General features: G+C 61.6%; 46 protein-coding genes and 2 pseudogenes (2 of these 48 cut by a window edge). 17 read left to right on the forward strand and 31 right to left on the reverse strand.

Annotation, left to right across the window (positions count from 1 at the left end; all coding sequences use genetic code 11):
* The 3 genes in view from QRN46_RS08060 to QRN46_RS08070 are tightly spaced (at most 11 nt apart) and all read left to right on the forward strand, a layout consistent with a single transcriptional unit that may run on beyond the window.
* Nucleotides 1-746: the 3' portion of an amidohydrolase family protein gene (locus QRN46_RS08060; RefSeq protein WP_221614544.1), read on the forward strand. Its footprint begins 451 nt before the window's first position; only the last 746 of its 1,197 coding nucleotides appear in the window; the start codon falls outside the window, past its left edge; its stop codon occupies nt 744-746.
* Nucleotides 743-2,230, forward strand: a complete 1,488-nt coding sequence (locus tag QRN46_RS08065; RefSeq protein WP_285354490.1) for an amidohydrolase family protein — start codon at nt 743-745, stop codon at nt 2,228-2,230. Before QRN46_RS08060 ends, QRN46_RS08065 begins: the two co-directional genes overlap by 4 nt.
* Nucleotides 2,231-2,241: 11 nt before the next feature.
* Nucleotides 2,242-2,901 (forward strand): flavin reductase family protein, encoded by a 660-nt coding sequence (locus QRN46_RS08070; RefSeq protein WP_282474453.1) that lies wholly within the window; start codon nt 2,242-2,244, stop codon nt 2,899-2,901.
* Here QRN46_RS08070 and QRN46_RS08075 read toward each other — a convergent pair whose 3' ends face one another.
* From QRN46_RS08075 to QRN46_RS08095, 5 genes are read right to left on the reverse strand one after another with little or no spacing between them, the layout of a single operon-like run.
* Nucleotides 2,902-5,979: an error-prone DNA polymerase gene (locus QRN46_RS08075; RefSeq protein WP_201819281.1), complete on the reverse strand. Its 3,078-nt coding sequence runs from the start codon at nt 5,977-5,979 to the stop codon at nt 2,902-2,904.
* Nucleotides 5,976-7,391 carry a Y-family DNA polymerase gene (locus QRN46_RS08080; RefSeq protein ID WP_011334533.1) on the reverse strand — a complete coding sequence of 472 codons (1,416 nt, stop codon included), beginning with the start codon at nt 7,389-7,391 and terminating at the stop codon, nt 5,976-5,978. The genes QRN46_RS08075 and QRN46_RS08080 overlap by 4 nt, the downstream gene beginning before the upstream one ends.
* Before the next feature lie 7 nt (nt 7,392-7,398).
* On the reverse strand, nt 7,399-8,016 hold the full coding sequence (gene imuA, locus QRN46_RS08085; protein WP_011334534.1) for a translesion DNA synthesis-associated protein ImuA: 618 nt from the start codon (nt 8,014-8,016) through the stop codon (nt 7,399-7,401).
* Nucleotides 8,016-8,633 (reverse strand): transcriptional repressor LexA, encoded by a 618-nt coding sequence (gene lexA / locus QRN46_RS08090; RefSeq protein ID WP_201819277.1) that lies wholly within the window; start codon nt 8,631-8,633, stop codon nt 8,016-8,018. Before lexA ends, imuA begins: the two co-directional genes overlap by 1 nt.
* Before the next feature lie 38 nt (nt 8,634-8,671).
* Entirely contained in the window at nt 8,672-9,589 is a 918-nt protein-coding gene (locus tag QRN46_RS08095; RefSeq protein ID WP_011334536.1) for a LysR family transcriptional regulator, read from the reverse strand.
* A 103-nt stretch (nt 9,590-9,692) separates the two neighbouring features.
* Between QRN46_RS08095 and QRN46_RS08100 the strand changes: the two genes are divergently transcribed.
* The 3 genes from QRN46_RS08100 to QRN46_RS08110 all read left to right on the forward strand — a co-directional run bounded on the left by QRN46_RS08100 (nt 9,693) and on the right by QRN46_RS08110 (nt 14,107).
* A complete protein-coding gene (locus QRN46_RS08100; protein WP_285354491.1) occupies nt 9,693-11,450 on the forward strand; it encodes an amidohydrolase in 1,758 nt (585 codons plus the stop codon).
* Nucleotides 11,451-11,549: 99 nt separating this feature from the next.
* Complete coding sequence (locus QRN46_RS08105; protein ID WP_285354493.1) at nt 11,550-12,287, forward strand: TorF family putative porin; 738 nt, start codon at nt 11,550-11,552, stop codon at nt 12,285-12,287.
* A 161-nt stretch (nt 12,288-12,448) separates the two neighbouring features.
* Nucleotides 12,449-14,107, forward strand: a complete 1,659-nt coding sequence (locus QRN46_RS08110) for a phosphoethanolamine transferase (protein WP_285354494.1) — start codon at nt 12,449-12,451, stop codon at nt 14,105-14,107.
* 7 nt (nt 14,108-14,114) lie between these two features.
* Here the strand turns inward: QRN46_RS08110 and QRN46_RS08115 are convergent.
* The 11 genes and pseudogenes from QRN46_RS08115 to QRN46_RS08165 all read right to left on the reverse strand — a co-directional run.
* Nucleotides 14,115-14,384: pseudogene (locus QRN46_RS08115) on the reverse strand (DUF971 domain-containing protein); the annotation flags it as partial.
* The gene (locus QRN46_RS08120) at nt 14,381-15,343 is read right to left on the reverse strand and encodes a HEAT repeat domain-containing protein (protein WP_285354495.1); all 963 of its coding nucleotides are present in this window, start codon (nt 15,341-15,343) and stop codon (nt 14,381-14,383) included. The gene QRN46_RS08120 and the pseudogene QRN46_RS08115, both read right to left, overlap by 4 nt.
* Entirely contained in the window at nt 15,340-16,188 is an 849-nt protein-coding gene (locus tag QRN46_RS08125; RefSeq protein WP_011334542.1) for an ABC transporter ATP-binding protein, read from the reverse strand. Before QRN46_RS08125 ends, QRN46_RS08120 begins: the two co-directional genes overlap by 4 nt.
* On the reverse strand, nt 16,188-16,961 hold the full coding sequence (locus tag QRN46_RS08130) for an ABC transporter permease (RefSeq protein WP_039768884.1): 774 nt from the start codon (nt 16,959-16,961) through the stop codon (nt 16,188-16,190). Before QRN46_RS08130 ends, QRN46_RS08125 begins: the two co-directional genes overlap by 1 nt.
* Before the next feature lie 131 nt (nt 16,962-17,092).
* Nucleotides 17,093-18,496, reverse strand: coding sequence for an ABC transporter substrate-binding protein (locus QRN46_RS08135; RefSeq protein ID WP_285354496.1), 1,404 nt, complete (start codon nt 18,494-18,496; stop codon nt 17,093-17,095).
* Nucleotides 18,497-18,606: 110 nt separating this feature from the next.
* Complete coding sequence (locus QRN46_RS08140) at nt 18,607-18,852, reverse strand: 4Fe-4S dicluster domain-containing protein (protein ID WP_007959413.1); 246 nt, start codon at nt 18,850-18,852, stop codon at nt 18,607-18,609.
* Nucleotides 18,853-18,877: 25 nt separating this feature from the next.
* Entirely contained in the window at nt 18,878-20,608 is a 1,731-nt protein-coding gene (locus QRN46_RS08145) for a fumarate reductase/succinate dehydrogenase flavoprotein subunit (protein WP_129973940.1), read from the reverse strand.
* A 2-nt stretch (nt 20,609-20,610) separates the two neighbouring features.
* The gene (locus QRN46_RS08150) at nt 20,611-21,357 is read right to left on the reverse strand and encodes a GntR family transcriptional regulator (RefSeq protein ID WP_011334546.1); all 747 of its coding nucleotides are present in this window, start codon (nt 21,355-21,357) and stop codon (nt 20,611-20,613) included.
* Between the two features lie 95 nt (nt 21,358-21,452).
* Nucleotides 21,453-22,421, reverse strand: coding sequence for a Gfo/Idh/MocA family protein (locus tag QRN46_RS08155; protein WP_285354497.1), 969 nt, complete (start codon nt 22,419-22,421; stop codon nt 21,453-21,455).
* Between the two features lie 9 nt (nt 22,422-22,430).
* Nucleotides 22,431-23,318 (reverse strand): Dyp-type peroxidase, encoded by an 888-nt coding sequence (locus QRN46_RS08160; protein ID WP_285354498.1) that lies wholly within the window; start codon nt 23,316-23,318, stop codon nt 22,431-22,433.
* Nucleotides 23,319-23,374: 56 nt separating this feature from the next.
* Nucleotides 23,375-24,409 carry an AraC family transcriptional regulator gene (locus QRN46_RS08165; protein ID WP_236197384.1) on the reverse strand — a complete coding sequence of 345 codons (1,035 nt, stop codon included), beginning with the start codon at nt 24,407-24,409 and terminating at the stop codon, nt 23,375-23,377.
* A gap of 212 nt (nt 24,410-24,621) precedes the next feature.
* Between QRN46_RS08165 and QRN46_RS08170 the strand changes: the two genes are divergently transcribed.
* From QRN46_RS08170 to QRN46_RS08180, 3 genes are all read left to right on the forward strand, one after another.
* A complete protein-coding gene (locus tag QRN46_RS08170; protein WP_201819261.1) occupies nt 24,622-25,569 on the forward strand; it encodes a SphA family protein in 948 nt (315 codons plus the stop codon).
* Nucleotides 25,570-25,824: 255 nt separating this feature from the next.
* Complete coding sequence (gene relB / locus QRN46_RS08175) at nt 25,825-26,019, forward strand: type II toxin-antitoxin system RelB family antitoxin (RefSeq protein WP_011334551.1); 195 nt, start codon at nt 25,825-25,827, stop codon at nt 26,017-26,019.
* A gap of 37 nt (nt 26,020-26,056) precedes the next feature.
* A complete protein-coding gene (locus QRN46_RS08180; RefSeq protein WP_234420633.1) occupies nt 26,057-26,293 on the forward strand; it encodes a type II toxin-antitoxin system RelE/ParE family toxin in 237 nt (78 codons plus the stop codon).
* 49 nt (nt 26,294-26,342) lie between these two features.
* On the opposite strand, the gene QRN46_RS08185 is transcribed toward QRN46_RS08180, so the two are convergent.
* From QRN46_RS08185 to gspG, 9 genes are all read right to left on the reverse strand, one after another.
* On the reverse strand, nt 26,343-38,855 hold the full coding sequence (locus tag QRN46_RS08185; RefSeq protein WP_285354499.1) for a filamentous hemagglutinin family protein: 12,513 nt from the start codon (nt 38,853-38,855) through the stop codon (nt 26,343-26,345).
* Between the two features lie 190 nt (nt 38,856-39,045).
* Nucleotides 39,046-40,155, reverse strand: coding sequence for a substrate-binding domain-containing protein (locus QRN46_RS08190; protein ID WP_011334554.1), 1,110 nt, complete (start codon nt 40,153-40,155; stop codon nt 39,046-39,048).
* A 348-nt stretch (nt 40,156-40,503) separates the two neighbouring features.
* Complete coding sequence (gene gspF, locus QRN46_RS08195; protein WP_285354500.1) at nt 40,504-41,715, reverse strand: type II secretion system inner membrane protein GspF; 1,212 nt, start codon at nt 41,713-41,715, stop codon at nt 40,504-40,506.
* A complete protein-coding gene (gspE, locus tag QRN46_RS08200) occupies nt 41,715-43,121 on the reverse strand; it encodes a type II secretion system ATPase GspE (protein WP_011334556.1) in 1,407 nt (468 codons plus the stop codon). The genes gspF and gspE overlap by 1 nt, the downstream gene beginning before the upstream one ends.
* Nucleotides 43,118-45,469 (reverse strand): type II secretion system secretin GspD, encoded by a 2,352-nt coding sequence (gene gspD, locus QRN46_RS08205; protein ID WP_285354501.1) that lies wholly within the window; start codon nt 45,467-45,469, stop codon nt 43,118-43,120. Before gspD ends, gspE begins: the two co-directional genes overlap by 4 nt.
* Nucleotides 45,466-46,011, reverse strand: a complete 546-nt coding sequence (locus QRN46_RS08210) for a type II secretion system protein M (RefSeq protein WP_074690249.1) — start codon at nt 46,009-46,011, stop codon at nt 45,466-45,468. The genes gspD and QRN46_RS08210 overlap by 4 nt, the downstream gene beginning before the upstream one ends.
* Nucleotides 46,004-47,149, reverse strand: coding sequence for a type II secretion system protein GspL (gene gspL / locus QRN46_RS08215; RefSeq protein WP_285354502.1), 1,146 nt, complete (start codon nt 47,147-47,149; stop codon nt 46,004-46,006). The genes QRN46_RS08210 and gspL overlap by 8 nt, the downstream gene beginning before the upstream one ends.
* The gene (gene gspK / locus QRN46_RS08220) at nt 47,146-48,099 is read right to left on the reverse strand and encodes a type II secretion system minor pseudopilin GspK (protein ID WP_285354503.1); all 954 of its coding nucleotides are present in this window, start codon (nt 48,097-48,099) and stop codon (nt 47,146-47,148) included. The genes gspL and gspK overlap by 4 nt, the downstream gene beginning before the upstream one ends.
* Nucleotides 48,100-48,107: 8 nt before the next feature.
* On the reverse strand, nt 48,108-48,566 hold the full coding sequence (gene gspG, locus QRN46_RS08225; RefSeq protein WP_025109838.1) for a type II secretion system major pseudopilin GspG: 459 nt from the start codon (nt 48,564-48,566) through the stop codon (nt 48,108-48,110).
* 146 nt (nt 48,567-48,712) lie between these two features.
* On the opposite strand from gspG, the gene gspI reads away from it, so the two are divergent.
* The 5 genes from gspI (at nt 48,713) to QRN46_RS08250 (ending at nt 52,815) form a co-directional block, all read left to right on the forward strand.
* Nucleotides 48,713-49,093 carry a type II secretion system minor pseudopilin GspI gene (gene gspI / locus QRN46_RS08230; protein WP_285354504.1) on the forward strand — a complete coding sequence of 127 codons (381 nt, stop codon included), beginning with the start codon at nt 48,713-48,715 and terminating at the stop codon, nt 49,091-49,093.
* A 390-nt stretch (nt 49,094-49,483) separates the two neighbouring features.
* The gene (locus tag QRN46_RS08235) at nt 49,484-50,302 is read left to right on the forward strand and encodes a DUF6216 family protein (protein ID WP_285354505.1); all 819 of its coding nucleotides are present in this window, start codon (nt 49,484-49,486) and stop codon (nt 50,300-50,302) included.
* Nucleotides 50,303-50,441: 139 nt separating this feature from the next.
* Nucleotides 50,442-50,828, forward strand: coding sequence for a hypothetical protein (locus QRN46_RS08240; RefSeq protein ID WP_285354506.1), 387 nt, complete (start codon nt 50,442-50,444; stop codon nt 50,826-50,828).
* 304 nt (nt 50,829-51,132) lie between these two features.
* A complete protein-coding gene (locus QRN46_RS08245) occupies nt 51,133-52,242 on the forward strand; it encodes a hypothetical protein (protein WP_285354507.1) in 1,110 nt (369 codons plus the stop codon).
* A 3-nt stretch (nt 52,243-52,245) separates the two neighbouring features.
* Nucleotides 52,246-52,815, forward strand: a complete 570-nt coding sequence (locus QRN46_RS08250) for a LemA family protein (RefSeq protein WP_285354508.1) — start codon at nt 52,246-52,248, stop codon at nt 52,813-52,815.
* A 237-nt stretch (nt 52,816-53,052) separates the two neighbouring features.
* On the opposite strand, the gene QRN46_RS08255 is transcribed toward QRN46_RS08250, so the two are convergent.
* On the reverse strand, nt 53,053-53,412 hold the full coding sequence (locus QRN46_RS08255) for a DUF6124 family protein (protein WP_119429355.1): 360 nt from the start codon (nt 53,410-53,412) through the stop codon (nt 53,053-53,055).
* A gap of 545 nt (nt 53,413-53,957) precedes the next feature.
* Here QRN46_RS08255 and QRN46_RS08260 point away from each other — a divergent pair.
* The 3 genes and pseudogenes from QRN46_RS08260 to QRN46_RS29105 all read left to right on the forward strand — a co-directional run.
* Nucleotides 53,958-54,440, forward strand: a complete 483-nt coding sequence (locus tag QRN46_RS08260) for a GNAT family N-acetyltransferase (RefSeq protein WP_285354509.1) — start codon at nt 53,958-53,960, stop codon at nt 54,438-54,440.
* Nucleotides 54,441-54,516: 76 nt separating this feature from the next.
* Nucleotides 54,517-54,930, forward strand: a complete 414-nt coding sequence (locus QRN46_RS08265; protein WP_285354510.1) for a hypothetical protein — start codon at nt 54,517-54,519, stop codon at nt 54,928-54,930.
* A gap of 16 nt (nt 54,931-54,946) precedes the next feature.
* Nucleotides 54,947-55,060, forward strand: a pseudogene (locus QRN46_RS29105) (DUF6124 family protein); the annotation flags it as partial.
* A 98-nt stretch (nt 55,061-55,158) separates the two neighbouring features.
* On the opposite strand, the gene QRN46_RS08270 reads toward QRN46_RS29105, so the two are convergent.
* The 5 genes from QRN46_RS08270 to QRN46_RS08290 form a co-directional block, all read right to left on the reverse strand.
* Nucleotides 55,159-55,635, reverse strand: coding sequence for a hypothetical protein (locus QRN46_RS08270; protein WP_285354511.1), 477 nt, complete (start codon nt 55,633-55,635; stop codon nt 55,159-55,161).
* A 91-nt stretch (nt 55,636-55,726) separates the two neighbouring features.
* Nucleotides 55,727-56,425 (reverse strand): hypothetical protein, encoded by a 699-nt coding sequence (locus QRN46_RS08275; protein ID WP_285354512.1) that lies wholly within the window; start codon nt 56,423-56,425, stop codon nt 55,727-55,729.
* 182 nt (nt 56,426-56,607) lie between these two features.
* Entirely contained in the window at nt 56,608-56,895 is a 288-nt protein-coding gene (locus QRN46_RS08280) for a hypothetical protein (RefSeq protein ID WP_285354513.1), read from the reverse strand.
* Nucleotides 56,896-56,952: 57 nt separating this feature from the next.
* Nucleotides 56,953-57,336: a hypothetical protein gene (locus tag QRN46_RS08285; protein ID WP_285354514.1), complete on the reverse strand. Its 384-nt coding sequence runs from the start codon at nt 57,334-57,336 to the stop codon at nt 56,953-56,955.
* On the reverse strand, nt 57,333-57,671 hold the end of the coding sequence (locus tag QRN46_RS08290; protein WP_285354515.1) for a hypothetical protein. It continues 810 nt past the right edge of the window; the window shows 339 of its 1,149 coding nt (coding positions 811-1,149); the start codon falls outside the window, past its right edge; it ends in the stop codon at nt 57,333-57,335. The genes QRN46_RS08285 and QRN46_RS08290 overlap by 4 nt, the downstream gene beginning before the upstream one ends.

Here is a 57,671-nt window from a genome sequence, read left to right on the forward strand (position 1 = left end):
TGTTCCCGCAAACCGGCCTGATCAGCCGCCCCGGCACCGCCGAGCTGATGCGCAAAGCAATGGCCCTGGGCGTGGAGAACGTCGGCGGCCTCGACCCGTGCGGCATCGACAACGACCCGATCGCGCAACTGGATTTCGTGTTCAAACTGGCCAGCGAGTTCCAGCGTGGCGTCGACATTCACCTGCATGACAAAGGTGAACTGGGCCTGTGGCAGATCGCCCGGATTGCCGATTACACCGAGCGTTTCAACCTGCACAACCGGGTGATGATCAGCCACGCCTATTGCCTCGGCATGTTGCCTTGGAGCCAGGTCAAACCGGTCGCCGAACGCCTCGCTGCGCTGGGGATTTCGCTGATGAGTTCGGCGCCGGCCGACTGCGCGGTGCCGCCGTTTCTGGCGCTGCGTGACTCCGGCGTCAACGTGTGCCTCGGTTCCGACGGCATTCGAGACGCGTGGTCGCCGATGGGTAATGGCGACATGCTGGAACGGGCAATGTTGCTGGCGTTTCGTTTTGATCTGGGCAAGGACGATGAACTGGCGGCGGCGTTCGACGCGGCGACGGTCAACGGTGCGCGCGCATTGGGGATCGAGGATTACGGCTTAGCCATCGGTCGGCCGGCGGATTTTTTGCTGATGCCGGTCGAAACCCTCGGTGAAGCAGTAGTTTCGCGCCCTGTGCGTCAGGTCTATCGCGGTGGCGAATTGATCGCGAGCGGCGGTCGTTTGCTGGGCAGCCGTCTGTGAAACGGATCGGTCTGAAGGCTGGTTGCGTGGTCGGTTTCGACGGCACGCAACATGTACTGTGGCGCGACGGCGAAGTGGTGTTCGCCGGTTCACGGATCGAGTTTGTCGGGCGCGGATACCAAGGGCCGGTGGATCAGTGGATCGACTACGGCAATGCGCTGATCGGACCCGGTTTCATCGACCTGGATGCCCTCGGCGATCTCGACTCCACCGTGCTGACTCTGGACAACGGCGACGAACGCGCGATGGGCCGGATGTGGTCGGCGGAGTATCTGGCGGCCGGCCCGCGTGAGTCGTTCAGCCCCGAAGAAGAGGTCTTCAAGTACCGCTACGCCTTCACCCAGTTGATCCGCAACGGCATTACCACGGCCATGCCGATCACTTCGATGTACTACCGCGAATGGGCGGAGACCTACGACGAGTTTGCCGCTGTCGCCGACGTCGCGGGCGAATTGGGCCTGCGTACCTATCTCGGCCCCTGCTACATGAGCGGCATGAGTTACTGGCGCGCCGACGGCACCCTCGCCCATCACTGGGATGAGGCTCGGGGCCTGGCGGGACTGGATGCGGCCGAACGGTTTTTCAAGGATTTCGATGGCGCCCACGCCGGGTTGATTCGCGGTGCGCTGCTGCCGGATCGCATCCAGACCTGCACCCCGGCGCTGCTCCAACGCACGTCCGCCTTGAGTCGTGAACTGAACGCACCGATGCGTCTGCATTGCTGTCAGGCGCCCGGCGAAGTAGCGATGGTCGAACAGTTGCGCGGCACCACGCCGCTGGGCTGGTTGCAGCGGTTGGATTTGCTCAACCCGCGCAGCCTGTTGCCCCACGGCATTTACACCTCGGGAGATGACGACTTGCAACGGGTCATCGACGGCGGCGCCAGTCTGGTGCACTGCCCGCTGGTGTTCGCCCGTGACGGCGAGGCGCTGAATTCGTTCGGCCGCTATCGCGCCAAAGGCATCAACTTCGCCCTCGGCACCGACACCTGGCCGGCGGATTTGCTGGCCAATATGCGCCACGGTCTGAACATCGCCCGGTTGATGGAGGGTGGATCGGCGCTGACCAGCAGCCTCGACCTGTACAACGCCGCGACCCTCGGCGGCGCCAAGGCGTTGGGCCGTGACGACCTCGGTCGCCTGGCCCCCGGCGCCAAAGCGGATATCACCGTGTTCAACCTGCGCGGCCTGCACCTGGGCCCGCTGTTCGATCCACTGAAAAACCTGCTGCTGGCCGGGCGCGGCGACGACTGCCTAGCCAGTTACATCGACGGTCGCTGCGTGATGCACGACGGTCAGGTCAACGGCGTCGACTACCCCACTCTGCAACGCCAGGCCCAGCGCCAATACGAAAAACTGATGCGCAGCCACAGCGACCGGGCCTTTGGCCGACCGGACTGGAAAAAGCTGTTCCAGCCGGCCATTGCGTTCGCCGACGCCTACAGCGCCGAAGCGCCGTTGAGCGCCATCGATCCACTTCTTTAGAGAACACTGCCATGCACAGCTTCGATTTCAGCCAACTGAGCCCACGGGAAAAGTACAAGATTCTGATCGGCAGCGTGGTGCCGCGCCCGATTGCACTGGTCACCACCATCGACGGCGAAGGCCGGGTCAATGCCGCGCCGTTCAGTTTCTTCAATGCGCTGTCGGCGGATCCGCCCATTCTCGCGCTCGGCGTGGAGAACTACGACGACCAGAGCCCGAAGGACACCACGCGCAATATCCAGATGAATCAGGAGTTCACCGTCAACATCGTCAGTGACGCCTTGGTGGAGGCCATGAACGTCTGCGCCGTGCCGTTCGCGCCGGGCTTCGATGAGTTGACCGCAGCGGGCCTGACAGCGATCCCCGGCACCTCGGTCAAATGCCCGCGAATCGGCGAAGCACCCGTGGCGCTGGAATGTCGGCGGATGATGGCGCTGAACATCGGTCAGTCGCGGGAGATCATTTTTGGCGAGGTGTTGATGGCGCATGTGCGCGACGAGTTGATCGACCCGAAAACCCTGTACATCGATCAATTGGGGCTGGATGCGATCGGGCGCATGGGCGGGCATGGTTATGCACGGACCCGAGACTACTTCGACCTGCCGACCCGCTCGTTGCAAGCGTGGACGGAGGCGCCGGGGGGTGGCGAGCGGTTCTGGCCACAGCGCTGATCAGTGGAAGTCGCGGCTCTGTACGCGGATGCCGTTAAGCAGCGGAGTCAGATCGCTCAGGCGTCCGGCAATCAGGTGCCGCACCTCGCCTTCCCGCTCCCAGCGGCCATCGACCTTGAGCAGTTGCGAGCCCACCAGCACCTGGCGCTGGCGCTCGGCCAGATCGCGCCAGACCACTACGTTGACGTTGCCGAACTCGTCTTCCAGGGTCACGAAGGTCACGCCACTGGCAGTGCCCGGCCGCTGACGCCCGGTCACCAGCCCCGCCACGCTGACCGGCCGGCCGTGTTCGACCTCCAGCAACTCCCGGGAACTGCGGCAGCGCCGCGCCCGCAACTCGTTGCGCAACAGCGTCAGCGGGTGCGGCCCCAGCGTGGTGCCAAGGGTGGCGTAGTCGGTGAACAGGTCTTCGCTGACACTCGGCGTCGGCAGCAACACATCCGGTTCCTCCTGACTCGGCAACCCGGCAAACAGCCCGAGCTGTTTCTGCACCCCGGCCACTTCCCAGCGTGCCCGATGGCGGTGACCGGCCAGGCCGCGCAACGCCCCGGCATCCGCCAGCAGCGCCTGGGCCCGACTGTCGAGCCCGGCCCGTTCGCCCAGGTCGGCGACATCGGCAAACGCCCCCCTCGCCCGAGCCTTTTCAATGCTCCGGGCATCCTCCTCGCGAAAGCCCTTGATCATCCGCAGGCCCATGCGGATGGCCGGTTGCTCGCCGGCAATCGGCTCAAGGCTGCAATCCCAGTCACTGGCGCGTACATCCACCGGGCGGATCTGCAAATGATGCCGGCGCGCATCCTGAAGAATCTGATCCGGGCTGTAGAAACCCATCGGCCAGCTGTTGATCAGCGCACAGGCGAACGCCGCCGGTTCATGGCACTTGAGCCAGCAACTGGCATAGGTCAGCAAGGCAAAACTGGCGGCGTGGGACTCGGGGAAACCGTAACTGCCGAAGCCCTTGATCTGCTCGAAGATCTGCGCGGCGAATTCCGGGCTGTAGCCGTTTTTCTTCATGCCGGCGGCCAGCCGTTCCTTGTGCGGTTCCAGCCCGCCGTGGCGTTTCCACGCCGCCATGGAGCGGCGCAACTGGTCAGCCTCGCCGGGGCTGTAGTCGGCGGCAACGATGGCGATCTGCATCACCTGCTCCTGAAACAGCGGCACCCCGAGGGTGCGCTTGAGCACCACTTCCAGCTCCGGTGACGGATAGGTTTCCTCTTCCTCCTGATTCCGACGGCGCAGGTACGGATGAACCATCCCGCCCTGTATCGGCCCCGGCCGGACGATGGCCACCTCGATCACCAGGTCATAGAAGGTTTGCGGGCGCAGACGCGGCAGCATCGACATCTGCGCCCGGGACTCGATCTGGAACACGCCGATGGTATCGGCGCGGCTGATCATGTCGTAGGTCGGGCGATCCTCAGGCGGGATGGTGGCCAGGCTCAGGTCCTGATGGCGATGGCGGCGCAGCAGGTCGAAACAGCGGCGGATCGCGCTGAGCATGCCGAGGGCGAGGATATCCACCTTGAGCAGCCCGACCGCATCGAGGTCATCCTTGTCCCACTGGATGATGGTGCGGTCGGCCATGGCGGCGTTTTCCACCGGCACCAGAGTGTCCAGCGGTTGCTCGGATATCACGAAACCGCCGGGGTGCTGCGACAGGTGCCGGGGGAAGCCGATCAGTTGCCCGGTCAGGCTCAGCACCCGGTGCAGCAGCGGACTTTCGGGGTCGAAACCGCCCTCGCGCAGGCGCTCCACGGGTGGGGTTTCATCGCTCCAGTGACCGCAACAGTCGGCCAGCGCATTGATCTGGTCCGGCGGCAAGCCCAGCGCCTTGGCCACATCGCGGATCGCACCGGAAGCGTGATACGTGCTGACCACCGCGGTCAGCGCCGCACGACGGCGGCCATAACGACGGAACACGTATTGCAGGACTTCTTCCCGGCGTTCGTGCTCGAAATCGACGTCGATGTCCGGCGGCTCGTTGCGCTCCCTCGACATGAAACGCTCGAACAGCAGCGTGGTGCGGTCCGGGTCGATCTCGGTGATGCCCAGGGCAAAACACACCGCCGAGTTGGCCGCCGAACCCCGGCCCTGACAGAGAATTTTCTGCTCACGGGCGAAGCGCACCACGTCGTGCACGGTGAGGAAGTAGCTTTCGTAGCCGAGTTCGGCAATCAGCTCCAGCTCATCGTCGATCTGCTTGAGCACCTTGGGCTGTGCGCCTTTCGGCCAGCGCCAGGCGATGCCTTGTTCGGTCAGGTGGCGCAGCCAGGAACTGGCGCTGTGTTCCTCGGGCACCAGCTCTTTGGGGTATTGATAGCGCAACTCGCCCAGATCGAAGGTGCAGCGGCGGGCCAGCTTTAGCGATTCGTCCAGCAAGGTCTGTGGATACAGCTCGCGCAATACATCGAGGCTGCGCAAATGCCGCTCGCCGTTGGGGTGCAGGCGCAATCCGGCCTCGGCCACCGGGACGTGATGGCGGATCGCGGTCATGGTGTCCTGCAAGGCTCGCCGGCCACGGGCATGCATGTGCACATCGCCGCTGGCCACGGCTGGAATTTGCAGCTCATCCGCCAGACTCAACAGTGCGGCAAGCCGTTGCTGATCGTTCTGCCCACGATGCAACTGCACCGCCAGCCACAGCCGCTCGCCGAACGTCTGTTTCAGCCAGCGCCCCTCTTCCACCTCATCGACCGCCTCCGGCACCCACAGCACCAGCAATCCCGGCAACGGCTCGCTGAAGTCCTCGCGCAGTATTTGATACTGGCCTTTTTGGGTACGCCGTCGAGCCTGGGTGATCAAGCCGCACAGGGCCTGATAACCCTCGATGTTCTCCACCAGCAACACCAGTTTCGGGCCGTTCTCGATACGGATTTCGCTGCCGATGATCAGCGGCAACTCCACTGACTTGGCTGCCTGCCAGGCACGGACGATCCCGGCGAGGGTGCATTCATCGGTAATCGCCAGCGCCTGATAGCCGTGCTTTTTCGCGCGCTGAAACAGTTCCAGCGCACTGGACGCGCCGCGCTGGAAACTGAAATTCGACAGGCAGTGCAGCTCGGCATAACCCTGGTTCATGCGAACCAGCCCTGCAGCCACAACGGACCGACCTCACCCACTGCCCGGTACGCCCAGCCTTGCTGGCCTGCGCGGTTCTGGATCAGGTAATAGTCGCGGCGCACGTCGTCACCGTCCCACCAGCCGGACTCGATGCGCTCCGGACCCATGAGGATGCGCGCCGAACCTTCGGGCACCGACTGCGGCTCGCCCAATAACCAACCCGGACGCTGCACGCACGGCAATGCAGGGCAACGCTGCTTGTCGTCGGCGTTCTGCCACGCGCACTCCGGGCGATGATCGGCCTGAAAGCGCAGGCCCTGCACCGCCTCATCCCCCAGCCGTGCGCGCAGGCGTTCGCGCAGTTGCTCCCAGGGCAAGGTCTGCTGCGGGCGGTCGTCGAACAGTTCCTGAAACTGCGGCACGAAACTCGGCAGATCCTCGGCGCGCAGACGAAAGCCGCGCACCGGGGCTTCGACCTGCACCTGCTCCAGTCGACCACGGGCCAGTTCAAAGAGCATCGCCGGATCGCGTTCGGCGCTGAGCAGGCCGACCTTGATCAATGTGTCCGGCAACCCGGCGTGTTCCAGATGCAGATCGAAGCGCTGCACGCCGCTGTCGCGGCCGCACAAAAACGCCGCCAGATCGGACGTCAGGCGGCGCAAGGGGAACAGCAGCGCCTGATGGGACTGCACGTCGAAATTGAGTTCGATGCGCACGTCGAAACGATCCGGCGGCAGGTAGAACGCCAGCGCCAGCGGCCGTGCGCCGAACAGCGTGTCCAGGTGTTTGAGCATCGGTGCCTCGAAACGCCGGGCCAGGGCCTGACGCGGCAGGTTCTGCACCTGATGGAGGTTGCGCAGGCCCATGCGCGACAGCGCCGTGGCCACGCTCGGTTCAAGCCCGATGCGGTCGACCGGCAATTGTCCGAGGTGATGGCGCAGGGCCTCACCGTCGGGCACCACCAGTCCGTCATAGGCGTTGGCCAACACCCGCGCCGCCACCGGGTTGGGCGCGGCGACGATGCGGTGACGAAAGCCCAGCTCGGTCAACTCCGTGCGCAACCGCGCCTCGAACTGCACCCAGGAACCGAACAGCCCGAGGCTCGATTCGATCTCGAACACCACGGTGCGCGGATAATGCACGCTGACCTGGGCGCTGAAACGATAGGCCCAGGCGGCGAGAAACTGCTGCCAGTGCTCGACCTCGGCCACGTCGTAATCGACGGTGGTGAACCCTTTGCTCATGGCCTGCGCGGCGGTCATCGATTGCCCGGGACGCAAGCCCAGTGCCCGCGCCGCCGGGTTGATCGCTTGCAGCACCCGGCGCTGGGCCGGGCCGCTGAGCAGCGCCAACGGTTGCTCGGGATCGGGGCGCTGACGCAGCACGGCGTCGAGGGCCAATTGCGGGAACAGAATGCAAACCCAGCGCATGGCGACCTCAATGCCCCACGGTGAAGGCAATCGGTGCGCTGCGCGCCAGTCCGCCCCGGCACTTGAGCACGCGCAATTGCGCCGGGCGGGCATCGATGGCGATGCGCAGCGCGGCCGGCGACGGGTTGACCGCTTCGCTCAAGGGGCGCCACGCGAACGCCAGGGTCTGGCCGGTTTCCGCCGCCACCTGCAAACGGCGCAAGGCGCGGTCATCGGCCTTGTGCGGCCAGCACAGCACCGCGCCGCAACTGCCCGAGCGCAGGCATTGTTCTGCCGCCCACAACGCATCGCGTTCGCTGGCCTGGATCACCGACAACTGCCGCAGATCGACCCCGGCATTGGCCCACGCCTGCGGGTACGGCACGAACGGCGGCGCCACCAGCACAATGCGCTCGCCCGCCGCCGACAGCCGCGCCAGCGTCGGCCACACCAATTGCAATTCGCCGACACCGGGCCCGGCCAGCAGGATTTCGCTCAGCGCCGCTTCTGGCCAGCCGCCACTGGGCAACGCTGCGTCCAGCGCCGCGTGCCCGGTGGGTTGCGGGCTGGCGGCGGGTGGCGCAGGCCGGCCCTTCCAGACCTGGCCGCCATTGAACAGCGTATCCAGCGCAACGACGGCACCCATCAGCCTTGCCTCACCAGACCGCAGAACACCCCTTCGATAGCCAGGTCCTGATCGGCCCGCACCACAATCGGCTGGTACGCCGGGTTGCGCGGCAACAGGCGAACCTCATCGCCGACCCGCTCGAAGCGTTTGATCGTGACCTCACCGTCGAGTCGCGCCACCACGATCTGGCCATTGAGCGCTTCGGGGTTGCGTCGCACGCCGACCAGGTCGCCGTCGAAAATGCCGTCCTCGATCATCGAATCGCCCTGCACCCGCAGCATGTAGTCGGGCGTGCGGGAGAACAGCGCGGGATCGAGCATCAGCCGATTGTGCAGGTCGGCATCGGCACCGATGGGCGCACCAGCGGCCACCCGGCCGAGCACCGGGACTTCGAGCAGTTCCGGCCGCGCCGGCTGCCCGAGCAGGCGAATGCCCCGGGCCTGATGCGGGTTGACCTCGATAAACCCGGCTTCGGTGAGCGCCAGCACATGCTTGCGCGCCACGCTGCGGGAGGCAAAACCAAAAGCCTCGCTGATTTCAGCGAGGCTTGGGGGCTGACCGTGTTCGGCGATGCGTTCGCGGATAAAGGTCAGGATGGCGGTACGGCGGGGAGTCAGAGTCGTCATGGAGTACATTTGTACTCTTGTGGGATTTTCCTGACAAGCACCGCCAGTCAGCTCAAACCGCGCTCCGCGAGAAACCCCGCGATGTAATCAATGAACGCCACAACCTTGGCCGTCGCCCGTCGATGGCTCGGGTACACCGCCAGAATATGTGGCCCGAAGCTGTCCGGGTCGATCTCGTAATCGGCCATGACCCGCACCAGTCGCCCGTCGGCGATGTACGGCGCGGCACTCCACAGCGGCGTGTGCAGCAGGCCACGCCCGGCCAGGGCGCTGGCCAGCAGCAGGTCGTAATTGTCACTGCGCAACAGCGGCGCCGTCGGTTGCGCCAGGCTCAGGCGCTGGCCGTCGCGCTCGGCCCACCAGAATTCGCGGCTGAGCAACGGATGCCGGTACAGCAGCCATTCATGCTGATCGAGGGTTTGCGGCGTCACCGGCAAGCCCTTGCGCGCCAGGTATTCGGGGCTGCCGCACAGCGCCAGGCGATTGCTGCCGACCACCCGGGCGATCAACCCCGGCAAATCATCGTGCCCTTCACGCAACGCCAGGTCGTAACCGCTTTCCAGCAGATTGACGAATTCGTCGCACAAATCCACTTGCAGGCTGATCTGCGGGTATTGCTGCAAAAAGCCGTCACACACCTGATCAAGAAACGCCCGCCCGTAGGCCAGCGGTGCGGTGATTTTCAGGCTGCCGCGCAGGCCATGCTGCAACTGCTCGATTTCTTCGCTGGCCTCGTCCAGCCGTTGCAGCACCTGGCGTGCGGTTTCCAGATACAGCCGGCCGATTTCGGTCAGCAGAATCCGCCGCGTGCTGCGCTCGAACAGCCGCGCCCCAAGTTCGGATTCCAGATGATTGACCGCTTTGGTCAGGGCCGACGGGGTCTTGCCCAGTTGCTCGGCAGCGCGGCTGAAACTGCCGAGCTGCGCGGTGACCACGAACATTTTCAGTGCACCCAGCTTGTCCATGCTTTTTCCATTCAGGCAAAAACGTTTTTCGTGAGGGAGGCGTTCTGTCGGGCGTTGGCAGCCACTAATCTGGCCATCAGACGCAATAACAAGGAAATGTTCAATGAAAAGATTCATCCCGCATTTCACAAAAAATCTGCTGATCGCCGCTATGAGTTTTGCCTCGATGGAAGCCATGGCCGCCACCGATCTGGTGCTGCTCAATGGCAAGATTTTCACCGCCGACCGCGCTCAACCGAAGGTTCAGGCGCTGGCCGTGGAGAACGGCAAGGTGCTGAAAGTCGGCAGCGACGCGCAGATCAAGGCCTTGATCGAGCCCGGCACCCAGGTCATCGACCTGAAAGGTCAGGCGGTGATGCCCGGCCTGATCGACAGCCATTCCCACGCGATTTTCGGCGGACTGGAAATGGTCTCGGCCAACATGGAAGACGACGTGGTCAGTCTGGATGAACTGGAAAAACGCCTGCGCGGCTGGCGTGACGACGGCAAGGCCCGCCATGGCGACGTATTAAGCGTGGCCGGCATGAGTTCGGCGTATTGGGCCAAGGCTGAAGCGCTGGGCAAAATCTTCAATAACGGCGAATGGGCCGACGTGCCAGTGGTGTTCACCGGCAGCGATCACCACACCGCTTGGGCCAACAATGTGATGCTCAAACGTGCGGGCATCGACGCCGGACTGCTGAAAACCCTGCCGGACGCGGAAAAAGACACCCTCGGCAAACTGGCCAACGGTGAGCCGAACGGCTTTGTGGTCGATGCCGGTTGGGATCGGGTCGCCTCGAAAATGCCGGTGCCGAGCCCGGCCGACATGCTCAAGGCTGCGCAATCGGCGGTGCACTTCAATAACAGCCTCGGCATCACCGCGTGGATGGACCCCGCCGCCAACGCCGCACCGGGCGAGCCGGTGTTCGCCCTCAAGCCCACCGAGAAAACCGTCGGCGTGCTGCCGGCCTACAAGGCCCTGTCGGAAAGCGGCGGCATGACTGCCCACGTCGCCGCACTGCTGGTGGCCAATCCGAAAAGCGTCCCGGCCGATCTCGACACCCTCGACAAGGTGCGCCGGCAGTTTCAGGGCATTCCCAACCTGACGCTGCCGGGGATCAAGATCTTCGCCGACGGCGTGATCGAGTACCCGGCCCAGAGCGCGGCGATGATCGATCCCTACAGCAACTCGCACAAACAGGGCGAATTGCTGATCGATCCGCAGCATTTCGGCGAACTGGTCAGTGCCATCGACCAGCGCGGCTGGCTGGTGCACATCCACGCCATCGGCGACCGCGCGGTGCGCGAATCGCTGAACGGCATCGCCCAGGCGCGCAAGGACCGGCAAAGCGGCGTAACGCACTCGATCACCCACCTGCAAATGGTCAACCCGAAGGAGTTCGCCCGCTTCAAGCCGCTGAACGTGATTGCCTCGATGCAACTGCTGTGGGCCAGCGCCGACGACTACACCACCGACATGATCAAGCCTTACGTCAGCGCCCTCGCCTTTCGCTATCAATACCCGGCGCATTCGCTGCTCAAACAGGGCGCGACGATTGCCGGCGCCAGCGACTGGCCGGTGTCCTCGCCGAACCCGTGGAACGCCATGGCCCAGGCCATCACCCGCACCGGGCCGCTGGGCGTGCTCAACGCCGACGAACGCCTGGACCGTGAAACCATGTTCTACGCCTACACCGCCAACGCGGCGCGGACCATCGGCCTGGAACAACAGATCGGCTCGCTGAGCCCCGGCAAACAGGCCGATTTCATCGTGCTCGATCGCGACGTGTTCAGCGTCGACGACAAGGCCCTGCATGACACCCAGGTCCTGCAAACCTGGTTCGCCGGCCGTCAGGTCTACGCCCCTACCCTCCAATAACAATCGCCGTATCCGCTGCCCGACCCCGCGCCAGCCGCCGGGGTCCGGCGCAGCCTTGCCCGCTTCCTGCCCATAACAACCACAACAACGGGACTTCACATGAAAGCCTTGCCCCTGCTCGCCCTCACTTCCTTGAGCCTGCTGCCTTTGAGCAGCCACGCAATTGCCCTGAACGATGATTTCGCGGTGCTGGTCGATCTGACCCTGGCCAGCGATTACCGCACCCGCGGCATCTCCCAGACCCAGAACGACCCGGCGGTGCAGGCCGGGCTGACCCTGGCCCACAGCAGCGGCCTGTACCTCGGCGCATGGAGTTCGAACGTCGATTTCGGTGGCGGCCTGAAAACCCGTCAGGAGGTCGATTACTACGCCGGCTGGCTGTGGCAGGCCACCGAGGCCGTGAGCCTGGATCTGGGCTACATCAAATACGCGTATCCCAAGGAGAGCCAGTTCAACCAGAGCGAGGTGTACTCGATTCTCAGCGCCTACGGCATGAAACTCGCGGCCTATTACTCCAGTGACGCGCCGGGCATCGACAGCAAACAGAGCTCGCTCTACAGCTACATCGGTTACGAAACCGAATTGCCGTTGGATTCCGGGCTGAAGCTGCGCTACGGCAACATGGACTTCAAGGATCCGCACATGTACTCGGGCTCCGGCCACAGCGAAGAGTCCTACCGGGAGTGGGAAGTCAAACTGACCCATAACCTGGCCGGCGTGGTGCTGGGCCTGAGCTACATCGACACCGACCTGTCGCAGAGCCAATGCCTGAGCAACTGGGGCTTCAAGGACGTGTGCACGGCGACGGTCGTCGCCAGCATCAGCAAATCCTTCTGAACCTCCGCAGTTCTCCGTGGGAGCCGGCCTGCTGGCGCCCACGTTTTTTTGCACTTACCGTGATTTTGTTACCGGATGTTTACGGAATTTTTACCAATGCTCTTCTACAGTTACGCGCGTAACCGTATGGGTTTTCGACTGACGTAGAGGAAAGTATCGAAATGGCTTTGGGCAAAGGACTGCGTTTACCGTCCATCACTCCGACCCGCCTGGTGCTGCTGTTTTCGCTGGCACTGGTGGCGCTGTACAACCTGGCGACCTGGAAGGCGCTGGGAACATTGATCACTCTGCAAGGCGCACAGAAACTGGCGTTTTTCGCGTCCTTCGGGCTGTTTCTGTGGGCGGCGATCACCCTGTTACTGACCCTGGTGTCGTTTCGCTGGACGCTGAAACCGGCGTTGACCCTGGTGGCCCTGCTCTCGGCCTGCGCGGCGTACTTCATGAACGAGTACGGGATCACCATCGACACGGTGATGATCCAGAACGTGTTCGAAACCAATCCCGGGGAAGCCGCGGCGCTGTTCAGCGGCAAACTGCTGGCTTACGTGCTGTTGCTCGGTATGTTGCCGGCCGTGCTGATCTGGCGCTGGCCGGTGGTTTATCGGCCGTTCTTTCGGGGCTTGCTGAACAAGGTGCTGGTGATTGTGTCCTGCGTGCTGGTGATCGGCGCATCGGTGGGCGCGTTCTATTCGACCTACGCGCCGATCTTTCGCGAGGAAGACAAGCTCACCCACTTCATCAACCCGACCAACTACATCTACGCGATCAGCAAATACACCAAGCAGCGGCTGGGGATCAAAAAGCATTTTGTGGTGCAGGCCATCGGCGAAGACGCGGTGATGAGCGCCAAGGCGGCCTCCCGCGAGAAGAAATCGCTGATGGTGCTCGTGGTCGGCGAAACCGCACGGGCCGACCATTTCTCGCTCAACGGCTATGAGCGTGAGACCAACCCCGAGCTGAGCAAACTCGACATCCTCAATTTCACCCAGGTGCATTCCTGCGGCACTTCGACGGCGGTGTCGGTGCCGTGCATGTTCTCGATGTTCCCGCGCGAGGACTACAGCGACAAGAAAGGCAAAACCTACGAAGGCCTGCTGGACATCCTGCAACGGGCCGGCGTGCAGGTGTTGTGGCTGGACAACAACAGCGACTGCAAGGGTACCTGCCTGCGCGTGCCGAACCGCGACATCGCGAAAAACCAGCCGGGGCCGTTCTGCGACGGCAACAACTGCCTCGACGAAGCGCTGCTGGCCGACCTGCAAAGCTACATCGACAGCCTCAAGGGCAACGCGATCATCGTCCTGCACGCCGACGGCAGCCACGGCCCGGAATATTACGAGCGCTATCCCAAGGACATGGAGCGTTTCAAACCGATCTGCCACACCAACCAGCTGGGCAGTTGCAGCCGTGACGAACTGGTCAACGTCTACGACAACACGATCCTCTACACCGACCATTTCCTGGCCAAGGTGATCGAGCTGCTCAAGCGCAATCAGGACCATCTCGATACGTCGATGCTGTACGTGTCCGACCATGGCGAATCGCTGGGCGAGAACGGCCTGTACCTGCACGCCGCGCCTTATGCGCTGGCGCCGGAAGCCCAGACCCATGTGCCGATGGTGATGTGGTTCGGCAACAACACCCTGGCGCAACTGGGCATCGACCGAGGCTGCCTGCAAGGTAAAAGCAGCCAGCCGGATCTGAGCCATGACAACCTGTTCCATTCGGTGCTGGGGTTGTTCGAGGTCAGGACGTCGCTGTATCAGCCGGGGCTGGATATTTTCCATGGCTGTCGGCCGGCGATGACGGCGGGACAGTGATCCCCTCCAGCTGCGCCAGATAGGCCCACGGGTAAATCCCGCGCTGATGGCCATCGCTGAACACCAGTTGCAGGCCGTAGCCCTGAGCGTTCAATTCGATGACCCGCACACGCGGGTCAACCATTGGCGGCGAGCCCCGCAGGCGAAACGCCCGGCATTGCGAGCACGGGCACTGGCGGCGCAGTTCGGCATGGTCGAGCAGTTGCTCGCGGCCATCCGGCCAGTTCAGCCGTAACCGGTGTTCGCTTTGGGAATTACCGACCGACAGCGGATTCATTGCAGCTGACTCAAGGCAATCCGCACGGCTTTGCGCACTTCCGGGTCGCCGTCGTCCTGCGCGGCCTGCAACGCGGCCACGGCCCCGCGATCGTTCAGTTCGCCGAGGGCCAGCGCGGCTTCCTTGCGCAGGTTGCTGATGCGATGGCCGAGGGTGTCGATCAACGCGTCGAGGGCCGCGACGTACTTGAGGCGCCCGAGGCTGCGGGTGGCGCGCAGGCGTACCTGCCAGTAGTCGTCGGCCAAGGCTTCGATCAGCGCCGGCCCGGCGTCGGTATGGCCGACCTTGCCAAGGGTGGTCGCGGCTTCTTCGCGTACTTGCCAGGCCTGGTCCTGCAAGGCTTGACGCAACGCGGGCAGCACTTCGGCGTCACTTGCCAAACCCAGGGCGCCGGTGGCGGCGCGGCGTACTTCGGTGTCCGGGTCATCACTCGCCAGGCGGGCCAGTGCCGGCAACGCGTCGAGTTGCTTGAGCCAGCCGAGCACGCCGACGGCTTCGCGGCGCACACTGGCATCGGCATCGTTCAGCGCCTGAATCGCGGTCGGCGCAGCGCCGGGGAAACGCAACTCGCGCAAGGCCCGGAACGCGGCAATCCGCACGCCGGTTTCGGCATGGGCGGTCCACGGCAGAATCACCCTGCCCGCCGCTTCGGTCTTGAGCAGGCTCAGGCTCTGCGCCGCAGCGGCTTGCACCGCCGGCGACGGATCCGTCAGCGCCTGGCACAGCGCTTCAACCACCGGCTCGTCTTCCCAGGCCTCCAGCAGGCGCGCCGCTTCGGCACGCACTTCTTCGGCGGGGTCTTCGGCCAGACGCTCGACCAGCCAGAGCAGACCGTCCGGCTCTTCGAGGTCGGCCAGATCGATCAGGGCAATCCGCCGTACACCGGCGTCATCAGCGGTCAGGCGCGGTTGCAGGGCGAGAATGGCGTCGTTATCGGTCACAGCAAAAAATGAGGTCACAGGGCAAATCTCGGCAAGGAGTTTTCAGGAGGCAAACCGAGCGGATTGAGGCGCGGCAGCGGTCGGTCGTTGTCGTGGCGCAGCAGGTCGAGGCAGTGGCGCTTGAGGCGCGAGAATTCGTGACTGGTCACCAGTTCGGTGGTGCGTGGCCGGGGGAAATCCAGGCGCAAGTCTTCGATGATCCGCCCCGGCCGCGCGCTCATCACCAGCAAGCGATCGGCGAGGAACAGCGCTTCGTCGATGTCATGGGTGACGAACACCACGGTGGTGCGAATCCGCGTCCAGATGTCCAGCAGCAGTTCCTGCATGTTCAGTCGGGTCAGCGCGTCCAGTGCGCCGAAGGGCTCGTCCATCAGCAACAGCCGGGGGCGATTGACCAGCACCCGGGCGATTTCCACCCGTTGCTGCATGCCGCCGGAAAGTTGATCCGGCCAGCGTTCGGCGAAGCCTTCGAGGCCGACCAGTTTGAGGATGTCGTCGGCGGCGCGATGGCGCTCGGCTTTGCCGATGCCGCGCATCTTCAGGCCGAAGGCAACGTTGTCGCGCACCGTGCGCCACGGGAACAGCGTGTGATGCTGAAACACCATGCCGCGCTGTGGCGACGGGCCGGACACTTCGGCGCCATCGACTTTCAACTGCCCGCCATGGGGTTGCAGATGCCCGGCCAGCGCACCGAGCAAGGTCGACTTGCCGCAACCGGAGGGGCCGAGAATGCACACGAACTGGCCCGGTTCGATTTGGCAGTCCAGCCCCTGCACCGCTTCAAACGCTTGCCGGCCTTCGCCGAGGACGATGGATAACTGGCGGATGTCGATCCGCCCTTCCGGAGTTTGCATCACGCTCATCAGGCTTTTCCTCGTGGTCGATGCCAGGGCGTGAACAGCCCGCCCAGGCGTTTGATCAGCAGGCTGCTGCCCATGCCCAACACGCCGATCAGCAACATGCCGACCACGATGTCGGCGTAGTTCTGGATGGTGTAGGACTCCCAGGTGTAGTAACCGATGCCGAACTGACCGGAGATCATTTCGGCGGTCACCAGACAGAACCACGAGGTGCCCATGCCGATGGCGAGCCCGGTGATGATGCTCGGTGCGGCACCCGGCAGGATCACTTCCAGCAGAATCGCCCGACGCCCGGCCCCGAGGCTTTTGGCCGAGGCGATCAGCCGCGGGTCGACGCCTTCGACGCCGTGCACGGTGTTGAGCAGGATCGGGAACAGTGCGCCGGTGAAGGTGATGAAGACCATCGACAGTTCCGACGACGGGAACATCAGGATGGCCAGTGGAATCCAGGCCACGGCGGGGATTGGGCGCAGTACTTCCAGCGGTGGCAGCAGCAGGTCTTCGGCCCATTTCGAACGGCCGATGGCCAGGCCCAGGGCGATGCCGATCACCAGCGCCGCGAGGTAGCCGGCGAAGACCCGGCCAAGGCTGGCGCTCAGGTGCTGGATGAGCTTGCCGGAGTCGCCGAGGCCGAGCGCGGCTTCGATCACGGCCAGCGGGGTCGGGACGTTGGCGAAGGTGACGAGGCCGAGGTTCCAGTGGTGACTGGCGGCTAGTTGCCAGAAGAGCAGGCAGAGGAGCAATGAGGCGGCTCTGGGGATCCAGCGTGAAAACATATATCACCTCTGATCGTTCCCACGCTCTGCGTGGGAATGCATCCCGTGACGCTCCGCGTCACATCCAAAGCGGACGCAGAGCGTCCATGGCGGCATTCCCACGCGGAGCGTGGGAACGATCTACGTTTGAGTTAACGGGTGGCAACCGCTTGGGTGGTGGCATCCGTGAAGTCGAGGACTTTCCCGCCCTGCGCCGAGGCAAATTGCTGCGCCTGCCCCTTGAGCAAAAACGCGCTGAGTCGCCCCTTCGCATCACTGGCAAACCACGCCTGCTCCGCCAACAACTTGATCCCGCTGTCACTCGCCTGCGCATACACCGCCCGGATGTTCTTGCCTTCCGATTTCAGGCCGGCCAGCGCGGTGAACGCCTCTTCAGCCGAGGCATACCGCCGGACCTTGTCCTCACCGCGCACCCAGATTTCCGCAACATGACTGAAATCCGAAATGGCTTTCCCGGTCAGCGCATCGACCGACTTCAACGGCGTCTGCGCGTAGTTGGCCAGTTGCGCCGTGTAATCCAGATTCGAAGCCTTGAACGCCGCGCGGATGTACTGATCGTCGATAAAGGTGTTCAGGTCGAGCCCGCGATCAGCCTTTTTCAGCAACTTCAGCGTATCGATGGCCGTGCCCACGGCCTGGCGATATTCCGGTTTCCAGCTCAGGTCGCGGGTCTGCACGCCGAGCGGGCCGTGGAACAGGTAGTTGACCTCGGCATCGACGCCGGTGACCTTGGCGATCAGTTCGCTGTATTTCTCCGGTTCGGCAGCCAGCAGTTGATTGGCCTCGATGCTCGCGCGCAGGTAGGCGACGACGATTTCCGGGTATTTCTTCGCGTAGGCCTGATCGACCAGCGCACCGTGGAAGGTCGGCGCATTGGCCTGGGCGCCGTCGTAGATCTTGCGGGCGAAACCACGACTCGGGAACAGTTCGGCAAACGGCACGAAGTCGGCGTGGGCGTCGATCTTGCCGGCCTGCAACGCGGAGCCTGCGACCTCTGGCGGCTGGGCGATGATGTTCACGTCCTTGAGCGGATCCCAGCCCTGCTCCGCCACGGCGCGCAGCAACATGCCGTGGGCGGTGGAGGCGAACGGCACGGAGATGGTCTTGCCCTTGAGTTCGCTCAACGACTGCACGCCAGATGCGCTCGGCACCACGATGCCGTTGCCGCTGCCCTTGATGCTGCCCGACAGCACGCTGATGAACAGACTGTGTTTGCCGGCGGTTTCAAACGCCACGCCGTTGAACGCACCGGGGAAATCGGCCATGGCGCCGAAGTCGAGTTTGCCGGCGACCATCTCGTTGGTCAGCGGTGCGCCGCTGGTGAAGTTCTTCCATTGCACATCGTACCTGGCGTCCTTGTAGGCGCCGTCGTGAGGCAGGTATTTGTCGAGCAGGCCCAGTTCGCGAATCAACAGGCCGCCGGCGGCGCAATTGATGGTGGTGTCCTGAGTGCCGATGGCAATGCGGATGGTTTCGGCCGAGGCCGACAGGGTGAACGAAGCCAGTACCAGACCGGCGATTGCTGCACGCAACATGGTTGAATCCCCTCGAATCATTTATAGGATGTTCGTCTCCGCCGCGATCAGGGCGCGGTGGGAAACGAGGGGTGTGTTGAATCAGGCGTCCGGTGTTGCCGGATAGCGTTTCAGCGAAGCAGGTACGGGATTTCGACTTTCACCGCACCGGTCGGGCAGTCCTTTTCGCAAGGCATGCAGTACCAGCATTCATCGAAGGCCATGTAGGCCTTTTGCGTGGCCGGGTTGATCGCCAGCAGGTCCATCGGGCAGACATCGACGCACACGGTGCAGCCCTTTTCGGCGATGCATTTGTCCTCGTCCACGGTGACGGGGGCGTTGGAGCGGAAGAAGATTTCCTGGGCTTGGTAGGCCATGGTTCGGACTCTCTCTAGTGATGCCTCAAGCGGCGAATGCGCCGACCCGGAGGCGGTCGTAGGCCTGCATTTCCTCGGCATCGAGGGGGATGATGTAAGGCTCGACGGCTTTCTTGAAACTGGTCATGCGCCCGTCTTCGCCCTTCTTCAGGTGGCAGTGGCAGAACCATTCGCGGTCGTCCCGTTGCGGATGATCGACGCGGTAGTGGTACAGGCCCCAGCGACTTTCGGCGCGGAACAGCGAAGCGCGGGCGGCCATTTCGGCGCAGTCGCGAATCACGCTGGTTTCCATGGCGCGCATCAGTTCGTGGGCGTTGTTGGCCTTCATTTCGTCGAGATCGCGCTCGATGTCGCTGAAGCGTTGCAGGCCGATTTCCATCTTCTTGGTCACTTTCGGCGGTTGCAGGTAGTCGTTGACGAAGCGCCGCAGCTTGTACTCCACCTGGGCAGGCGGCAGACCGTGTTCGCGATCCAGCGGTGCATAGACCCGGGCCTTTTCCTTTTCGATCTGCTCGGCATCCAGCACGGAGAACTCGCGCCCGGCAACAAACTCCGCCGCGTTGTTGCCCGCGAACCAGCCGTAGGTGAACGCGCCAAGCATGTAGTTGTGCGGCACGGCGGCCATGTCACCGGCCGAGTACAAACCTTTCACCGAGGTTTCGGCGCGCTCGTTGACCCACACGCCGGACGCCGAGTGGCCGCTGCAAAAACCGATTTCCGAGATGTGCATCTCGACCATCTGCGTGCGGTAGTCGGTGCCGCGATTGGCGTGGAACTGGCCACGACTCGGACGTTCGTTGCTGTGGAGGATTTCCTCGATGTTCTGGATGGTTTCCTCGGCCAGGTGATCGAGCTTGAGGAACACCGGGCCGTTGCCGCTTTCCAGTTCCTGATGGAACTCCCACATCATCTGCCCGCTCCAGTAGTCGCACTCGATGAAGCGTTCGCCCTTGTTATTGGCGGTGTAGCCACCGAGCGGGCCGGTAACATAGGCGCAGGCCGGGCCGTTGTAGTCCTTGATCAGCGGGTTGATCTGGAAGCACTCGAGGTTCGCCAGTTCGGCCCCGGCGTGATACGCCATGGCGTAACCGTCGCCGGCGTTGGTCGGGTTTTCGTAGGTGCCCATCAGATAACCCGAGGACGGCAGACCGAGGCGCCCGGCAGCGCCACACGCGAGGATCACTGCCTTGGCCTTGATCACATGGAAGTCGGCAGTGCGGCAGTCGAACCCCATCACACCGTTGACGGCGCCCTCCTCGTCAGTCAGCAAACGGGTGCAGACCAGGCGGTTGGTGATGCTCACCCGCGCGCGCTTCAACTGGCGATACAGGACTTTTTTGATGTCGTGCCCTTCCGGCATCGGCAGCACGTAGGCGCCCATGTGGTGGACTTTCTTCACCGCGTAATCGCCGGTCTCGTCCTTCTCGAACTTCACGCCCCAGCGGTCGAGCTGCTCGATGGTTTCGAAACTGTGGGTGGCGTAGGCATAGACCGCTGCCTGATTGACGATGCCGTCGTTGGCGATGGTGATTTCCTTGGTGTACTGCTCGGGCGTCGAGTGGCCGGGAATGATTGCGTTGTTCAGGCCGTCCATGCCCATGCTGATCGCGCCGCTGCGCTTGACGTTGGCCTTGTCGACCAGCAGCACGCGCAGTTCCTTGTTCTTTTCCTTGGCCTTGATCGCGGCCATCGGGCCGGCAGTGCCGCCGCCGATCACGACGATGTCGTATTCCTGTTCGAGAGTATTGCGGGTCATGTTCAGGCCCCTTTTTGCCGGTCGATCCGCAGGCGGTATTGGAACGCATCGCCACGGTAGTAAAGGTGTTCGAAGTCCAGCGGCTGGCCGTGAGCGTCGTGGGTCAGACGCTCGATGCGCATGATCGGCGAGCCGGCCTCGACGTTCAGTGCCTGGGTCAGGTCGCTGTCGGCCAGCACCGCGTCGATGGCCAGATCGGCGTGGCCGAGGGCGATGCCGCAGTCGTTTTCGAGGATCAGGAAGATGTCGCGGGTGACCAGATCGGCCTTCTCCAGCCGCTCGCCGACGGCTTTGGGCAGGTAGGTGATTTCCAGCGAAATCGGCTCGCGGTTGATCAGCCGTACACGCTTTATCTGCGCGACGATTTCGCCTTCGGCGACCTGCAAACGCTCGGCAACCAGTTTATCGGCGGCGATGAATTTGAAGCTGCGCAGGCGGTTGATCACCTCGTAGCCACGGCCGGTCATGGACTCGGCGAGACCTTGCAGGGTGCTGACGTTTTGAAAGGTCTTGGGTTTGGCGACGAAGGTGCCTTTGCCGTGGATCTTGAAGATCAGCCCTTCTTTCTGCAGATCGCCCAGGGCCTGGCGCACGGTGATGCGGCTGACCTTGAACAGCGTTCCAAGCTCGCTTTCGGACGGCATCTGGCTGTCTTGCGGGTATTCGCCGTCGAGGATGCGGGCGCGCAGTACGTCGCGCAGTTGGGTGTGCAGCGGGACGCTGCCCAGGGAGAGAACGTTATCGGTCATCACGGGATCACTTGTCATAACGAGTTATGACGTGATCTTAGAGACGTTATGACAAGTTTGAGAAATATTGTTTGGGCATAACCTTAGATGCGCCTTCAGTGGCGCTTGAGGATCTGATCCATGACCCAATCAGTCTTCAGGGCCTCGGCGGCGATTGCCGGGTGCCGGGACTCACCGCGAATCTGCGCGTTCATACCGAGTACGTGATGCCACTGGATGTGTTCGTGATGGGGGATTTCCAGGCTGATGTGTTCGTCGGCATGCAGCTCGACCGGATGCTCGTCGAACACCGAAAAGCCGATCCGCCCTTGGCTGCCAATGATCTCGACCCGATCCTCACGGCGATCCGCAACAAAGTTCCAGCAACCCATGCCCAGTGCGCCCGAGGCGAATCGCCAACTGGCGCTGACCGCATCCTCCGCCGCGTACAACCCGGCCTGACGCGCGGTGAAACCGGCGACTTCGACGATGTCGCCAAGCAGGTACTGGAACAGGTCAAAACCATGGCTGGCCAGATCCGCGAAATACCCGCCCCCGGCCACCGCCGGATCGGTGCGCCAGTTGTCGCTGCCGTCCAGATCCTTGGGCGATGGTGCCTTGGTCAGCGTCCAGCTCAGATGCCGCACCTGGCCGATGCGGCCCTGCTCCAGCCACTGCCGAACCTCCTGGAAACGCGGTAACGAACGGCGGTAATAGGAGACGAACAGGTGCAGACCAACCTCGGCGAACGCCTGCTGCATCTCGCGGCTTTGCCCGGCATTGAGCGCCATGGGTTTCTCCACGCAGCAGTGCTTGCCGGCGGCGGCGACTTTCAGGCTGTAGGTGTGGTGGCTATCGGGTGGTGTGGCGATGTACACCGCGTCCACCTCGGGGTCGTTGATCAGGGCATCGACGTCGGTGTACGTCCGGGCGATGCCGTGGCGCGCGGCGTAATCGGTCACGGCTTCGAGGCGGCGCCCCATCACCGCCACCAACGCCGAGCCGGGCGCCTTGTAGAAGGCCGGCCCGCTCTTGCGTTCGGCGACGCTGCCGCAACCGATCATGCCCCAACGCACCACGTTCATGCTTGTGCCTCAGCCGATGCGCAGTGCGCGCAGATCGAGGTGGCCGTTTTGCAGCGGCGGGCACCAGTAATAGCCGCCGGTGATCGGCCGGCTGATGCGATAGAGACCGTCGGTGATGCCGTCTTCCAGACCGCTCATACGGCGCAGTTGCGCTTCAAAGGCATCGAGGGAGAAGCCGAACGCCAGGAACATCAGGCCGGCGCGGTCGCCTTCGATCCACGGCATCGAACGACGCACGACGAAGGCTTCCGGGGCGAAGCTTTCCTGGGCGGTGCGTTTGACGTGGGCGGACACCGGGGCGTCGTCGATCTCTTCGTTGTCGCTCAGGCGACGGCCCATGATGTTGTCCTTGTCCTCGGCGGACAACGCATGGAAACCCTTGAGGTCGTGCTGCCATTGCTGGATTGCGGCGAAGCTGCCACCGACCAGACCGTCCGCGCCGTCACTTTGCAGTGCGGCGGCGATGGCGGCTTCGTCGTGCGGGTTTTCGGTGCCGTCTTCATAACCGGTGAGGTCATGGCCGTCCTTGTGGCGAAAGGCTTCCTGCATCTGCACCAGACGCAGCGCCGGGGCCAGTGCGGCCTCAAGCGCGGTGCTGCGGTTGAGCAGGTCGCCACGGTCGACGCCGTGCAGCCAGACCCACAGGGCGTGCTGGGTCGACGGGTTTTCCACGCCGACACCGGTCAGCACCGGGAAGCTGCGCAGGCCGTCGATGTTCACCTTCAGGGCCTTGGCCAGGGACTCACCGAAACCGACCACCGCCGACTTGCCGTCCACCAGGTTCAGCAGGTTGTCGATCGCCTGCGGCAGCGCTTCAACCGAATCAAGGGCGAAAAACAGGTGACGTGCTTGTGGCGGAACGGGGGTGGCGAGGATGCCCGGCTGGTAGTAACTCATGTCGACTCCTTGGAAAGAGCGCGGAGTTTAACTGTAGCCGGAGGGTTTGTGTGGGATCAGATGACGCACTCGCTGCGCCACGCACTCGGGCTTTTCCCCGTCCAGCGCTTGAACGCCCGGCGAAAACTGCGCACATCGCTATAGCCGACCTCCTCGGTAATCCGTTCGATCGGCATCTCAGGATTGGCCAACAGACTCATGGTGCGCGCCTGACGCACTTGCTCCAGCAATGCTTCAAACGTCAGTGAGTGTTCAGTCAGCCGCCGGCGCAAGGTTCGGCTGCTCATGTTCAAGTCGCCGGCAATCTTTTCAATATGGCTGCCCCGGCTCAAGTCACGGGCAATCGCCCGCTCCACCGCCTGGATCAGATCGAGTTTCTGGTGAACCTGCGCCGCCTCCAGCTCCAGCAACTTGACCGCCTGACGCAGCGCCAGCGAATGGTGGTTGGGCAGGTTCACATCCAGCCATTGCACGTCGATCAGCATGCGGTTGTGCAGGCACCCGAAGCGCACCTCCGGCCCCAGCAGCCGCCGGTATTCATCGACGTAATCCGGCGCGGCGTGCATGAACTCCACGGCTATCGGCTTGAACGTCTCGCCCACCAGCGCCCGGCCATAGACCAGCAGGCTGGCGAAAAACTCTTCAACGGCAAACACCTGCACCTCGGCAAACGGCAGCCGGCACTCAACGTCGACGTAGACCTGATCGCCTACCACATCGACGCTGGAAACCACGATCCCGCCGGAAGTGTGCTGATGCCGAACCCCGATTTCGAACGCGTCGCGCAAGGTCTTGCACAGCGACAGCACATGCCCGAGCAGACCCAGCGTACCGAGCACGTTCTGCGCGCCGACCCACAGCCCCAGCCCCTGATTGGGCAAAGCCTTGAGCGCACGCTGGATCATGGCCACGGCCTGGCGATAGGAAATCCGCTGCGCCGGATCCTGCAGGTCGTCGAAATCAAAACCCAGGCCACGGCACAGACTCTGCGGCTCGACGCCCTTGTTGGCGGCGACTTCGGCCAGGGTTTGCAGGAGAAATGGCGACACCAGCGCCAGTTCGAAGGTGGGGTCTTGGACTTTTACGTTCATGGAGGCTGACATCCCGGATCACGCTGAATTGTTATTTTTGTAACCGGTTATGTCGAAGGAAGTTAGCACAGGGTTGGCGGACTGTCCGCAGAAGCCCCCTTCCGTGTCCGCCAATACCCTGCCCTGTTGTGCGCCAAGGGCTTATTTCTATCGTGGCCGGGCACCCCGAATGCCGGCGTTGCGCCCAAAACACAATAATAATGAGGACGGACATGACCCCGAACCGCGCGACATTCCCTGTGCGACTGGCGCTGAGTCTGCTCGGCTGCGCCGCGACCCTGCCGGTGCTGGCCACTGAAGCCGGCGTCGACAACATCGGCCCCGGCACCGACGGCTTCTTCATGCTGCCGCTGGAGGTCGACAGCCTTCCGGAGAACATGGTCGCCTTCAACCTCTACTACAACCATTACAAGTCACGAAAGCTCAACATCAGTTCGCTCGGCGGCAAGGTGCCGAATGTCGAGATCGAATCCACCGCCGTCATCCCGCGCATCGATTACCTGAGCCCGGTGCGGATTTTCGGCGGGCGTCTGGCCGGTTACATCGCCCAGCCGTGGCTAAAGCAGGAAGTCTCGGTGTTCGGCCTGAGCGACACCCGTGAAGGCATGGGCGATACCACCATCGCGCCGATCATCCTGTGGGACATGGGCAAGGACCTGACCCTCGGCGCCGCCGTGGAAATCACCGTGCCCACCGGCGAATACAGCGTCGATCGACTGGCCAACACCAGCAACAATTTCTACACCTACAAACCGCTGTTCTCCTTCACCTGGCTGCCGACCGAGCGCACCGAGGTGTCGATGAAAACCACCTACAGCTTCAACGAGAAGAACAAGGACACCGACTACAAGTCCGGGCAGATCTTCCACTTCGATTACTCGGCCAGCTACAAGATCACCGACGACCTGATGCTCGGCATCAACGGTTACTACCTCAAGCAGACCACCGACGACAAACAGTTCGGCCACACCGTGCAATTCGCCGGCGAAGACGTGAACGACGGCGTACGCGGCAAGGTGTTCGCTATCGGCCCGGCGCTGCACTTCACCTTCCTCAAGTACGCCAGCGCCGAGATCCGCTGGGCCAAGGAATTCGACGTGGAGAACCGGCCAGAAGGGGAAATGCTGTGGGCGAAGGTGAGTATTCCGTATGCGTTCTGAGTGCATTTGTAGGAAGGCGCGCGCGGATTTGTAGGCTGGAAACCTGAAAAACAGAGGGTGGGAATAGGCCTACAGCGGCGGTCGAGATTGCCGGACAACGGTGGGAAACGTCCGGCAGATTTCAAAGGGGGGACTTGCAGATACTGGGCGCCGCTACCCCATGGTTCCTACAGGGCTCATGGGGTGCATCGTCTGCCAGTGACGACAATGGGCCCTTTCCCCCTTAGACTGCTGAAATTGATCACGGAGATCACTATGAGCATATTGCATTCCCCGTTTTACTCTGACTTCGAATCCGAAGAAGAGGCAGAGAGCTACGATCGCTGGTTTCGTGCCAAGGTGCAGGCTGTACTGGATGATCCTCGCCCGGGCATTCCCCATGAAGAAGCCATGGTGCGGCTCGACCAACTATTAGAAGAGAGACGCAAGAATCGACGCGCTGCCGCTTGAATGGAGCGATCAAGCTCTGGACGATCTGGCTGACATTATCGATTACGTTGAACAATACAACTCCAACGCTTCAGCGGCTCTGCAGCACAAGGTTGGTGCAGCAACGCAAAGGCTTTCATCAATCCCTTATGGTTACCGATCCGGTCGAGCGCCAGGCACTCGGGAAATGGTGGTCAATCCGAACTATCTGCTGGTCTATCGAGTGAACGGGCGCATCAAAATACTGACGTTAGTCCACACCCGACGACAATACCCACGAACCTCATCTACATAAAAAAAGGGCGGCCAAACGGCCGCCCGAAGCGTACTACACGAGAGTCCTTTTACAACGTCAGCTGTCCCCGCTCCTCTTCGGTCAGCTGCTGTTTCGCCTGTTCATCCAGCGCCCCGGCGCCCAGCACCTGCACGGGGCTGTCGGGGTTGTAACCCGGTGTCGGTGCGCGGCTGGCGCCGTCGCGGGTCGGGGCCAGTTGTTCGTTGCCGAAGCTGAGCACCTGCACGGTGAACACCGAGGCCTGGTTCTGGCGCGAGGCGGCTTGTTGTTGACGGGCGACGTCTTCCGCCGCCTGGGTGGCCGACGACGCAGCAGAGCTGGCCGAAGTGATCGCGCCGGTGTTGACCGCCGAGACCACCGGCACGCCGGTCGCCTTGCCCTGCACCGAGATGTTGGCGGCGTTGACCACCGTCAGCGCGGCGATGTTGACGTTGCCCGAGACGCGAATCCCCGCCTCGCCCGCATCGATGGTGCCCAGCGGCGCGATCAGGTCGATGTCCCCCGGTGCCACCTCGGCAATCGGGTTGAGCGTGGCGATACCGGCGCCGGTGCTCGGCACCGATGGCGACAGGGTCACGTTGCCCCAGGTGTCGTACACGCGTTTCGGCGGGGTGTAGACCACGGTGGTTTTCGAACCGCGACCGGCGTTGATGTCGCCCTCGGCGGACCAGCCCAGGATCGAGCCGCCGAACGTGGTCATGATACGGCTCTGCCCGAGCAGAATGCTGCCCTGGGAGTAGAGCTGAATGTCGCCCGAACCCTGGGTGATGATCCCCGCCGTCGATGGCGGCGCGGCGCCTTCAATGCCGAACACCTGACCGCCACCCGGCGTGAGCATCTGGATATCGCCACCGAACAGCGTCTTGACCCCGGCACCGCCGTAGAGGGTGATGTCGCCGTCATAACGGATCAGGTTGCCGACCACATCGACGGTCGGGAACAGCGAAGCAATGGCGTTGCGACCGCGCAGGTAACTGCCTTTGCGCGGGCCGTCGACGTCGTTGTACTCAAGACCACCGGCACGCAATTCGGCGAAGTACACCTGACGGGCGAAGATCGCCTGCTCGGCGCCTGGCAGCGCAGCGAAGAAGGCTTGCGCCTGTTCTGCGTTGCCGCTGAAACCGTAGCCGAGGGTCAGCCAGCTCTGCAATTCGTCGAGGTAAGTCTTGACCACTTTGCCCGGTTGCCCGTTGAGGGAAACGCTCGGGTCGGCAAGGTTCTGCGGGTTCAGGTAACGGGCGATGAACCGCGAATAGTCCGCTCCCTGTGCGTCCGTACCGGCCTGCATCACCAGGCTGGCGCCGGGACGGTTGTCCCCCGCCAGAATCGGTCCGATGCTGGTAATGCTGGCACGGTCCTCCATCAGGATGTTGCGCCCTGCCTTGATGTCCAGCACACCCGGGCCGGCGATGTCGAAGCTGCTGTAGAGGATGTCGCGCCCTGCCGAGACCCGGGAAATATCCCGTGAATTGTTGTGCACGAACAGATTGCCGGTCGAGGCGACACCCTCTGTATTCGGTAACCCCATCTCGCCGTTGGGCGCCGTGGTCGGTTGCCCGAGAAAGGTACCGGAAGCCACGATGTCTCGCCCTGCCAGCATCCAGACAGGGCTGGCCGCCTCGTACCAGGTACGTTTGGAGAGGCTGAACGTCAGTGTTTCCCCACTGCGCACCCCCACCAGATCACCGGTCAAAGCATAGAACCGTGCGGGCGCCTGCACCTCACTCAAACCCGAGTAACTGTTGGCACCAAAAGCAAACAGCGGATATCGCAAGTTTTTATCGGGTGAAACCCCATCACTGCCACGGTTGGTCATGATCGGCGTTTTCGATGTGTTGTTACCGTAGCCATTGAAGGCCGGTGTGAATGGCGTAGCGATGGCCGACGGACTGGCGCCCGACTGATTGATTGCGTAGCCACCGGCATAGATCGAATCCTGCGCCAGGAGCTCCAGTTGCCCGGCCTTCGAGGGCGCCAGCAACAAGGAGTACGCTGTGGCCGGCAAAAATCCGCTGCCTTGCATGTAGGTCGCCGACGGCCCGGCATAAATCGAGCCCTGGGCCGCCACCGCACGCAGGATCGACGGATATACGAAGCGCCCATCGGTGGGAGATGTGTTTCGCCCGATCATGGGGCCCTGCCCGTCAACCTCGCCCAGCTGTGTACTTGGCGTCAGGTTGCCTCCAGCCGAAAACAGATCGATAGCCGTGTGATCGGTCCATAGCGAGAAACCACTCAATCCGCCCCCGTCATGCACGACACCGTCAGCGGTGGTGAACGGCGTCGAGTTCTGCAACCGAACCCGGCCCGGGTCCGCCGCACCACCCAGCACCAGGTCGCCGCGGGTATTGAGGCTCATGCCCGAGTCGCCAGGGATCAAGACCAGGCCGCCGGAGGCACTGCCAGCGGTGGATGTGAACGGGTCAAACGGTCGGACTTCCCGTGGGTCCTGCACATAGGAGGCTGCGCCGTACTGCAGATTGATTCCACCCAGCGCCCCGCCAGTCAGTCGGGCCGCGCCGCGCAGGTTGATCAGAGCGCCTTGCAAGTCGTGTCGGGGGACTCCCACGCCACTGTTGCCGGCCCGTGCCTGCAACGACGGATTGAGCGAACCGCCGATGCGGATGTCCATATCACCGCCACCGGTCAATTGCAGCCGTCCATCGTCGCCGACGCGCCCGGTACTCCCGACCGCCACGATCAAGCCTTGGCCACGGGGGTAAAGATTGGTGTTGGCGTTTTCGCCCAACGCCTTGACCATGCCCCCATCGGCACCTGCGCGCAGGCTGATGTTGCCGCCACCCAACGTGCCGAAACCGGTGAAGCCAACCAGGAACGGCCCGGTATCGACGCCTTGATCCGGCAACGGCTGAGTCGCATAACTGCCGAAGTTGATCCACCACGCCGTCGGCACATCGCTGTTGCCGGTCCCCTGACGCCAGAGCCAGTTGCCCACCGCCACACTGGGCACTTGCTCAGGTGTTTCCAGGGTTGCCGAAGGGCCACGCCGACCCAGCACATCCCCCGAAATCGAACCACCGGCGTTGATGGTCAGGTTGCCGCCCATTTGCGGGTACCAGGCCTGATACAGACTGTCGTTGCCTGTGACCCACCGCTCGTAATCGCTGCCGGCACTGCCCAGCACCGAACCGTTGTCCGACAGACGTCCGCGCGGCTGGTTGAAGCGCGGATCGATCTCCTCGGATTGGGTGCCGGCGGTATAGACGCCGAACGGTGAGTCCATGCTCAGATCACCGGCGGCGAGCACGTCCAGATCCCCGGTACCGGTACGCAGTACGCTGAACATCTGTGTGCGGGTCCTGACGGTGATGCCCGGTTTGTTTTCCACGCACAGCTCAGGGAAAGACCCACACCAGGCAAGCACGTCTTCATCGCTTATCGGTGACCCCGGGGGCATGCCCATCCAGTTGTCCGGTGCCCACGTCCATCGCGGTGCAGAAACGCAGGAGTTCGGTGCCCAGTCGCACCATTCCTTGAGCTCGTCAGGCACGGGTTCGCCCGGGGTGAAGCCACCCAGATTGCCTTCACCCCAAACCAGGGTTGGTGCCTTTTCAGTGACTTTGAGCCCGTAATGAGTGTCGGCCAGACGCAGATTGCCGTCGCTGGAAACCGGTTTGATCGCACGCGTATCAGCGGCACCCAAATCGGCCCCCGCCACCACCCGCATCGACCAGGACGCGCTGCCGGCCGGTAACAGGCTGGCAACGGCCCAGTTGCGCCCCTGCTGGTTGCCGTTCAATGGCCGCAACTCGATAAAGGCCGTCCCATCGGCCAGAACCACGTCGGTCATCGACGGAATCAAAGAACCGCGCAGCAATGCCAGCGATCCACTCAAGCGCACGCCTTTGATCGCGTTGGTACCGGCTTCGACGCTCCCCGGCAACGGCACGCCTTTAGGCCAGCGAATCGCTTTGACAGACGTGACGTCATTCAAGCGAATGCCCGCGCCAAGGCGGCTGCCGGCCGGCAATGTGACGTTGTCGGTCAGCAGCGTTCCAGCGGCAAAAATCAACTGGCCCGAGGCATCGTGAACCGCGCCTGCCAGTACCGTACCGGCGCCCAGCGTGTATGGCGCGGCCAAGGTCGCTTCGGTTGGCAACAACGTGCCAGCGGCCAGGGTCGTCGCTTGCAGCGGCACGTCGTAGTTCAGCGTGACGCCCGCCGGGAACAGCGTGCCCTCCGCCAGTGTGACGCCTGCACCCGGCACCACCAGATCACCGCCGAACGGCTGAATCCCCGGCAACAGTTTCCAGCCCGCATCGTCGACCGTCTCGGGTGGCGGTGCAAAACCGTCGTTGAGGCTGCCGTGGATATCGAGATTGCCGCCGGCGCGAATCACCAGGCTGCCAGACTCGCCAGAGCCATAGGCTGCGGTTTTCTGCGTATGCGGATTGAGACTGGCATAGCGGTAACCGGACAGATCCACATCGCCCTGCACCACCAGATCGCCGTCGGCGGTTTTGCTGACGATCTCGACACCCGGTCGCAGATGGAAGGCATCGGCATAGGACGCATTGTTCAGGCCGGCCAGTTTGTTCTGCAGCAGGTTGCTGTTGAGCAACGCGGCATCGATGAACGCCGTGTTGTCGCCATGGATGCGGTCAAGGTAGGCCTGATCGATCACCTGATACGGACGTCCGCTGGCCGCCGGGTCTGCACCTTCGCTGGCATCGCTGTAACGGCGCGTGGCATTGAGCCCGATCGAACGGGCTCCCTGAATGTTCAGTGCGCCGCTGGCATCGATGGCGATGTCGCCGCCGGCCAGACGTGGTGCGTTCAACTCCAGCGTACCGCGCGGCAATCCATCGGACTGCCCGGGCAATGGCCCCAGTGCAGCGTCGGTGCCGTGGCGCAGATCGATCCGTGCGCCGGAGCCCAGCGTCAGCGTTCCGGCGCCGGAGTTGAGCTCGACCATCGCCCGGTTCGGTGCATCGATGATTTTTCCGTAGCTGTCGACCCGCAGCACACGGCCATGGGCGTCGAGCACGGCGCTGCCAGTCACCGTCAGGCCGTTCTTCGCCGACAGACGAATCGAACCGACCCTTGAACCACTCGCGTCGACAAGACCCGCGACGGTCAGGCTACCGTTGTCCACCGAGACATTGACCTCACCGGCCTTGAGCCCGTCGCCGATCAACAGATCGCCCTGCTTGAGTTGCAGGCTGCGGCTGCCAAAAACCTGCCCTGCGTTCAAGCGCTGGTTAAGGGCCGCGAATTGCTGGCTCGGATCGCCATTCAAGTGTTGCGCGCGGATGTCCACGCCACCGGCCTTGTACGGCACCCATGTGCCACCCGCGTCATAACTGCCGCTGCTGGCGCCGAGGATCTGGCCCTGCAGATCGACCATCCCGGCATCGCTGGCCAAGGCGATGGCGCTGAGATTGCCGGCCTGATTGTTCTGCGCCGACAGGTCGATGCTTGAGCCCGCGAGCTGACGGATATTGCCGTGGCTGCTGTACAGCGCCACATCACCGCCCCAGCTGTACTTGTTCACATCGTTGAACGCCAGGGTACGCCCGGCCATATCCAGGTAAGCGCCACTGTTCAGGGTCAGGTCTTCTACCGATTTGATCACCAGTTTGCCGCTGGCCAGAGCAATGCGACTGTCGAGCGTGACATTACGCGCATCGAGCGTCAGTTCCGCGCTCAGGACATTGGCCGCCGCTGGGGTACCGGCGCCCGTGAGAGTCAGGTTGTTACCGGCCTTGAGCAGGTTCACCGAGGCCGCCTCCCCCGTCAGCAACGGGGTGCGCAGGTTGAGGTTGCCGCCGCTGTAGGCATAGCCCCCGACCGGGTCGAAAGCGCCTTGCGCCTGATACACCGCAAGGCTGCCTTTGTGGTTGGCGGTGATGTGGTCGCTGGCGGTCAGATTGACGTTGGCAAAGCCCAGCACCAGGCGATCGTTCTGCTCCAGTCCACTGGCCTGCGGGTTGGGGCCGTAGCCGAATTCGATACGCTGGGCCTGAATGTCGAGTGTGCCCTGACCGGTGCCGGCGCCGCCAGAGATGACAGCAGCGGGCGCTTGCGTGGCGCCGTTCCAGACCAGATTCGCAGTGCGGATGCTCGCAACGTCTGCGGCTTGGCCCAAGCCATAAATGGCCGGTGTGCTCAGTATCAGATTCTGCAGTTTGCTGACGCCGGTCTGCCGATCCAGCGTGTCGAGGCTGACACTGCCATAGAAATTGAAGGCATCGCGACTGGTCAGGCTCAAGGTCTCCAGGGCCGGAGCGCCAAACTGCGTATCACCGCGCAACAGCCGGTCGAGCACGTTCTGGTTCAGGGTCAGGCCGGTCGGCACACGACTGCCGGCGGCACTCAAGGCCTCGGCACTGCCGGCATTGATCGTCCCCACCGCCAGCGTCAGATGGCGAGTACCGAAGCGTACCGTTTCGTCGAGCTCGAACTGTTTGTCTGTGGCGGCCGTGATGCTGCCATTGGAGTAAAGCAGCGTCGGGTTGGTGCAGGCGTTCGTCGGGCAGTTGCCGATGCGAATATCCCCCGCGCCGGAAGTAGGGGTCGACAACGACGGCGCGAGCACGTTGGTCCAACCGTTCGAGACCACCAGCAGACCTGCCGTGCCCGGAGCATAGATAAAGCCTGCGGATGAATCGTACGGTGCGTCGCCGCGCCCCAGAGTGTTGATCCCCGAACCGGCTTCGAGCGTGATGCTGCCACGGGTACTGGTGGTACGCAGCAGCACTTCAGGCGCAGACAGCATGGCGCCCTCACGCAGGGTGATATTCGATGTATCACCGATGAACGAAACGATATTGCCCGCCGTGTTGTAATCGATCGCCGGTTGCGCGCCGATGGTCAGACGGCCTGCACCCAATCTGTTGAGGCTGTCGGCATACAGCGACACGCCGCTGAAACCCTCGGTACGCCGATGCCCGTCGCCGAGCAGTTCCACCTCCCGCGCGCCCCTCACCACTGCCGTCCCGACCACGCCGCCAGTGGCCGGTTTGAACAACACCTGTCCGGCGAAATCCAGCGCAATGCCCTGCTCGGCGCCCGACATCAAGTACAGATTCAGCGACTTGCCATCCATCGGCGCCAACGCCCGTGGCACGCCACGCCGTGCAGCGTCACTGCGGATGAATTGAGTAAAACCGGTTTCGTTGTACTGCGAATAACGGCGCACGACATCGGCCGAGGTCAGGATGACCTGGCTGGCCAGGTTGTCACGCAGCCCGGTGTTGGCGATCGACATCAACCCCGAGCTGGTCCATGAACCATTGCGCAAAGGCAACGCGCCAGACGTGACACCCGCTGCGGCCTGGCCGTTGACCTCGACCCGGAACGCCCCCGGTAACAAGGCGAACGTCGAGGGCAGCAGCGTATAGGTGCCTGCCGCCAGCCCCGGCACGCCGGAGCCGAGGGTGATTTGCTGGCCGATGCGCGGATCAACCGCTCCTGCTTCGGCGAGCATCGGCGCGTAGGTGCTCTGATTGCCGGGCACAATGGCGTACACCGGATTGCTGGCCAGGCCTGGCAAGCTGAACGTACCGTCGGTGGCATTGCGCACCAGCGGATTGAAGCGTGCATCGGTAGAGCCGCCCCGCCCGGACACAAACCCGGTCCCTCGCAGGTCGCCGCCGCCAGACAAATCGATCAATGCTCCCTGCTGCACATCGACGTACCGCGAGGTCAGCGTTACACCGGCGGTTTCTGCGGTAATCCCCTTGAGCACAACCGATTTGCCTGCGTATCGATAGTCGATGCCGTCGGTGGTGCCGCCATAGGGCATGACCAGTCCGTCCGCGCTGACCGACGTCACACTGCCCGGCAACAAATGCAGGTCATGGGTGTTGACCACGGTCTCGTCGCCCAGGCGGATCATGCCCAGCGGCGCACGAATAACGCCGCCCTGCTCAATGTGCCCGGCAGCCAGCGTCAAGTCCCCAAACACCGAGTAAGGCACGACGGCCGGGGCGCTCCCGGCGCGGGTGATGCGCAAGGTGCGCGCCGGGTCGGCGCCAGGGTGCACGCTCTGATAACCGACCCGCACCTCGGCAGTGACATCACTGGCCGGATAGATTTGCGCGGCCTGCAGGTTCAGGTCCCCAGGCGTCCACAACTCCGTTTTAGTGGTGTACCCGGTCGGAGCCAGAAAGCGCAGATCCCCCCGGCTGTGCAAGGTCACCTGATCAAAGCCGCGCCGACTGACCTCGATTGCCGCACCGTTGAGTAACGCAATCTTCCCCGCCGTGCCGAACGACAGGCTGTTGCCCAGATCCAGCAGGTCCGCCGTGGCGTTGAACGTGGCGGGTGCCACATGGGTCGTCGGAGTGTTCATGACTCGCGGGCGCAGATAACCCGGCGCGTCGAAGTATTTGCCGGTCCCCGACAACCGCAGATACGGCGCTGACAGATTGATCCGCGCAGTCTCTCTGGCGCCGTCGGCCAACGCCAACGCGCCGGCATACAGGCTCAGGCTCTCGCGGCTGTGCAGATCGACATCGCCGTCGAACGACAGCAAACCATTGCTCAGCAGGCTCAGGTTGTCGAAACCGCCGGCCATCAACTGATTGGCGCCCAGGCGGGCACGACCGTATTGCAAGGCTGAAGCAGCGGCACCGGGTTGCAGATCCTGCGGCAGCAGGGACTTGCCTGCGTCCTGTCCAAGGATGATTTCCCTGGCGGCACGCACTTTATTGGCGGCGAGGTTGAGGTCGTAGAGCGGCGTTTCCAGTGCAATGTCCAGACGCCCGCCGGCTGCGCCCGCACCACCGGCGACTGCACGCAGGCTGCCATCGATGAACAGTCCGTTATAGGAGCTGAGGCTGATTCGTCCACCATCGGTGGCTATCGGCGTTGGGCCCTGCCCGGCGATATCCAGCGTGGCTTGAGCACCGGACGCGTCCAGTCGTGCGCCCTCACGCACGATCACATAGGCGTCGGCCGACGTTGCCGTGGTTTTTTTCGCATCGATTTCACCGCCGACGATGATCGTGCCGCCCTTGCCCACCAGCCCGTAAGTACGACCCAGCGCATCCACCGCCGTGGCCGCGCGGCCAGCCACATCCAGCACCGCGTGTTCGCCGATCCAGATCGAGCGGTTGTGCGCTGCGTTGTCAGCCAGTTGTGAGTTGTCGGCGACGTCGTTCAAACCGAACTGTTGCTGGCGAATGTCGAGGGTGCCACCCCAGGCATTCAGTTCGCCATTGAGGGTGATCTGTCCCGCGCCGCGCAAGTTGATGCTCTGCCCGGGGTCGACGCTGATGCGCGAGCCCTGGCCGAGGCTCAGGGTCGTGTGCGCAGGATCGAGCAACCTGACTTCGCGGGTACCGGCCTGCAGCGTCAGGCTGGCACCGGCACGCCGCGTCAGTTGGGCCTTGGTCGGATTTTCCTGATAGAGCGGCGGCGTCCACAGCTCCAGTGCCTGCTGCGGCGCGGCACCGCTGACCTGATTGGCAGCCGCCTCGCTGAAGCGATAGACCGGCATCGACACATCAATGACGGTGTTATCCGTCACTTCCATCCGGTTCAGGCCAATCAGGTTGTAGGTCGAGAAGCCTTTTTCAAACAGCGTCGGCGTCAGCTGCAACACAGAGTCGGCCTGACGCTTATCGGTCTGGCCGATCAGCACATCGCCGGTCTGCAGAAACAAACGGCCGCCGCCAGACACACCGTAACCCCGCAGCTGGCCGTCCAGAGTCAGATGACTGTCACCCGACGCGGTCAAGGCGCCGGCCTCCAGCGTCACGTCACCGCCCTTGCCACCGCGCGTCTTGCCGTTGGCCAGAATCGCGCCGCCGGAAGACACGTCCAGCAGACTGCCGGCACCGATTTCGATATCGCCGCTGCTGCGGATCGACACCATGCCACCGTCCAGATACGCCAGGCTGGCGGCATCATCCGGGTTGGTGCGCAGGTTGCTCCATAGACCGCGAGTGTCCAGCTGCGCCCCTTCGGCCACACTCACGCGGGTGGCCTTGCCGGTCGGCGCGACGAGTCGGGTGTCGGTGAGGCGATCAGTGTTGAGCTGATTGAGCACGTTGCCCAGGTGCAGGCTGCCGCCGCGCGCGGTCAGGTTCGCGTTGACCTGCACGTCCGGCCCGTACAGGGTGATGTCGCCGCCATTGTCGACGGTGACGGCACCTTGGACGTTGATCCGTTCCTTGGCCGCCACTTTCAGCGCGCCCAGTTGCCAGTCACTGAGTTGCCCGGCATCGAGGAACAGCTTGCCGTTGCGCGCATCGGATACGGCGCCGGTCAGATCCCGATCATTGCCGGCGACCGGGCGCTCACCGCCGATCTGCACCTGTTCGAGCAAAGGGTTAAGCCCATAGAGCAAACCACCGGAAGCCGCCACGTACGCCGGGTCATAACTGCCGACAATCAACTGCCCGCGCCGCGCCAGCGCCGTCTGACTCTGCGCATAGCCATCGAGCACCGCACGCGGGGCCTGGGTCTGGCGCTCGCCTTGATAAACCTCGCCGAGCATCTGACCTTCAAGCACGGCGTTGCGGGTACCGATCACCAGTTGCCCGGCGTCACGACCCACGGTGTAACCCGACTCCTGACGCCTGGACGGTGCAATCAACGGGTTGTAGTAATAACTCGTCTGGCCCCAGCGCTCACTGCTGTCTTCATAGCCCTTGTACAGCCCGGTGTAGAGCAGATCCCCCGGCGCCTTTGAGACCTCATAAAGGCGCCCGTCGGCCCCGCGCAGCCAGCTCTGGCGAATCTCGCCGCTTTGTACGTCCAGCGTGCCGCCGGACAGGTTGATCAGCGAGCCCTTCTCGGTCACCACGTCATTGCCGGCGAAACTCACCGTGCCGCCCTGAGCCATCCACTCGCCGATGCTGTGGCCCTGGGTGCCGAGGTAACCGCCGACCTCCAGCAGACCACCAGCGGTGTACCAGCGATCCGTGGCGTAGCCGTTGGTGCCGGCCGGGACGTAGACCAGTTCGCGCACATCGACCCAGATGTCATTGCTGTTGAGCGCACCTTTATCGCGATTGACCGAAGCATCGCGCTGCTCGTTGCCCTGGACGTTGATCTTGATGCTGTTGGATTCCATCGCGACTTTCACGCCGATGGCACCGGAGACATCGATCAATGCGCCGTCACGCACCAGACTGCGACGCTGCGCCGCCACTGCAACCTGGCCGCCCGTGGCGAGGGTGATCGAACCGTTCTGGAACTCGACGCTGCCGCCGCTCTGGATATCAATGCGCGACTGATCGCTGCGAATCCGGTTGTTCGGTGTAACGCCCGTCAGCGCCGCCTGATGCTGACTGTCGAGGGCGGTCAGATCGCTGCTGTCGAGCAGGATCGCCGTCGCGCTGCCCTGCCCCAGCGTCACGCTGCCTTGGGTGTCGGTCGCCGGGTTGAGCAAGTGGATCGTGCCGCGAGTGGCTACCGAGGTGCTGGCCAGCAACACGCCGTTTTGCACGATCTCATGGCCGGTCAGGGTGATATCGCCAGTGGCGGCCTGAATCAGACCGTTGTTGCTGACCTTGCCGGCAGTGCTGCCGGCCTTGAAACCCGGCGTGACTTCGTTGCCGAACGTCGTGGAGAAGGCATTGCCTTCAGTGCCCGAGCCTTTGCGAATGTAAAAGCGATCCCCCGCGCCGAGCACGGTCTGGCCCTTGGCGGTGTTGATGCTGCCGTCGTTCTGCACTTCGCTGCCGAGCAGCAAGGCATAGCCGCCAGCATCGGTCGATTTGGCCGGCCGCGCCGTTTCGATGGACGCACCGCGCTCCACCAGTACTTTGCCGGCCGCCTCGGTGAACGTCGGCTGGCTGCCGCTGCTGTCGAAATACAGGCCGCGATCGCGGAACTGAATATCGGTCATGTTGGCCGCCGCCGCCACCAGGTTACGCACGTTGACCTGGCTCGTGCCGCTGAACACGATGCCGTTACGGTTGATCAACATCACCGTACCGTTACCCTTGATCTGGCCCTGAATCTGGCTGGCCCGCGCATTCGGATCGTTGACCCGGTTGAGCACCGCCCAGTTCGACTGTTGGGCGAAGTCGACCGTGGTGTTGCGCCCGACGTTGAAGGTCTCCCAATTGAGGATCGCCTTGTCGGCGGTCTGCTCGATCTTCACCGTGGTCTTGCCATCAACCTGAGTCTGCTGCGGGCCTTTGGCGTTTTGCCAACCTTGCGTGAGGCTGTTATCGACCTTCAGACCGCCCTCGCCCAGACCATCAGGCACAAACTGCACCGTGCCCAGCGCCGCCGCACGACCGGCCGCCTGCGCCGCTTGTTGCGCCGCAATCGCAGCCACGGTGTTGTTCAGGGTCTGAATCGAGCGTTGCAGCTGCTGATTGGCCTTTTGCTGCTGCGCCAGCGGTGGCGTCATCCCCGGCAATCCGCCCACGCTCGGGCGCGCTGCGGCGGCCTGTTGCGCCGCGCCCTTGGCGGCAAACCATCCCGAACTGAACGCAGTCGCCGCCTCGGCACTGCCTGCCACCAGACACAAGGCAATCGCCTGCGCCAGGGGCTTGAGCAACCACAGCGCCGGATCGACGGCCATGCGCTGCTGAGGCTGAACACGGGTACTGCGACGGGATGGGCGAGCGAGCATCACTACGAGATCCTTTTTGTTTGCCACATGAGGCCGCAGGTCGGCTTGCCCCTGCTGTTACGACATAGGCGGTTGGCGCGGGCCACGACCGAACGGATGTCACACAAACTTCATGAATGAGGAGTAGATCGTCCAAAAAAAATGGCAGCAGCCCGAAGGCTGCTGCCATTTCATTGCCGTGAAGCGAGGCTTACAAAGGACGGCCAACAGCGTTGCAGACGCTGGCGTTGTTGATGTCCAGGTTGTTGCCCGAGGTGTTGGTGATGAAGTTGGCAGTCACGGCCGCTTTCCAGTTGGTTGGAACCGGAGTGAAGCTGTGAGCGATGGTGGCAGCGTTGTTGCCCGGGTTGCTGTAGTGAGTGGTCAGGAAGGATTTGACGTCAGCGGCCACGGTTGCGTCCTTGTAGCACTGGCCGAAGATGAAGTTGGTGTAAGCCACGATCGGGTAACCGCTGGCTGGGTTAGGAACGACCGGTACCCACTGGGCAGGGTTCGAAGGCGCGGTTGGCAGAGTCGCCGAACCCAGTGCCAGCGAAACGTTGGCGGTGGTTGGCTGTACGCCGTTGACGCGAGCAACCACGGCGTTGCTGGCGGCGTTCACACCGTCCGGACCAACGTAACCGATGGAGCCGTCAACGGCGTTGACTTGAGTGGCCACGTCAGCAGTACCGGCAACGCCTACCCAGGTCGTAGGCAGGGTCGAACCGGCTGGCAGACGAGCGCTGGCGAAGGTGGAGTTGGTGGCGAACTTGGTCGGGCAGATCGAGTTCAGGTGACGGGTCAGGATTTCCGTGGTGCCGCTGGAAACGTTGCGATAAACAACGCGGATCGGCGTGGTGTCGGAAGTGCCCAGCAGAGCGCCCCAGGTGGTTTTGGCGCCGGAGAAGGCGTCGCACAGCTGAGCGCTGGTCAGGTTCAGAGCGGTCTGACCGGATTTTTTGTACGGAATGGCAACCGAAGTAGCCACCGAAGGCAGTTGAATCAGCGGGCCGTACGAAGCGCCGAAGTTGGTGTTGTAGGTGCTGATTTCCGAAGCGCTGAGGATCGAGTCGCTACCGGCGAAGTGAACCGAACCGGTGGTGTTGAACAGTGCCGAGTTGTTGGTCAGGAAAGCGGTCTTGCCGGTGCCGCTACCGGTACCCAGGTAGCTGAAGTTGGCTGGCAAGATGCTGTTGGCAGAACCTTTGTACAGAGCGGCAGGCAGAGTCGCGCCACCACCGGTTACGTTGGCGGCCATGGCCTGGGCGGAAGCCAGGGCAGCGACGGTCAGGGAAGCTGCGATCAGAGTGCGCTTGAACATGAAGAATCTCCTTTTCAACGTTGGGTGTGAACACAGGTTTGCAGGGGTCTTGCATGACACTGGGAAGACTCACCGCCGACCTTCGCAAGCGGGGTCCGTGGTTAAGTCGCACTGAGAAATTCGCAGTTTCCGGTGACAGATAAAGGAAAAAACCTCGGGAGGTGCGAGGTGATTTTCGAGGGATTTTCTCGGGTGTTCCGGGGGTTGTGCGGAGTGTCTACGGCAAGCTTTTCGAGGGAACCGGCCACAGCCCTTGAAGGGCCGTTGCAGATGACAGAAAGGAGAACCCGAGGATGCTGTTTTTGGCGCTCGGGTGAGATCCGGGCGCCGGCAAAAAAGTTGAAAAAACTACTGCACCAACTGGTTGATCTCGATGATCGGCAACAGCACCGCCATCACGATCACCAGCACCACCCCGCCCATCACCACGATCATCAGCGGTTCGAGCAATGCGGTCATGCCCATCGCCCGGCGCTCGATATCGCGGGACAGGGTTTGTGCGGCGCGTTCGAGCATCGGCGGCAGCGCGCCGGTTTTCTCGCCGCTGGCGATCAGGTGAATCAGCACCGGCGGGAACACGTTCTCCACTTTCAGCGCGGCCGCCAGATTGACGCCCTCGCGTACCTTGGCGGTGGCCTCATTGACGCTCAGGCTCAGACGATCATTCGACAAGGTCTGCCGCGCCGCCTCCAACGCGCGCAACAACGGCACCCCGGCGCCACCGAGAATCGCCAGCGTCGAGGCGAACCGTGCAGTGTTAAGCCCCAGCACAAAGCGCCCGATCAGCGGCAACTTCAACACCCGATGATGCCAGCTCAAGCGCGCCGCCGGATTGCGCAGATACAGGCGCCAACTCCAGAACGCCCCGGCCATGACGCCTGCGCACAACCAGCCCCACGCCCGGATGAAATCACTGGCATTGAGCATCGCCAGCGTCAGCCCCGGCAGATCCTGCCGCGCCTGGGAAAACGCATTGACCACCTGCGGCACCACATAACTCAGCAGGAAAATCACAATGCCGATCGACACCAGCCCGACCACGCCCGGATAGATGAACGCGGTAAGAATCTTGCCGCGCAGGTTGTTGCGCTCTTCGATGTAATCCGCCAGCCGCTCCATCACCTGCGCCAGATCGCCTGACTCCTCGCCCGCCGCGATCAACGCCCGGTAAATCTCCGGAAAATCCCGTGGCCGCGCCGCCAGCGCTTCGGCCAGGCGCATACCGCTGCGCACATCGGCGCGCACGGCGCTGAGGGTGTGGGCGATGTGCTTTTTCTCGGCCTGTTCGACCGTGGCACTCAGCGCGGCCTCCAACGGGAGGCTGGCGCCGAGCAGGCTCGACAGCTGCCGGGTGGCCCACGCCAGATCGTTATCCGACAGCCTGGCGCTGAACAATCCACCGCCGCCGTGCTGGGAGACATTGCTTTCCTTCTCCACCGCCAACGCCGTCAAGCCGCGACCGCGCAACACGCCAAACGCGGCGCCCTGACTCTCCGCCTCCAGATGCCCGGATTCGATCTTGCCGCTGGCATCGGCGGCTTCAAAACGATAGCGATTCATCAGGCGTCCCGTGTCACGCGAAGGATTTCTTCAGGGGCGGTGGCACCGCTGCGAATCCAGCGCTCGCCGTCCTCGCGCAGGCTGAACATCCCGGCCTTGCTCGCCGCCGCACGCAACGCCTGCTCCCCTGCGCCTTGGTGAATCAGGGTGCGGATGTCGTCATCGATGCAGAACAATTCATGAATGCCGGTTCGGCCGCTATAACCGGTGTGATTGCACGCCGCACAACCGACCGGGCGCCAGGTGCCGGGGGTCGCCGGGTCTTCCTGTTTGCACTGATTGCACAGGCGGCGTACCAGCCGCTGAGCCAAAACTCCCAACATTGAAGAGGCCAGCAGAAACGGCTCGACGCCCATGTCGATCAAGCGGTTGACCGCCGAGACCGCGTCGTTGGTGTGCAGGGTCGCGAGCACCAGGTGACCGGTCAGCGACGCCTGCACCGCGATCTGCGCGGTTTCGAGGTCGCGGATCTCGCCGATCATGATGATGTCCGGGTCCTGGCGCAAAATGGCACGCAGCGCGAGGGCAAAAGTCATGTCGATCTTGGCGTTGACCTGAATCTGGCTGATGCCCGGCAGGTCGTACTCCACCGGGTCTTCCACGGTGAGGATGTTGCTGGTGCTCGCATCGAGCCGCGCCAGTGCCGCATACAAACTCGTGGTCTTGCCGCTGCCGGTCGGGCCGGTGACCAGCACAATGCCGTGGGGCTGGCGGATCAGGTGATCGAGTTTGGCCAGCACCTGCGCGTCCATGCCCAACGTTTCGAGATGCAGGCGCCCGGCCTGTTTGTCCAGCAGACGCATCACCACCCGCTCGCCATGGCCGGTGGGCACGGTCGAGACGCGAATGTCGATCGGCCGCCCCGCTACGCGCAGCGCAATGCGCCCGTCCTGCGGCAGGCGTTTTTCGGCGATATCGAGCTGGGCCATGATCTTGATCCGCGACACCAGCGCACCGTGCAACGCCTTGCGCGGCGAGACCACGTCGCGCAGGGTGCCATCGACCCGGTAGCGCACCACCGAATGGGTTTCGAACGGTTCGATGTGAATGTCGCTGGCCTCGTCCCGCGCCGCTTGGGTGAGCAAGGCGTTGATCATGCGGATCACCGGCGCGCCGTCCTGGGTGTCGAGCAGGTCGGTGATTTCCGGCATGTCCTGCATCAGGCGATCGAGGTCGACTTCGTTTTCCGCCGCACCGACCACCGCCGCCGCGCTGCCAGTGTCGGCGTAAGCCGTGGCGAGCAAGCCGTCGAGTTCGTCATCGCGCACCCGCTCAAGCCTGGCCGCGCCGAACTGCCGGCGCACCTCGCTGATAGACCAGCCCGGCGTCGACGGGCACACCGTCAGCACGCCGTCGCGCAGCAGAATCCGCTGCGCCTTGGCCCAGGCGTAAGGCAATGCGCTCATTGCAGCGGCACCGCTTTGATGGTCGCACGCGGGCCGGACACCGGTGCCGGCACGCCTTGGGCAGTGGCCGGCAATTGCGGCGCCTGCATGTCCGGCATCGCCCAACTGCGCTCCGGTTGCAGACCGCCCTGAGCGCGGCGCATGAAGTCGTAGCGGTTCAGCGTAATACTCCGGCCCGCCGCGCTGTCGCGGATGATGTACGGGCGCAGGAACACCATCAGGTTGGTCTTGGTGATCGAGCGGCGTTCGTTGCGAAACAGTGCGCCAATCCCTGGAATGCTCGACAACCACGGCACCGCGTCATTGCTCTGGCTGTAGCCGTCCTGCAGCAGGCCGCCTAGCACCATGATCTGGCCGTCGTCGAGCAGGATGCTGGTGTCGAGCGCGCGTTTGCTGGTGACGATCCCCGCCGAGTTGGCCGCTGCCGAGGCGCGTTCGTCGATGCTGCTGACTTCCTGATAAATGTCGAGCTTCACCGTGCCGCCCTCGGAAATCTGCGGCCGTACGTTGAGCTTCAAACCGACCTCTTCGCGGGTCACAGTCTGGAACGGGTTGTTGCTGGTACCCCCGCCGCCGGTGACGTAACTGCCGCTGACAAACGGGATGGTCTGGCCGACAAAAATGCTTGCTGCTTCGTTGTCCAGGGTCAGCAGGTTCGGCGTCGACAGGACGTTGGTGCCACCCTTGCTCTTCAGGGCCCGGGCCAGCACTTTCAAATCGAGAATCTTGCCGATGCCAGGGATATCGACCGTGCCGTTGACGTAGCCGAGGTTCAGGCCTTGGGGCAGCACATCGAGGCTGGTCTTGCCGTTGAGATTGATCCCCGAACCGCCGAGGTTGGCGCCGCCGATCACGCCTTTGCCGCCGAGGTTGCCGGTCTGCCATTGCACGCCGAATTCGCTGGCGTCGTCTTCGCCGACTTCGACGATCAGGCTTTCGATCACCACTTGTGCGCGGCGCTGGTCGAGCAGATCGATGACTTCGCGCAGGTTGCGATACAGCGGCTCCGGCGCGGAAATCAGCAAGGTGTTGGTGGTCGCATCCGCCTGAATGGTCACGCCACCGGCGCTGAAGGCCACGTTCTGGTCGCTGCTTTGCGCATTGCTGCTGCCGCTGGTGGTGCTGCTGCCCTGAGCGTAACTGCCGCCGGTGCTGCCGCTGTTGGTGGTCGACGTGCTGCCGTTGGTTTGCGTACCGCTCTGGCCGTTCTGCCCGCCGCCCGAGTTGGTGGAGCTGCCCATGTTGCTGAGCACCGAGCGTGCATTGTCGCTGGTGCCGCTGTCGCTTTCGCCGGTCAACAAACCTCGCAGCGCCTGGGCCAGTTTGCCGGCCTGGGCGTTGCGCAGGTACACCACGTGCAGATTGCTGGGGTTGCTCTGGGCGTTGTCGAGTTTGTAGATCAGGTTGCGCGCCAGTTCCGTGCGCTCGGGGCTGCCGGCGCGGATGATGATGGTGTTGGAGCGAGGGTCGCCGATCACTGCGATTTTCTGCGTCGGGTCATTGCCCGGTGCGTCGAGCAGGTCGGCGACCATTGGCGCGATGTCGGCGGCGATGCCGTTCTGGATCTGCACCACGTCAGTGTCGATGGCGCTCGGCGTGTCGATGCCCTGAATCAGTTGTGCGACCCGCGTCAGGTTCTCGGCATAGTCGGTGACGACGATGGTGTTGTTGCCGGGATAAGCGTTGATCGGATTGTTCGGCGACACGATCGGGCGCAGCACCGGGATCAGGTTCACGGCGTTCTCGTATTGCAGGCGGAACGTGCGGGTGAGCATGCCGTTGCCGGCCGGTTTGTCGGCGCTGTAGATCGGCCCGCCGAGCAATTTGGCGTCGGCCTCCGGCACCACCTGCGCCACGCCGCCGACATCGACCACGCTGAAACCCTGCATGCGCAGCGCCGCCAGCAACATGTCGTAGGCCTGATGCGCCGGCACCTGACCTTCGGAGACCAGCGTCAGGTTGCCCTTGACCCGTGGATCGACCAGAAACTGCTGACCGGTCGAGCGCGACAACGCCCGCACCACCGCTTGGATATCGGCGTCGACAAAATTCAGCGTCACCGGTTGATCGCCCAACGGATTGGCCGGCAACGTCGTGCCCCGCGCCGAACCGCCACTGCGGGCGCGTTCGGTGATGTTGTGCAATTGCTTCGGCGCAGGTCTTGCCTGAGCCTGCGCACGCTCGCGGTCGAGCACCGCGTCGCCACTGCGCTGGGTGTTGGCCAGCGGCCGGCCGAGTTCGCTGTCCACCAGCAGCGGCGGTTGATTCGGTGGTGTGGTGTTGCTGCACGCGCTCAATGCCATCAACAGCATCGGCAACGCCATGCGTTTGGACCCTGACCCCTTCATGAAGCTTCCTTAGCGCCCAGCGCCTGATCCATGCGTACGGTGCCCGACAGAGTGCCGGCGGTGTCATCGGTCGCGGCGTCGTCTGCGCGTTGCAGACGAGCCTCGACCACTTGCAGTGAAAAATTCCGCGGCTGGCTCAGCAGCCAGTCGAGAACGGCGTCGGCCGGTGCCGCATCGAAGGTCAACTGCCAGCCGGCGGACGCGGCCGCCAATTGGTAATGGCCGCCCAGTCCGCTGGCCTGCAACGTTTGCTGCAGCGACTGCTCCAGGTTCTGCCCGTCGGGGCGCACGCTGACGTCGCGCAACAGCACTTCCAGCGCTTCTGCCTGGGCGCGCAATTTCGGGGTTTCGACTTGCGAGGCGGCGATCTTCTTCAGCGGCGGCTGAACCAACGCCACCCACACAAACAGCCCCAGCAACAGCGCCGCCATCCCACCGACCATGCGTTTTTCCCGCAAGGCCAGCGGCTGCCAACGGGCCTGCAACTGAGCATTGAAGCGCTGCCAACCGGCGCGGTATTTCGCAAGCGAGGGGCTATTCATCTTCGGCTCCGCTGCTGTCGTCGTTGTCGGTGGCGGCGGTCGCCTCGCCGGCCGGGCGCAGGACCCAACCGTCGTCGTTCGGGCTGATGCTGATGCCGGCCTGGGCCAGCGTGTCTTGCCAGCCCTTGTCGTTGCCCGAACGCCGGGCCTCGGGCAGCAGACTCAGTTGCAACGCGCCGTCGACAAACTCCAGCCGCTGCACCGTACCGGCCATGGACGGCATGCCGCTGCCGGCCTGCGACACCAATCGCGTGAAATCCTGCCCCGGCGCATCCACCGCGCCTTGCTGGCGAGCCGCGATTTGCTGACGGGCCTGTTGCAGCGGATTGAGGATCACCGGCAACTCGGGAAACGCCTGCTTCACCCGTTGCGCCATCTGCGCCTTGAGCTGCTGGCCCTGCCCGGCCTCGCGGGCGGCGTACAGATTCAAACCGATCACCCACACCGCCAACGCCAACGCACAACAACCGAGCGCCCTGCCCCAACCGCGATGTTCGGTGCCCGGTTGTTGAATGCCGCCGTGCAGGCCCCAGTTCGGCAACGGGCCGGCGATTCGCTGTGTGTCGGCCAATGTCGATTGCACCGTTTCTGGCGCGCAGTCACCGATCCAGTACGCCGGCAGACCGGTTTCCAGCAGCCATGCTTCGTCAATCATCGGTTGCACCTGCGCCGCATTCGGGCCGTGGCGCAGCAACAGATGATCGTCGTGCAGGCAACCGACGCCGCCCGCCATCACCGGCAAACTGTAGGCCGCCGGGTACAGGCCTTTTAGGTTCAAACCGAACTGCCCGAGGTGCTGCAAATCCTTGCGCGCCACCCAGGCAATCTGCACCTGGCCGCTTTCATTGCGAGCGCTGTGGGCGATGTGCATCTCGGCGCTGTCACCGAGCATCAAGGCTTGCGCCGCACATTGCACAGCGGCAGCGGTTTTGTTCGCGGGCAGCGGCGGCAGATCGATGCTCGCCAGCAGGCTGTCCGACGGGTGCAGAAAACACACCAGCGGTTGCTTCGGCAGCGCGCCAAGCCGCACGCGTTCCTGGCGAACGACCTGCCCCTGACGATCCAGCCACGCACAATCCACTTCACTGTCGAGACCCAGCTCCGCCAGCGGCGGCAGACTCACGCGCAACGGGCTCATACGCCCACCCGCGACCAGATCACTTGTGGCAAACGGTCTTCACTGCGATGCAACAACGCATCGAGGCTGACCCGCCGCTGATTGCGCCGCGTCTGCCCGCGCAGCCGGAACCAGTCGCTGGTGATGCCGACCTTGACGCTGGTGATCTCCAACTGGGGCAGTCGCAGGCGATTGACGAAATCCCCGCGATTGATAAACCAGCGCCCGGCGTCACGCTCATTGATCAACGCCTGCGCCCGCTCCAGCGACAGCCCCGGCACATACGCCGCCAGCACGGGCGCGGTGGCCGTGTTGCCGTTGAGCCAAGTGGTCGCCGGAATCACCGTCAGGTACGGCGCCAGTTTCGCCAACAGCGCATCGTTGACCCCGTCGACACTGCGCAAATCGTCAAGCGTGCGCAGCATCGGCGAGGTCGGCGATTGCGGTTTGCGCGACGCGGACGGCGACGTGGCGCGCCCGCTGTCGAACGTGTTTTTCGCCACAGGCTTGTCCACCACTTGGGCATTCAACAGGTGCGGATAAGAGCCGATCACCCGCTGACTGATGCGCCGGCTCAAACCGCTGCTGACACCGATCAACTCGCACAAGCGCTCGAACGCCTGCACCTGCGCATCATCGATCCGCTCGTTGGCCACCAGATTGCGCAGGTTGAACTTGCCCTGCTCGTCCTCCAGCCGCCCTTCGAAACCCTGGGTGTTCAACCGCTGCGCCCAGGGCTGATCGAGTCGAGTCAGCGGATCGCGTTGCCGCGCATCCCACAACAATTGCCGGCTGATCTCCAACCCGCCGTGCAGCACCCAACGGCCCTGCACGCGCAGTTGTTCGGCTTCCAGCGCCCGGGTCGAAACGCTCTGGCGGGTCAGCATGCCGGCGGCGATCACCGCGACCACCGCCGCGATCAGCAGCGCACTGATAATCGCCATCCCCTGCTGGTTCGATTGGCTGTTCATGACCGGCCTTACAACTGCCAGGAACCGATGTCGGCATTCACGCCGTCGCCGTCAGGCTGGCCGTCGGCGCCGAGGGAAAAGATGTCGATCTCGCCGTTGGCACCGGGATTGAGGTACTGATAAGGACGACCCCACGGGTCATTCGGCAGGCGCTCCAGGTACGAGCGCCAGTTGCTGTTCTTCGCATCGGCCGGCCGCTCCACCAGCACCTTCAGGCCCTGGCTCTGGCTCGGGTAAGTGCCGTGATCGAGGCGATACAACTTCAGCGCCTGCATCAACCCACCAATGTCCTGCTTCGCCGCCGTGGCCCGCGCCTGATCCGGCCGGTCGAGCACCTTGGGCACCACCATCGCCGCCAGAATCCCGAGAATCACCACCACCACCATGATCTCGATCAGCGTGAAACCCTGCTGCCCACGGGGCATCCGGCTCGGTCGATTGGGCTGTTTGAACTGCGCGATATCCATCTCGTCATTCCCTGGCTTGATTCGATTCGACGCGCAGTGTTGCAAGAAGATATGTCAGGGATGTTGAAAATCCTCGGGTGTTTTCGTCGTCAAGCCGTCAAGCACGGGCGTTAGCGTCAAGGGCTGCACGACTGCCCGAGCCCCCGATGCGCACCCCCTCCCCGCAAGCCGGATTCACCCTGATTGAAGTGCTCGTCGCGCTGGCGATCATCGCCGTCGCCATGTCCGCCGCTGTTCGTGTAGCGGGGTTGATGACGCAGAGCAGCGGGGTTTTGCGGGATCGCTCGGTTGCGATGATTGCGGCGCAGAGTCGGATGGCTGAACTTCGGTTGGAAGGGAAATTGCCGATGGGGGTTAAGGCGGTGGAGTGTGATCAAGGGAGGTTGTTGTTGCGGTGTGAGCAGGTGATTGGGAGGGCGGAGAATGGGCGGTTGTTGAAGGTGGGGGTGCAGGTTTTTGATCGCAGCCAGGAAGCGCCGCCGTTGGCGAGGTTGGAGACGTTGTTCAACCGCCCGGAAAGTCCCTAGCCCGCCCGAGGCGATGGCGCGACTGTAGGCAAGGGAATAATGATATGTAGCCTGAGAGAGTGCCTGAAAATCTCTTTTTAAACGTTGACGTTTATCGAACTATCAAATGTGTCACCTCACTTATAAATAAATACGTCCTTCCTATCCCGTTCCTCTTATCCCCAAAACATACCCTCTTGGGCACCAAAAATCTCAATGATGGGCAGCCAACGGACTTACCTCAACTGCACGAGGCTTTCCGATGGCCTAGTGAGAAAAGGCTTAATACTCGGACTATTTTTTCTAAAGCATTGTAACAATCAGCCGATTTTTAAGTAGTACACAAGCTTAATTCACTGACCGCCTCAGTGACCATAGACATTAAAACCACCAGGATATACGAGGCTTAATATGGTAGGACCCGAAAGCAAAGCAGCTGTAGTTGAAGTTGTTAGCTTACTGAGAGACATAAGCCCATTAGTAGCCACTGCCTCTACAGCGTTCTTTATAATCTGGGCCATACTACGCGCAAAATCGGCACACTTTCTACTAGATAAAATATGGCGCTTAATTGGCGGGGGAGCTATTAATGATCAAGACCTAAAAAAGGACTGGCTCCAAATTCGAGACTTGGAAAGCTTTCGATTTCGAACAGGAATAAAATTTAATAGTAGAAACACCTGGAGCAAAACCGTCAAATGGCTTGAATACAATGATAAAAGCATGAATGACTTATCCTTTGCAAAAGCATGGATATCGGGAAAGCCATGGGACTTTAATGAGCCTTGGCTAAAGCAAATCAACGTTTTCGTATTTTGTATTTTCCTGATGACAGTTCCTTTAATCATGGGAATGACTTACATTTTTTCTGAACAGTCTGCCATTCTAACAATAAAGGGCTCTGAAAAAACTTTTTGGACAGATGGCGTTACCGCACGAAATTTTGAACTTGCTAAGGGGACACCCCAATTCTCGGTCGATTCAGCGGCGTGCATAAATAAGAAAATTCCAGGATTGGATGATAAGGATTCATACCTAATCTGTAAAACTCTCGAACCTGAAGCGATACCGCAGCTGAAGAAGTTTATTCTGGAGCAAAAAATACTTAGCGCCTACATGGGCTTCATATGTTTGCTTGCCTTACTTATATCCGTTCGATACGCTGCAAGAGCAAAAATGGCTAAAACATTCTATGAACTTCCGCCACCAAGAATAGAGCCTACTCAATAGCTATAAACTCACAAGTACTCCTCCCAAAAAAGCAGGGACAGATGTATTTTTTAAAAAGTAGATCTGTCCCTATACCCCAACCGCAAACCAAATATCCAACGTTTATGGCGAACCACAAACCAGTTGAAGGTGCTGTCAAATGAAGGCCCCGGTTCTCCTACTCCTCGCAATATATTGCACGGGTACAAGCGCAGCGTTTGCCGGTGGCTCGCAAGCGAAAAACGACATGCATGGGCCAGCGGGTATCGCCATCGGTGAGCGCCTGATGGCGGCCAGGTCCAAGTTGATCAAACAAGGATGGAAGCCAACCCGAATGCACACCAGCGATGGCTACGAATACAGTGGTATCGAGCGCGAGCTGGCCGCTCACAATTTCCTGGAACTCGATACCTGCTCGTTTGATAGCTCGCGCTGCATCCTGTTCTATTCAAAGAAAGGCGCCTGCTTGCGCGTTGACACCATAGGTGAACAGCTCAAAGACATGACGGTTACGCGATGGACCGATGAATGCCCTGATGCGCCGTAAGAGACACGTAGCGGCAACGCGGGTTAAGCAACAAAAGGGGACCGATTGAAATGAATCAGTCCCCTCTTCCCTTACGAGCAATAGCTAAGTGTCAGGTAGCAAAGCCATCGCTACCCGCCCAAATCCCCCCAGGTTTCAACGTCGCACACGATCTCTCTCAAGCAGAGGCCAGAAGCCATCATTGCCGCGAAAATGGTATCGTCCCCTCCTTTTTCAAATTTCTGACAGATTATGAATATCGTCGAATCCTCAATCCGGGCCGTTGCTCCCGCACCGGGCATCGCTGAATCAATGGATACCTGACATGCCCAACACGTCGCAGAACGCGAGATTTAACGAGTTGCTGGCTGTGAGCGAAGCCAGTATTGACAGCGCCGAATCCACAGCCGACCTGTTGAAGGTGATCCACGCGTTCGCCTCGTACGATGGCCCGCTCAAATTCAATTGCACACGCGCATGGTGGTTTTTTGGTACTGGCCTGCTATTGATAGCGGGCGCTGTAGCTCTTTTGGGTTATATGAACCGCTATCCCGTGGTTTCTTTTTTTCAACGTCTGCACATTGAGCCTGGCTTGGTCGGCGCAGTCGCTGGTGTGCTGGGCCTAGGGTTCGCCATTGGGAGCATGAATTGGATGTCATCCAAAGCTGAGCGCTTGCCAGCGCTTAGCCGCACAATTGCTGAATTGTCCTCCTACTTCCACAACGGGTTGCTGTTCATGGAAGAAAACTCGAACCGGACCCTCAACGAACTGGATGCGCAATTTGGTGACTACAGCCGGGGCAACTACAGCCGCGAGCTGGTCGAATCAATAGAAGGAGTGTTTGCCGGCACGCTGCGCGAACTCCCTTACCACTACCGCCAGTTGCACTACGTCAACAAACGGCATGTGCAAGTCACAGTGACCGACAAAGATGGTAAAACCAGAACAGAGACTCGAGTGGTGTATGACCACTACGACCGGTACAGCTTGGTTTTCGACTTTCCCTGGGTCACCGGAATATCGGTCAGATCCGATGACCAATCAGAGAACGACTATTCATGGTCGATGGACACAGCTTCTCCCGACTTTAATAAATCGTTCTGCTTGACAGGGCAGAGCGAGATACTCTGCGCGAAATTCATCAAACCTTCGACAGTGCTGCATTTGTTGAAGCTATTTGAAATCCTCGATCGTCCGAACCTGGAGTTCTCCGACGATGGCTTGCTCTGCCTCAGCTTCGCGAGCAGCGACCTGCTCGCGTTCGGCACGAAGTATTCGCTGGCTTCACCCAACGAGTTTTACGCAGAAATTTCTGCGGGTATCGAACTGCCGCGCCTGATGTCAGTGCTCCAATGGAGCCATGCACTCACTGAGCTGCACGATGACAACTTTACCTTTACCGCCTCTCCCCCAAATAAATGCAAAGAGAAGTAAGCCATGGACATTGCACTCATACTCTCCGCTGTTATCGCTGTAATCATCATCTTGGTGGGGTTGGGCATCTACAACGACATCATTGCCCGACATAACGGGGTACAACGTGCCTGGTCGGACGTCCTGGTTTACGAACGCCAGAAGACAAAAGTTCTCGATCAACTGCAAAAAGTGTTCGCAGACTTCATGATTTTTGAGTCCAGCCTCCTCGAAAAAATCACCGGCCTGCGCAGCGCCATTCACGCCCTTCCTGCTGGCGCGAACGGCAACGCACTCAGCAACGTTGAAACCGCGTCGAGGGAGGTGATGGGTGGTTTGCGCATCGCTTTCGAGGCATACCCCGACCTGAAAGCATCCGAAGCAGCCAACAACATGATGCGTGAAATTGCCGAACAACAAGAAAACGTCGGCGCGGCCATCACCATCTACAACCGCAACGTCGAACTGTTCAACAACGCCATCGAAATGTTCCCAGCCTCAATCGTCAATGGCCTGTTCAACAAGAAAACTCGCGTAACACCGTTCACCGATACCGAAGCTTCGCAAGGCTTCTCCTACACCCCGAACATCTAACACTTGTAGTGCTTCAAACCATCACCCGTGAGGGTGATGGTCGACCACCTCCCTCCTTGACCGAACACGATATCCGTGACCAACCCATAACCTTTTGGGAGCCAGTCCACGGCAGCTCCTGCAGGTTTGGGGCGCCCGCAAATTGTGCATTCACCCCAAACCCTGTGGGAGCGGGCTTGCCCGCGAAGGCGCCAGAACGAACACCCAATTAATAACCAGGTGCTCCAGATCCGAGCATCACCCCGGTAACTGCAAATTATCCAACGCCCGATTCACCGCCAACTCCCCGAGCATGATCAACTGCGCAATCCCCACCAACGCCCGACGCTGCGAAGCCGGCACCAGACTGGCGATGTTCTGGGCAATGGTTTGGGCCGAAGCGAGTGTTTCACTGGCATCAATCAGCAGTTCTTCGTTTTTGTTGTCCGCAGTCACGGCATACATCCCGCGGGTTCTGCGTGGGGGCGGCGTGGAGCCGGGCGGACAGAGGTAATGGTCGAGCGCGCGGTCGGCGGCTTCGTGGAGTTTTCTGGAATCGATGGATTCGTAGGGGGAAACCGAGTCGGTTTCGGGCGGGTTGGGTGTTGGTTTGATCATGGTGAAGCTCCTTGATGACTGGAGCCGCCACCGTTCGCGGTCAAACAAACAGGGTGGCAGCTGTACGCGGGTTGACCGACCGGACATCAAGGAATCCGGCACACCCGAAGGTGTCCCACGCACAGCCACCGCGACATGATTTCAGACAATGCCTGAACACGTGCAGAACGCTGGTGCGCCTTGATGTTGGGCGGACGGTCAAATCCGATCACTGATTCGTCAGCGACCGCACCACATTAGAACCCGTCCCCAAAGCGCACAAGCCGGCGGATTCTGGCGTAGCTGTAGGCAACGGCGCAAGGATATGTAGCCTGAGAGAGTGTCTGAAGATGTTTTTTTAAACGTTGGTGTTTATCGGAATTCTCATTGCGTCTCGGCCCCCCACGACAGATCCGTCCCCTTGCCCCAACAAACGTAAGCGTCCGGCGAACACATCCCCCTGAAGCTGATAGGGAGCCATCGCCTCCATTGAACCGAAGCAGTAGTGGTTATGCGGAATCTGTTCTCTGCATAATGACTGACCGGCCATGTTTAGGGTGCTTGTTATGCCAGCCTCCACTGATCAAAACTCCGCTGTCGTTTTATGCGCAGCTTCCATTAACGACCTGGAAGATCTGGTGGCCATTAGGATTGAGGCCATGCGCGAGAGCCTTGAACGGCTTGGACGATTTAACCCAGATCGTGCGCGCGAACGATTTGTTGCTGGGTTCGACGTTAACAGCACTCGCCGCATAGAAGTATCAGGTGATCTGGTCGGTTTTGTCGTAATCAAAGACCACCAGAGCGAGCTTTTGCTTGACCACTTGTATGTAATACCCAGTGCTCAAGGAGGAGGAATCGGCTCTAAAGTTCTTAATCAGATTTTCAGAGAAGCTGATGAGATCGGGCGTCCCATCAAGGTCGGTGCTCTCAAGGAAAGCGCTTCAAATCGTTTTTACACTCGCCATGGTTTCGTGTTCGTCGAAAGCGGTGAATTCGATAATTATTATGTCCGGGCTAACGGCAATGCCGGTGATTTGGGCGACTAGGCAGGTCTTGATACGGCTGCCGGTCAGAGTAAACAAAGGGGGTCAGGCCCACTGTTCCTTTATGTGAAACTATCAAATGAAGACCACGATCCTCCTGCTCCTCGCAATTTATTGCACGGGCACAAGCTTGGCGTTCGCCGGCGGCTCGCAAGCGACAAACGACAAGCACGGCCCAGCAGGCATCGCCGTCGATGAGCCCTTGGTGTCGGCCAGGTTCAAGTTGATCAAACACGGCTGGAAGCCAACCCGGATGCACACCAGCGATGGCTATGAATACAGTGGTGTCGAGCTCGAACTGGCCGCACGCAATTTCCTGGAACTCGATACCTGCTCGTTTGATAGCTCGCGCTGCATCCTGTTCTATTCAAAGAAAGGCGCCTGCTTGCGCGTCGATACCATGGGTGAGCAGCTCAAAAACATGACGGTTACGCGATGGGCCGATAAATGTCCTGATTCGCCTCTAGCCCCAAATAGCGGCGACTCCGGCTAGTGACTGGCTCGTTGTAGCCGCCATCCTGGAACCCGCCCACCGCAAAACCGCACTGGGGATTGCGCAGGTGGTGATGCTGGGGGAACTGGCGGTGAATCAGGCGCTGGATCATGTTGAGGTGAGGATGTGATCGGCTGATCGCTGTAGTCCAACTGCCGGAAAGAAAATGGCCGAGGTTGTCAGGGGTAACTGACGACCTCTAGCTCAAACGGGACTGATCCTTTGCTATCAGGCGACTTGTTGAATAGCGTGGAAATAAATTTCTCGGGCTGCGTCCCTATGGAGGTCAAGCGAAGGATAGAAGTGAATTTCGTGTTGAAACTCCGGCCATTGACCAGACTGTTGTCTGCATAAAAATGCGACTTCTGCCTCTACTGTCTCCAGATCCCGTAGCGTCGTGATATTACCTTCGAGTTCGGCAGTCCAAATACTGAGATTCAATCTGTGTCTTAACTTTTTCCATTTGTACCCATGGTAGCCGCCTTTACCTTTAGCCCGAAAACCAAACGAAAGGCGCGAAGACATCGGTTGTGAGGCGACTCCCACGTAAAGGAGCTTGCCGGCTGCTGACAACGTGTACAGCTTTGGGTGTTTTTTGGTACTCGCGGGTTTCGAAAATTTGCATACCGCTCCATCCGAAAAAAGTCGGTAGGGGCCATCGTCAAAGAGCTCAAGATGATATGTCTGCGGGGTATGTAGCTTCACGCTAAGAGGCTCCAATTTTCCAATAACAGGGGGCTTTTTGATGTTCAGCCTCCCCCATTCTCTGTTGCAGAATTTATGGGCGTCTTACCTGCTACAAGTCGCGGCCATAGCTGCAAATCAACTGCGAAATGATTGGGCCTTGAACATATCCAGCCACCAGGGCTAAAAACACCATGCCTAGCAGCATTGCGCTCACAGCTCGCGTCCATCCAAAATCGTGCAAAGTCTTCTGCATACGAGTTATCAAGAATGCAAAACCTAGGTAGCCGATGACCACAAACCAGTCTGAGTTATAGGCCATCTGATTACCCCGGATGGCCGCGTGCACGGCCGTCTCATAGCCATCTAGCGTGCAGCTTTGGGCGATAGCGCTGAAGCGCGCACCAAGAGCTGGCATCTCGAGGAGCTTTAGCACAACAAGCCAAGCTGAGAGATAGAAAAAGGTGTTAACACTCACCGTCATTTGGCGAGGTGTTCCAAGCACACGAGCGGCAACACCGAAACATACCCCATAGATCGCAATCAGGAACCAGTTCATCAGTGTCATCATACCGGCAAGTTCGAGACTTGGTTTCACCCCTGCAGACCTCAGGGCTGGTAACCCTAAAACGCCCAGTCCGATAGCCACGACGACGCCGAACAGACATGCCCGCGCGCAGATCTCTGACCTGGTTTTCATCAATTCCAAAAAAGACGTGTTGGACTGAAAGAGTATCTGTGCATCCTTTGCGGTAGCCGCTACGGTGGGCCACAGCTTTCCTAATACCAGCTCTAGCATTTTTTCAATCAAGATCTCGCTCCTTCGATATGTCGATCTAAAAGGAACGCAGTGTAGGCTAATGCGGTGAGGCGATTCCATTTTGCCACGCATGCTGAGGTGACGTGATTGGCTGGTCGCAGTAGCTTATTAGACAGAAAGAAAATGGCCGAGGTTGTCAGGTGTGAGTGACGACCTCGGCCAAATGAGCATTTCTACCTTTTGCGGCACCTCTCGACGTCATCCTGAGTCTTCAGGCCTGTGTCTATCCCCAAGCGGTATCCGCAGTAATCAATAATCCATCCCCGCTCCTCTGCCGTCAGGCGTTCTACCTTCCTGATCTCTCCATCGTTGGCGTGAATGTTGTAGAACTTCATCTGAAACGTCGGGTGCTTCTTGATGAAGACAATGGTCTCGATGTCCCCGTCCTCAAGGGCTTCGTAGTAGCCGACGTAAAGCATGGACACTAGGGCGAGGATCGCCGCGATTAAAAGCTTTTTCATTCTTGTAGTGCCTTCGTCCGTAGCCCCTCCGAGCGTTAAAACGAAGGTGAACCCAGGTTATTTTAGAATTCCCGATTTCCCCACAGCAGCAAGCACCGTCATCGCAGAAAGCAGCACAATTGCGCTCCATTGCATCAATACAAGTTTCTGCCTGAGTGGCGCCGGAAAGTTGCTTACGTCCTCTACGCTCAGAGTGCCACGGCGAGTGTAGAAATTTGCAAATGTGACGAGCCCGGATGCACCTCCGACCAAAAGCAGCCTTCCCCAAGCTCCGCCGTGTTTCAGTGTAGCCAACTTGACTCCAGCAGAGCTGTTCTTGAGGTTCTCAAGGATCAAATCCATTTTGGTGTTACCGATATACAGGGCAACACCGATCCAAACGATCAGCAGAGCAATGACCACAACACACATACCGCCGACAATGAGTTCTGCAGTATTCATTTCGTAACCTCGTAAATCATTTCACCTGCCAGTTCACCAGTGGCACCTCCTACGGCACCGCCAGCATATGAGCCTGCTGCTACGACTATTACGCCGCAAGCCAGAGTCCCTAGGCCACCAGTAGGCACTCCAAGCCCTACACAAATCGCACCTACAACAGGGGCTGTCAAAACTGCCCCTGTTGCCGCGCCGCCGGCCACCCCTCCAATGAAGCTACCGCCCTCCGTGTATTTAATCTTTTCACAGGCGTCTTTGTTGCCTGCCGCGCAGACTTCTTGAACCTTCATGTAAGAAGCCCCACCCCCTACGGCTGTACCCACCCAACCACCGTACTT

Source organism: Pseudomonas sp. lyk4-R2A-10 (assembly GCF_030209075.1).
GTDB lineage: Bacteria > Pseudomonadota > Gammaproteobacteria > Pseudomonadales > Pseudomonadaceae > Aquipseudomonas > Aquipseudomonas glycinae.

What these genes read in the sequence shown, in the direction of transcription:
- QRN46_RS08070 (WP_282474453.1), top strand. Translation starts at nt 2,242, where the DNA reads ATGCACAGCTTCGATTTCAGCCAACTGAGCCCACGGGAAAAGTACAAG.
- QRN46_RS08075 (WP_201819281.1), bottom strand. Translation starts at nt 5,979, where the DNA reads ATGAACCAGGGTTATGCCGAGCTGCACTGCCTGTCGAATTTCAGTTTC.
- QRN46_RS08080 (WP_011334533.1), bottom strand. Translation starts at nt 7,391, where the DNA reads ATGCGCTGGGTTTGCATTCTGTTCCCGCAATTGGCCCTCGACGCCGTG.
- imuA (WP_011334534.1), bottom strand. Translation starts at nt 8,016, where the DNA reads ATGGGTGCCGTCGTTGCGCTGGATACGCTGTTCAATGGCGGCCAGGTC.
- lexA (WP_201819277.1), bottom strand. Translation starts at nt 8,633, where the DNA reads ATGTACTCCATGACGACTCTGACTCCCCGCCGTACCGCCATCCTGACC.
- QRN46_RS08095 (WP_011334536.1), bottom strand. Translation starts at nt 9,589, where the DNA reads ATGGACAAGCTGGGTGCACTGAAAATGTTCGTGGTCACCGCGCAGCTC.
- QRN46_RS08100 (WP_285354491.1), top strand. Translation starts at nt 9,693, where the DNA reads ATGAAAAGATTCATCCCGCATTTCACAAAAAATCTGCTGATCGCCGCT.
- QRN46_RS08105 (WP_285354493.1), top strand. Translation starts at nt 11,550, where the DNA reads ATGAAAGCCTTGCCCCTGCTCGCCCTCACTTCCTTGAGCCTGCTGCCT.
- QRN46_RS08110 (WP_285354494.1), top strand. Translation starts at nt 12,449, where the DNA reads ATGGCTTTGGGCAAAGGACTGCGTTTACCGTCCATCACTCCGACCCGC.
- QRN46_RS08125 (WP_011334542.1), bottom strand. Translation starts at nt 16,188, where the DNA reads ATGAGCGTGATGCAAACTCCGGAAGGGCGGATCGACATCCGCCAGTTA.
- QRN46_RS08130 (WP_039768884.1), bottom strand. Translation starts at nt 16,961, where the DNA reads ATGTTTTCACGCTGGATCCCCAGAGCCGCCTCATTGCTCCTCTGCCTG.
- QRN46_RS08135 (WP_285354496.1), bottom strand. Translation starts at nt 18,496, where the DNA reads ATGTTGCGTGCAGCAATCGCCGGTCTGGTACTGGCTTCGTTCACCCTG.
- QRN46_RS08140 (WP_007959413.1), bottom strand. Translation starts at nt 18,852, where the DNA reads ATGGCCTACCAAGCCCAGGAAATCTTCTTCCGCTCCAACGCCCCCGTC.
- QRN46_RS08145 (WP_129973940.1), bottom strand. Translation starts at nt 20,608, where the DNA reads ATGACCCGCAATACTCTCGAACAGGAATACGACATCGTCGTGATCGGC.
- QRN46_RS08150 (WP_011334546.1), bottom strand. Translation starts at nt 21,357, where the DNA reads ATGACCGATAACGTTCTCTCCCTGGGCAGCGTCCCGCTGCACACCCAA.
- QRN46_RS08155 (WP_285354497.1), bottom strand. Translation starts at nt 22,421, where the DNA reads ATGAACGTGGTGCGTTGGGGCATGATCGGTTGCGGCAGCGTCGCCGAA.
- QRN46_RS08160 (WP_285354498.1), bottom strand. Translation starts at nt 23,318, where the DNA reads ATGAGTTACTACCAGCCGGGCATCCTCGCCACCCCCGTTCCGCCACAA.
- QRN46_RS08165 (WP_236197384.1), bottom strand. Translation starts at nt 24,409, where the DNA reads ATGAACGTAAAAGTCCAAGACCCCACCTTCGAACTGGCGCTGGTGTCG.
- QRN46_RS08170 (WP_201819261.1), top strand. Translation starts at nt 24,622, where the DNA reads ATGACCCCGAACCGCGCGACATTCCCTGTGCGACTGGCGCTGAGTCTG.
- relB (WP_011334551.1), top strand. Translation starts at nt 25,825, where the DNA reads ATGAGCATATTGCATTCCCCGTTTTACTCTGACTTCGAATCCGAAGAA.
- QRN46_RS08185 (WP_285354499.1), bottom strand. Translation starts at nt 38,855, where the DNA reads ATGCTCGCTCGCCCATCCCGTCGCAGTACCCGTGTTCAGCCTCAGCAG.
- QRN46_RS08190 (WP_011334554.1), bottom strand. Translation starts at nt 40,155, where the DNA reads ATGTTCAAGCGCACTCTGATCGCAGCTTCCCTGACCGTCGCTGCCCTG.
- gspF (WP_285354500.1), bottom strand. Translation starts at nt 41,715, where the DNA reads ATGAATCGCTATCGTTTTGAAGCCGCCGATGCCAGCGGCAAGATCGAA.
- gspE (WP_011334556.1), bottom strand. Translation starts at nt 43,121, where the DNA reads ATGAGCGCATTGCCTTACGCCTGGGCCAAGGCGCAGCGGATTCTGCTG.
- gspD (WP_285354501.1), bottom strand. Translation starts at nt 45,469, where the DNA reads ATGAAGGGGTCAGGGTCCAAACGCATGGCGTTGCCGATGCTGTTGATG.
- QRN46_RS08210 (WP_074690249.1), bottom strand. Translation starts at nt 46,011, where the DNA reads ATGAATAGCCCCTCGCTTGCGAAATACCGCGCCGGTTGGCAGCGCTTC.
- gspL (WP_285354502.1), bottom strand. Translation starts at nt 47,149, where the DNA reads ATGAGCCCGTTGCGCGTGAGTCTGCCGCCGCTGGCGGAGCTGGGTCTC.
- gspK (WP_285354503.1), bottom strand. Translation starts at nt 48,099, where the DNA reads ATGAACAGCCAATCGAACCAGCAGGGGATGGCGATTATCAGTGCGCTG.
- gspG (WP_025109838.1), bottom strand. Translation starts at nt 48,566, where the DNA reads ATGGATATCGCGCAGTTCAAACAGCCCAATCGACCGAGCCGGATGCCC.
- gspI (WP_285354504.1), top strand. Translation starts at nt 48,713, where the DNA reads ATGCGCACCCCCTCCCCGCAAGCCGGATTCACCCTGATTGAAGTGCTC.
- QRN46_RS08235 (WP_285354505.1), top strand. Translation starts at nt 49,484, where the DNA reads ATGGTAGGACCCGAAAGCAAAGCAGCTGTAGTTGAAGTTGTTAGCTTA.
- QRN46_RS08240 (WP_285354506.1), top strand. Translation starts at nt 50,442, where the DNA reads ATGAAGGCCCCGGTTCTCCTACTCCTCGCAATATATTGCACGGGTACA.
- QRN46_RS08245 (WP_285354507.1), top strand. Translation starts at nt 51,133, where the DNA reads ATGCCCAACACGTCGCAGAACGCGAGATTTAACGAGTTGCTGGCTGTG.
- QRN46_RS08250 (WP_285354508.1), top strand. Translation starts at nt 52,246, where the DNA reads ATGGACATTGCACTCATACTCTCCGCTGTTATCGCTGTAATCATCATC.
- QRN46_RS08255 (WP_119429355.1), bottom strand. Translation starts at nt 53,412, where the DNA reads ATGATCAAACCAACACCCAACCCGCCCGAAACCGACTCGGTTTCCCCC.
- QRN46_RS08260 (WP_285354509.1), top strand. Translation starts at nt 53,958, where the DNA reads ATGCCAGCCTCCACTGATCAAAACTCCGCTGTCGTTTTATGCGCAGCT.
- QRN46_RS08265 (WP_285354510.1), top strand. Translation starts at nt 54,517, where the DNA reads ATGAAGACCACGATCCTCCTGCTCCTCGCAATTTATTGCACGGGCACA.
- QRN46_RS08280 (WP_285354513.1), bottom strand. Translation starts at nt 56,895, where the DNA reads ATGAAAAAGCTTTTAATCGCGGCGATCCTCGCCCTAGTGTCCATGCTT.
- QRN46_RS08285 (WP_285354514.1), bottom strand. Translation starts at nt 57,336, where the DNA reads ATGAATACTGCAGAACTCATTGTCGGCGGTATGTGTGTTGTGGTCATT.